The 55,420-nt window shown below is 49.6% G+C and carries 41 protein-coding genes, 1 tRNA gene and 3 pseudogenes (1 of these 45 running past the window's edge); 19 read left to right on the top strand and 26 right to left on the bottom strand.

Translation table 11 applies throughout. The annotated features are described in order from the left end of the window. The 4 genes from HMPREF9194_RS11760 to HMPREF9194_RS02370 all read right to left on the bottom strand — a co-directional run. On the bottom strand, window positions 1–866 hold an 866-nt coding region (locus HMPREF9194_RS11760; protein WP_016524773.1), incomplete at its 3' end, for a ribosomal protein L7/L12. A gap of 410 nt (window positions 867–1,276) precedes the next feature. After that, on the bottom strand, window positions 1,277–2,161 hold the full coding sequence (locus HMPREF9194_RS02380; RefSeq protein ID WP_016524772.1) for a sensor histidine kinase: 885 nt from the start codon (window positions 2,159–2,161) through the stop codon (window positions 1,277–1,279). Further along, window positions 2,158–2,754: a hypothetical protein gene (locus tag HMPREF9194_RS02375; RefSeq protein ID WP_016524771.1), complete on the bottom strand. Its 597-nt coding sequence runs from the start codon at window positions 2,752–2,754 to the stop codon at window positions 2,158–2,160. The genes HMPREF9194_RS02380 and HMPREF9194_RS02375 overlap by 4 nt, the downstream gene beginning before the upstream one ends. Then, window positions 2,751–3,419: a response regulator transcription factor gene (locus tag HMPREF9194_RS02370; RefSeq protein WP_016524770.1), complete on the bottom strand. Its 669-nt coding sequence runs from the start codon at window positions 3,417–3,419 to the stop codon at window positions 2,751–2,753. The genes HMPREF9194_RS02375 and HMPREF9194_RS02370 overlap by 4 nt, the downstream gene beginning before the upstream one ends. 300 nt (window positions 3,420–3,719) lie before the next feature. Between HMPREF9194_RS02370 and recO the strand changes: the two genes are divergently transcribed. The 3 genes from recO to HMPREF9194_RS02355 are packed head-to-tail and all read left to right on the top strand — an operon-like array spanning window position 3,720 to window position 7,729. After that, entirely contained in the window at window positions 3,720–4,487 is a 768-nt protein-coding gene (recO, locus tag HMPREF9194_RS11755; protein ID WP_016524768.1) for a DNA repair protein RecO, read from the top strand. 34 nt (window positions 4,488–4,521) lie between these two features. Then, window positions 4,522–6,657 (top strand): single-stranded-DNA-specific exonuclease RecJ, encoded by a 2,136-nt coding sequence (gene recJ / locus HMPREF9194_RS02360; protein ID WP_016524767.1) that lies wholly within the window; start codon window positions 4,522–4,524, stop codon window positions 6,655–6,657. A 25-nt stretch (window positions 6,658–6,682) separates the two neighbouring features. Beyond that, window positions 6,683–7,729, top strand: coding sequence for a M23 family metallopeptidase (locus tag HMPREF9194_RS02355; RefSeq protein ID WP_016524766.1), 1,047 nt, complete (start codon window positions 6,683–6,685; stop codon window positions 7,727–7,729). Here the strand turns inward: HMPREF9194_RS02355 and HMPREF9194_RS02350 are convergent. From HMPREF9194_RS02350 to HMPREF9194_RS02340, 3 genes are all read right to left on the bottom strand, one after another. After that, window positions 7,726–8,889 carry a hypothetical protein gene (locus HMPREF9194_RS02350; protein WP_016524765.1) on the bottom strand — a complete coding sequence of 388 codons (1,164 nt, stop codon included), beginning with the start codon at window positions 8,887–8,889 and terminating at the stop codon, window positions 7,726–7,728. The genes HMPREF9194_RS02355 and HMPREF9194_RS02350 overlap by 4 nt on opposite strands. A 69-nt stretch (window positions 8,890–8,958) precedes the next feature. Continuing rightward, window positions 8,959–10,269 carry an immunoglobulin-like domain-containing protein gene (locus HMPREF9194_RS12485; RefSeq protein ID WP_016524764.1) on the bottom strand — a complete coding sequence of 437 codons (1,311 nt, stop codon included), beginning with the start codon at window positions 10,267–10,269 and terminating at the stop codon, window positions 8,959–8,961. Between the two features lie 264 nt (window positions 10,270–10,533). Further along, window positions 10,534–11,244 (bottom strand): DNA-binding domain-containing protein, encoded by a 711-nt coding sequence (locus HMPREF9194_RS02340; protein WP_016524763.1) that lies wholly within the window; start codon window positions 11,242–11,244, stop codon window positions 10,534–10,536. A gap of 568 nt (window positions 11,245–11,812) precedes the next feature. Here HMPREF9194_RS02340 and HMPREF9194_RS12220 point away from each other — a divergent pair. Next, the gene (locus HMPREF9194_RS12220) at window positions 11,813–12,094 is read left to right on the top strand and encodes a hypothetical protein (protein ID WP_156827980.1); all 282 of its coding nucleotides are present in this window, start codon (window positions 11,813–11,815) and stop codon (window positions 12,092–12,094) included. Window positions 12,095–12,144: 50 nt separating this feature from the next. After that, window positions 12,145–12,981, top strand: coding sequence for an Rpn family recombination-promoting nuclease/putative transposase (locus tag HMPREF9194_RS02330; protein WP_016524761.1), 837 nt, complete (start codon window positions 12,145–12,147; stop codon window positions 12,979–12,981). Between the two features lie 4 nt (window positions 12,982–12,985). Here HMPREF9194_RS02330 and HMPREF9194_RS02325 read toward each other — a convergent pair whose 3' ends face one another. Genes HMPREF9194_RS02325 through HMPREF9194_RS02305 form a run of 5 tightly spaced genes read right to left on the bottom strand, consistent with a single transcriptional unit; the run spans window position 12,986 to window position 18,141 of the window. Continuing rightward, entirely contained in the window at window positions 12,986–13,669 is a 684-nt protein-coding gene (locus HMPREF9194_RS02325; protein ID WP_016524760.1) for a hypothetical protein, read from the bottom strand. Continuing rightward, window positions 13,617–15,650: a helix-hairpin-helix domain-containing protein gene (locus tag HMPREF9194_RS02320; RefSeq protein WP_040846495.1), complete on the bottom strand. Its 2,034-nt coding sequence runs from the start codon at window positions 15,648–15,650 to the stop codon at window positions 13,617–13,619. Before HMPREF9194_RS02320 ends, HMPREF9194_RS02325 begins: the two co-directional genes overlap by 53 nt. Then, a complete protein-coding gene (trmB, locus tag HMPREF9194_RS02315; protein ID WP_156828046.1) occupies window positions 15,634–16,272 on the bottom strand; it encodes a tRNA (guanosine(46)-N7)-methyltransferase TrmB in 639 nt (212 codons plus the stop codon). Before trmB ends, HMPREF9194_RS02320 begins: the two co-directional genes overlap by 17 nt. A 44-nt stretch (window positions 16,273–16,316) precedes the next feature. Next, window positions 16,317–16,949, bottom strand: coding sequence for a hypothetical protein (locus tag HMPREF9194_RS02310; protein ID WP_211209550.1), 633 nt, complete (start codon window positions 16,947–16,949; stop codon window positions 16,317–16,319). Between the two features lie 25 nt (window positions 16,950–16,974). Next, complete coding sequence (locus HMPREF9194_RS02305) at window positions 16,975–18,141, bottom strand: DUF8084 family protein (RefSeq protein ID WP_016524756.1); 1,167 nt, start codon at window positions 18,139–18,141, stop codon at window positions 16,975–16,977. Window positions 18,142–18,344: 203 nt separating this feature from the next. On the opposite strand from HMPREF9194_RS02305, the gene HMPREF9194_RS02300 reads away from it, so the two are divergent. The 3 genes and pseudogenes from HMPREF9194_RS02300 to dinB all read left to right on the top strand — a co-directional run. Then, a complete protein-coding gene (locus HMPREF9194_RS02300; RefSeq protein ID WP_016524755.1) occupies window positions 18,345–19,595 on the top strand; it encodes a sn-glycerol-1-phosphate dehydrogenase in 1,251 nt (416 codons plus the stop codon). A 41-nt stretch (window positions 19,596–19,636) separates the two neighbouring features. Beyond that, window positions 19,637–21,649 (top strand): hypothetical protein, encoded by a 2,013-nt coding sequence (locus HMPREF9194_RS02295; RefSeq protein ID WP_016524754.1) that lies wholly within the window; start codon window positions 19,637–19,639, stop codon window positions 21,647–21,649. After that, window positions 21,646–22,809, top strand: a pseudogene (dinB, locus tag HMPREF9194_RS12590) (DNA polymerase IV); the annotation flags it as partial. The gene HMPREF9194_RS02295 and the pseudogene dinB, both read left to right, overlap by 4 nt. Before the next feature lie 4,924 nt (window positions 22,810–27,733). Here dinB and HMPREF9194_RS02285 read toward each other — a convergent pair. From HMPREF9194_RS02285 to HMPREF9194_RS02270, 4 genes are all read right to left on the bottom strand, one after another. After that, a complete protein-coding gene (locus HMPREF9194_RS02285; RefSeq protein WP_016524752.1) occupies window positions 27,734–29,761 on the bottom strand; it encodes an NHL repeat-containing protein in 2,028 nt (675 codons plus the stop codon). 18 nt (window positions 29,762–29,779) lie between these two features. Further along, window positions 29,780–30,475, bottom strand: coding sequence for a tetratricopeptide repeat protein (locus HMPREF9194_RS02280; protein ID WP_040846126.1), 696 nt, complete (start codon window positions 30,473–30,475; stop codon window positions 29,780–29,782). Between the two features lie 73 nt (window positions 30,476–30,548). Beyond that, window positions 30,549–31,292: a 5'/3'-nucleotidase SurE gene (surE, locus tag HMPREF9194_RS02275; protein ID WP_016524750.1), complete on the bottom strand. Its 744-nt coding sequence runs from the start codon at window positions 31,290–31,292 to the stop codon at window positions 30,549–30,551. Window positions 31,293–31,301: 9 nt separating this feature from the next. Next, a complete protein-coding gene (locus HMPREF9194_RS02270; protein WP_016524749.1) occupies window positions 31,302–32,468 on the bottom strand; it encodes a galactokinase in 1,167 nt (388 codons plus the stop codon). Between the two features lie 68 nt (window positions 32,469–32,536). On the opposite strand from HMPREF9194_RS02270, the gene lnt reads away from it, so the two are divergent. Further along, on the top strand, window positions 32,537–34,255 hold the full coding sequence (gene lnt, locus HMPREF9194_RS02265) for an apolipoprotein N-acyltransferase (protein WP_016524748.1): 1,719 nt from the start codon (window positions 32,537–32,539) through the stop codon (window positions 34,253–34,255). A 687-nt stretch (window positions 34,256–34,942) separates the two neighbouring features. Here lnt and HMPREF9194_RS02260 read toward each other — a convergent pair. Continuing rightward, window positions 34,943–35,968 carry a sugar kinase gene (locus HMPREF9194_RS02260; protein ID WP_016524746.1) on the bottom strand — a complete coding sequence of 342 codons (1,026 nt, stop codon included), beginning with the start codon at window positions 35,966–35,968 and terminating at the stop codon, window positions 34,943–34,945. A 39-nt stretch (window positions 35,969–36,007) separates the two neighbouring features. Further along, window positions 36,008–36,673, bottom strand: coding sequence for a bifunctional 4-hydroxy-2-oxoglutarate aldolase/2-dehydro-3-deoxy-phosphogluconate aldolase (locus tag HMPREF9194_RS02255; RefSeq protein ID WP_016524745.1), 666 nt, complete (start codon window positions 36,671–36,673; stop codon window positions 36,008–36,010). A gap of 159 nt (window positions 36,674–36,832) precedes the next feature. Between HMPREF9194_RS02255 and HMPREF9194_RS02250 the strand changes: the two genes are divergently transcribed. The 6 genes from HMPREF9194_RS02250 (at window position 36,833) to HMPREF9194_RS02225 (ending at window position 41,895) form a co-directional block, all read left to right on the top strand. Further along, window positions 36,833–37,198 (top strand): bactofilin family protein, encoded by a 366-nt coding sequence (locus HMPREF9194_RS02250; RefSeq protein ID WP_040846489.1) that lies wholly within the window; start codon window positions 36,833–36,835, stop codon window positions 37,196–37,198. 8 nt (window positions 37,199–37,206) lie between these two features. Then, window positions 37,207–38,040, top strand: coding sequence for a tetratricopeptide repeat protein (locus HMPREF9194_RS12430; protein ID WP_016524743.1), 834 nt, complete (start codon window positions 37,207–37,209; stop codon window positions 38,038–38,040). Continuing rightward, window positions 38,041–39,582, top strand: coding sequence for a tRNA (N(6)-L-threonylcarbamoyladenosine(37)-C(2))-methylthiotransferase MtaB (gene mtaB, locus HMPREF9194_RS02240; RefSeq protein WP_016524742.1), 1,542 nt, complete (start codon window positions 38,041–38,043; stop codon window positions 39,580–39,582). Window positions 39,583–39,654: 72 nt separating this feature from the next. Next, complete coding sequence (locus HMPREF9194_RS02235; RefSeq protein WP_016524741.1) at window positions 39,655–40,533, top strand: hypothetical protein; 879 nt, start codon at window positions 39,655–39,657, stop codon at window positions 40,531–40,533. 41 nt (window positions 40,534–40,574) lie between these two features. After that, window positions 40,575–41,744 carry a hypothetical protein gene (locus tag HMPREF9194_RS11750; RefSeq protein ID WP_016524740.1) on the top strand — a complete coding sequence of 390 codons (1,170 nt, stop codon included), beginning with the start codon at window positions 40,575–40,577 and terminating at the stop codon, window positions 41,742–41,744. Window positions 41,745–41,822: 78 nt separating this feature from the next. Further along, window positions 41,823–41,895 (top strand) — tRNA-Lys (locus tag HMPREF9194_RS02225). 53 nt (window positions 41,896–41,948) lie between these two features. Here HMPREF9194_RS02225 and HMPREF9194_RS02220 read toward each other — a convergent pair. Further along, window positions 41,949–42,989: a DUF2804 domain-containing protein gene (locus HMPREF9194_RS02220; RefSeq protein ID WP_016524739.1), complete on the bottom strand. Its 1,041-nt coding sequence runs from the start codon at window positions 42,987–42,989 to the stop codon at window positions 41,949–41,951. Window positions 42,990–43,508: 519 nt separating this feature from the next. Here HMPREF9194_RS02220 and HMPREF9194_RS12050 point away from each other — a divergent pair. After that, a pseudogene (locus HMPREF9194_RS12050) lies at window positions 43,509–43,640 on the top strand (PD-(D/E)XK nuclease family transposase); the annotation flags it as partial. A 483-nt stretch (window positions 43,641–44,123) separates the two neighbouring features. Here HMPREF9194_RS12050 and HMPREF9194_RS02215 read toward each other — a convergent pair. The 4 genes and pseudogenes from HMPREF9194_RS02215 to HMPREF9194_RS02200 form a co-directional block, all read right to left on the bottom strand. After that, window positions 44,124–44,711 carry a YigZ family protein gene (locus HMPREF9194_RS02215; protein WP_016524737.1) on the bottom strand — a complete coding sequence of 196 codons (588 nt, stop codon included), beginning with the start codon at window positions 44,709–44,711 and terminating at the stop codon, window positions 44,124–44,126. Then, a complete protein-coding gene (locus tag HMPREF9194_RS02210; protein ID WP_016524736.1) occupies window positions 44,708–45,535 on the bottom strand; it encodes a hypothetical protein in 828 nt (275 codons plus the stop codon). Before HMPREF9194_RS02210 ends, HMPREF9194_RS02215 begins: the two co-directional genes overlap by 4 nt. Window positions 45,536–45,626: 91 nt before the next feature. Beyond that, window positions 45,627–47,510 (bottom strand): annotated as a pseudogene (locus HMPREF9194_RS02205) (DNA topoisomerase IV subunit A); the annotation flags it as partial. 18 nt (window positions 47,511–47,528) lie between these two features. Further along, window positions 47,529–49,361 (bottom strand): DNA topoisomerase IV subunit B, encoded by a 1,833-nt coding sequence (locus HMPREF9194_RS02200; RefSeq protein ID WP_051127910.1) that lies wholly within the window; start codon window positions 49,359–49,361, stop codon window positions 47,529–47,531. 119 nt (window positions 49,362–49,480) lie between these two features. Here HMPREF9194_RS02200 and dapA point away from each other — a divergent pair, with 119 nt between their 5' ends. The 3 genes from dapA to HMPREF9194_RS02185 are packed head-to-tail and all read left to right on the top strand — an operon-like array spanning window position 49,481 to window position 52,818. After that, window positions 49,481–50,389 (top strand): 4-hydroxy-tetrahydrodipicolinate synthase, encoded by a 909-nt coding sequence (dapA, locus tag HMPREF9194_RS02195; RefSeq protein ID WP_016524733.1) that lies wholly within the window; start codon window positions 49,481–49,483, stop codon window positions 50,387–50,389. Then, a complete protein-coding gene (gene asd / locus HMPREF9194_RS02190) occupies window positions 50,389–51,483 on the top strand; it encodes an aspartate-semialdehyde dehydrogenase (protein ID WP_016524732.1) in 1,095 nt (364 codons plus the stop codon). The genes dapA and asd overlap by 1 nt, the downstream gene beginning before the upstream one ends. A gap of 36 nt (window positions 51,484–51,519) precedes the next feature. Next, entirely contained in the window at window positions 51,520–52,818 is a 1,299-nt protein-coding gene (locus HMPREF9194_RS02185) for a diaminopimelate decarboxylase (RefSeq protein WP_016524731.1), read from the top strand. Here the strand turns inward: HMPREF9194_RS02185 and nudC are convergent. The 3 genes in view from nudC to HMPREF9194_RS02170 are tightly spaced (each overlapping or abutting the next) and all read right to left on the bottom strand, a layout consistent with a single transcriptional unit that may run on beyond the window. Then, a complete protein-coding gene (gene nudC, locus HMPREF9194_RS02180; protein ID WP_016524730.1) occupies window positions 52,787–53,584 on the bottom strand; it encodes an NAD(+) diphosphatase in 798 nt (265 codons plus the stop codon). The two genes, HMPREF9194_RS02185 and nudC, sit on opposite strands and share 32 nt — an antisense overlap. Beyond that, on the bottom strand, window positions 53,523–54,815 hold the full coding sequence (locus tag HMPREF9194_RS02175; protein WP_016524729.1) for a sensor domain-containing diguanylate cyclase: 1,293 nt from the start codon (window positions 54,813–54,815) through the stop codon (window positions 53,523–53,525). The genes nudC and HMPREF9194_RS02175 overlap by 62 nt, the downstream gene beginning before the upstream one ends. Continuing rightward, on the bottom strand, window positions 54,816–55,420 hold the end of the coding sequence (locus HMPREF9194_RS02170) for a polysaccharide deacetylase family protein (RefSeq protein WP_016524728.1). The gene runs 1,756 nt beyond the window's last position; 605 of the gene's 2,361 nt are visible here — the last part of the coding sequence; the start codon falls outside the window, past its right edge — the gene reads right to left on this strand; its stop codon occupies window positions 54,816–54,818.

Raw genomic sequence — 55,420 nt, 5'->3', positions numbered from 1 at the left:
ACGGTTTGTGCCGCAGGTACGGGAGTTCCGCCTTTTGCATCAAATGTTACTGCGTATCCCTCTTTGGTAAAGCTCACGTTTACCGTTGTTGCCGCAGTTATCTTTACTTTTGCAGTCGGACTTCCGGCTGTGCCGCCTTCTTGCAGTGCGGAAGCGGGGGTAATTGTCCACATGTCGACTTTGTAGCCCGACTCGGAAACCGCGGTAAAGGTGATCTCCGTGTCTTTGTCAACTTTGCCGCTTGCAGGAATTACGGGATTTGCAGTCACTGTTCCGTGTTCTCCGGGTGTTAGCGCTACGGTGTATCTCTCGGGTCTTGATGCCATACCGCCTGCTTCGGCAATTTTAGTAATTATTTCATCCGCTTCCGCCTCGGTTATGTTTTCTTTAAGCACTTTCGGTGCGCTTTCTACAAGCGTTTTTGCTTCTTCAAGAGTACTGCCGGTAATTTCGCTTACCGCTTTTATAACAGCCTCTTTCTTTGTAGGCTCGATGTTTTCCAAAGTTACCGTGTATAAGTCATTTGTAAAGTTTACGTTCACCTTTGTGTTTGCGGTGATTTTGACTTTTGCAAGGGTGTTGCCGGCCTTTCCTTCCGCGATCAGCGCAGACTCCGGTGTTACAGTCCACTTTTCAACTCTGTAACCGCTTTCCGGTACTGCGGTAAAGGTAATCTCCGTGTCTTTTACAACTTTGCCGCTTGCAGGATTTGCACTCACCGTTCCGTGTTCTCCGGCTTTCATTTCTACGGTGAAAGTTTCAGGAACAGGGTCGCTTCTGCTTACTTCCTTGCATCCGATCATACATAATGCGGCAAACAAAATCGCCGCCGCACGTATTCCGATTTTCCTTAAACAGGTTTTCATATTCCTCCCATAAAAACTTTTGCAGGAAGTTGCAACTTCCGAAAAAGTTTTTAGCGGTGCGCGAGAGCGCACACGTTCAATACTCGAGTTTGCGAAAATACACTGTATCGTATTCATTCGATTTTCATAAAAACGATATGTGTACATAGCTTTCGCAAACATCCGCACAAACTCGAGATAAAAAGCGACGACGATATTTCAGACGGCGCTTTTTATCCTACCTCCTCGTCGGTTTATATGACTTGTTTTTTTTTATCGCTTTTACAAAATTGTGAATCGGCGTGATACACCCTTTTGTTCGGAATAATTTTACACTTGTTTTTGCTTACATAATAGGGAGTTTGCTCCCGAAAAAATCGGGACAAATGGGAAAGTCAAAACTTCGGGATTATGACTGAATCGGATTGAAACTATACGCTTTTTACCGGAATTTCCAGTCGCACTTCCGTTCCGGCTTCCGCATTGCTTTGCACAACAAGAGAACCGCCCAAAAGTTTTGCACGCATTTCCATTCCGCTCATGCCGAAGTGGTTTTGCGAATATAGCCCGCTTTCAATTTGTGCCGTGCCGGCAAAACCCTGCCCGTCGTCAAAAATCATTATGCACATAAAATCTTCGCCGGTCTGCAAGTTTTGCTCCGGAACCGGCTCGGAACGGCGGTTTTCACTGCGGCTTACTTTTCTTATGACAATGCTTGTCTCGCTTGCTTTTGCGTGCGTTTGTGCGTTGTTCAGGGCTTCCGGAATTATCCGCAAAATGTGATGCTTTTGCTCTTTTGAAAAATCGTCAAGCGCAACTTCGGGAGAAACGAAAAACGAGCAGTCCATTCCGCTTTGCTCTTTGAACTGTTCGCACAAATCGTTTATGACGGTTTTAAAAGGAATAGTGCCGACAGCCGGCACTGCAAAGTTTTGAATGATTGTTCTGAGTTGCTTTTGATTTTGTTTTTCGAGACTGATGATTTTTTCGATTTTGAATTGTATTTCATCGCTTTTAAAATTATAATCGCTCAAAACCGCCGAAAGTTCTTTTTCTTTTAGAAGAAGCGTCTTTATATTCTGACTTACCGTATCGTGAAGTTCCCGGCTTATACGGTTTCGCTCCGCTTCCTGCGTCTGAATGATTTCCGAAACAAACTCCCGGTTTCCCTGTAAATTTTTGCGGTTTTTTATATTGTGGATCAGACTAAAAAGAACCGCGACAAAAGATGCAAAACAGAGTACGATCAAAAGGAAAAAAAACGATGTGTAGAGGCTTAATGCGGAAAGTAAATCCTGTAATTGCTGCTCGTTCATAGTTTAATTACCCGGTATATTCCGTAGCCTAAAAAAGTGGAAATCAGCCTGTCCAGCACGATGATCGGAATACGCGGCAAAAGATATGAAAGGAATGTCCCGAATTTTAAATTTTGAAAAGCGATGTAAAAATCGTCGATTGCGGAAAACCGCGATAAGTTTCCGAAAAGCGGACGAATAAATGTGTTCAGCGCGCTTGCGGAAAAACAGGTTAAAAAAGCGGAAACGAATGCGATAATCAAAAGGTATAAAACCGTAACGGTATGACTGAAAAAGAATTCTTTTTTGTTGCGGCTGAAAATCCAAGTCGAAATGACAATCAGGATTCCGCAGATCGCATACAAAGAATCAAAGTAAAAGATTTCCGTTCCGTTAATTACACAAAGCAAAATCGTCATAATCGGATTATAGAGCGCTGCGACAATCAAAGCCGGCACGAGTCCCGCATAAAAAACGAGAGCGACCGTAAAAATCGTGTCCATAAAAACGGGAAGCCGCAAATACGTGACGACTAAGAAAGTTACAATGTTCAAAGCGAGTGCGGCCAAGCAAAGGAGTACCGTTTTATAAAATGCTTTCACTCGGACGTTCAATTTAACCTCCCCATCTTTTCCAAGAATTCAAGTTTGCTTTTTACTCCCGCTTTGTCATACAAAATTGTAAGATAATTTACAACGGTTTTTTCCGTGATGCCGAGAGCGGCGGCAACTTCGGCGTTTGTGTTATGGATTGTCAGCGCATCCGAGAGGAGTTTTTCTTTTTTGGTAAAAGTCCGCGTTATGTGGTTTACTTCCAAAAGACCTGTTACCAGTTCCGCCTGAATGTATGTTTTTCCGTCAGACACCGCACAAATCGCCGCAAGCAAAATTTCTTCATCCGCATTTTTTGAAACAAAGCCTTTTGCCCCGACGGCGGAACTTACGGCGTGTTCTACGAATCCTCCCGAATCATGACTTGAATACGCGATGCACGGAACGCCGAGTGCGGTAAAACGGCGGATTATTTCAAAACCGCAATTTTCTTCGTGGGCCGCTGTCGTATATTCGGCTTTGAACGAAATATCCACGACGGCGATATGGTTGTTCGGAGAGCCGGACGAGCGACAGTCGGACGCACGAAACGCTTCGATAATTTTTTCGCATTCCGCCCACGTTCCCGCTTCATGCGTAACTTTGTATTTTGAATGAGTTTCTATCCAGTTTTTTATTCCGTTTCTCAACAGAACGTGGTCATCGCACAGAATTATATTTTTAACCATTCCACTTCCGTAAAGGCGGTTTCACGCTCTTCTTCCCTCTGTACCGCAATATCGGTATCGTAATCATATTCGGCTATCAACATGTTCATTCCTTTCAAAACACCGTTGGCTTTATTGTAATTGATGTTTATCACTTTTACAAGCAGAGCTCGGCTCGGAAATTCTTCCTTCGTTTATAGTTGCTTTTTCACGCGTACTCATCCGAAGCAATTTTTTTTTGCCGATTTTTGATGTTCCTTTATACCGAATCCCTGCCATCCGCCGCGTGCAAACTTTTTTGTTTTATGATATACTCGCGGTATGAACCGCAATTCGACTGTCGATGCGCTCGTGCTTTCGGTAAAACCGGCGGCGGGAGAAAACAACAGGCTTGCATCGGTACTCAGCCCCGACAAAGGTATTTTCAGTGCCGTCGTGTACGGCGGAAGAAAGGGGCGGCTCAAGTCGCTCGTGTCGCCGTATCACAGCGGAAAAATGTGGCTCTATTCGGACGCGGTTAAACATTCGGTAAAGATTACGGATTTTAATCCGGAGCATTACCGTTCCGGCATTCGCGACAACATATACAAAGCATGCGCCGCCGCCCTATGCGCCGAATTGATTTTAAAAACGCAGGGAGCCGCCGACACAAGTTCGGTATGGATTCTTGCAAACGGTTTTTTGGACGGCCTGCACCTGTGCAGCGAAGAAGAAGCGCGCACGGGTCTCTTGCGCTTTTTGTGGCGCTACATCGGCCTTATGGGCGTGCAGGACAATTTATGCACGTGCCGGTATTGCGGCTCGAATACGCCCTCGTGGTATTCGGCCTACGAAAACGCCTTTATATGTGCGGACTGCTTGCCGCAGGACAAAGCGCATGAGCAAAATTATCGGCAATCGCTTTTTCCGCTGAATACGGCTTGCGTGGAATTTTTACAAGCAGTGCATGCAAAAACGCCGAAAGAAGCGCGCGCGGTCCGCCTGCATTCGGAAAGCATAAAACAGCTTAAAGATTTTTTGTATTTTTTTGTACAAAAAGCCGCCGAAACAAAACTGAAAACGCTCGACGCCGGCAAAGGTATTTTATAAAGAATTATGTACAGAACAGAGGTATGATTCGCACATGGAATGGCTTAAAAAAGATATTGCAAAAGAAACCGTAAAAGCGCTGCACGATCAATACGGCTGCGACGCCCTTACCGCGTCGATTCTTGCCCGCCGGGGAATAACCGAAGGCGGCGACATCCTCTTTTATTTGGAAGACGACAAGCGCTATCTGCACAATCCCTTTTTGTTTGAAGCCATGGAAGACGCCGTCGACCGCATTTTGCAGGCGCGGGACGAAGGCGAAAAAGTACTGATTTTCGGCGACAGGGACGTCGACGGCATAACGAGTACGACGATTTTATACGAATACCTTTCGAAACTGGGCATGGACGTTTCGTGGCGGCTGCCGCGCGGCAACGACGATTACGGACTGAACATGGAAAGCGTCGAAGAATTCGCGCGTCAATACGGAAGCCTTATCATAACGGTCGACTGCGGAATTTCAAACAATGAAGAAATCGCGCGGGCGGGCGAATTGGGCATCGACGTAATCGTTGTCGATCATCACACCGTACCGGAAACGCCGCCCGAAAACGCCGTTATCATCAATCCCAAAATGCCGAATACGGCCTACCCGTTCAAAGAAATTTCGGGCTGCGCGGTCGTATACAAATTGATTAAAGCCCTGCGCTTTGCCGAATCGGAATTGTATAAGCAGGAAATCTGCCTGCTGAACGTGCGCCCGCTGAACGACGCCTATCTTATCGAAGCGGTAAAAACGGTGAACCTGCACGAAAAAGAGCGCATTGCCGAAACGGTGGTTCCGCTCATGCTGTCGATAAACGAAACGCGCCTCGTCGATTTTTTGCGCGGTCAGCAGATTTTTTGCTGGGACGCGCCGCTGCAAAAAAAGCTTTTGGCAAAGACGTTCGGAAACGGCGTCGAATTCAACATGCTCGACATCCGGGCCGAAATCGCGCGCATAAACGAGCAGCTTGCAAACATGAGCCTTTTGCGTTTGCAAACGCATTCGAAAATCGCGCGCTACAACGATAAGGCGAACACCGAGCTCGACGTGTTTTTTAATCTGTTTGTAACATACGCCGAACGCAAAAACCCGGTCGCGCAATCGGCCGAAGACGCGGAGTTGCAGCTGGTCGCCCTTGCGGCCATAGCCGACATTATGCCCCTGCGCAACGAAAACCGTATTTTAGTCAGACAGGGGCTCGCCTCGCTGAATACGGGAAAAGCGCGGCAGGGACTTTCGGAAGTGATTACGAGACTGAACCTGCAGGGCGGCAAAATAAGCAGCACCGATTTATCGTGGAAGGTCGTTCCGCTTTTAAACGCGGCGGGCCGGCTCGGCAAGGCCGAAGTCGCCGCCGAACTGTTTATCGAAAAAGATGATCGGAAAAGAGCCGCCCTTGCCGAAGAGCTTTTTTCGCTCAACGAAAAGCGCAAAGAATTAACCGAAGATGCGCTCGGTATTGCGCTCAAAGCCGCGCGGGAAAGCCTTGAACGTTTCGGCGGCAACCTTGCGCTTGCGGCGGACAAACGGATTTTCCGCGGCGTTACGGGTATCGTCGCCGGCCGGCTTGCTTCGGCGTTTCAAGTTCCCGCCGTCGTCATCACTTTTTTCGACGACGGGCGGGCTGTCGGCTCGGTGCGTTCGGCTTTAGGCTACGACATTACACCGCTTTTAAACTCGTGCGCCGATTTGCTTTCAAACTACGGCGGGCACGCCTTTGCAGGCGGCTTCAGCTTTATGAGCGCCGACTTCGACAAACTTGCCGACCGGCTCGAAAAACTCAGCGCTTTTATGGAATTGGATAAAAAGGCCGCGGAACACGAAACGCTGTGCATCGACGCCGAGCTTCCGAAAGAATACATGACGAGCGACCTCTTGCAGCTTGTCGACCGCTTCGAACCCTACGGCGAAGCAAACCCTCCCCTTTTGTTCAGCGCTCAAAAACTCAAAATACTCGCGGCCGACATCATTACGGGGAAAAAAGAAAAAGCGCATTTAAAGCTCACCTTCGACTGCGGAAAAAACAAATGGCCCGCGTTTTTTTGGGAACAGTCGGAACGTTTAAAGCGCGACTTCGATACGGGCGACCGCTTGGACATCGCCTTCCAAGTCGAACGCAATATATTCAACGGTATGGAAAAAGCGCAGATAATATTAAAAGACTGCAAAAAAAGCGCCGATTAATAAAACGCAACGTTACGGAGTTAGAATGAAAACAACTGCACTCACACGAAGATTTTTTTGTATGCGCGCCCTTTGTGCCGCGCTCGCTTTAGCGCTGATGTGCATAGCCGCGCAGGGGACCGCACAAACCGGTGAAGCAAGCGAAAACACAGCCGTGCCGGAAGCTGCACGTGAAAGCGCCCTGCCGCCGATGCAAAACGTGTTCCCCGACGGCAACAAAAAACCGCACATAACCTATACGGACAAGGTTTTTCCCGGAGATGCGGTGTTCATCCGTTTGGCTCTTGAAGACGGTATTTTGGAAAAAGCACAGGCATTGCTGTTTGTCGACACAAACGAAAAGGTACTCGCAAGCGCCGAACTGTACGAAGTTCCTCCCGCCGACCGGGGAAGACTGTATATTGCGCTTATTCCCCTTTCATCGTGGTACGAGCCGGGGGATTTTCACATAAAGCTTACCTACCGCCTGCGCAACAAAAAAGAAGAAGCGCTGTCGCTTCCGGTTGCAATGCAAAAAAAAGACTTCGTGAGCGAAACCGTGCACCTTGACGCAAAGAATACGGCCATTCGGACCAACACCGCCGACGAAAAGCGCCAAGCACAAATCAAACGCTTGAACGACATTCTCGGGACGGTAAACTATTCGGCCGTGTATCATTCCGGACAATTCGGCTTGCCGGTAACTCAAACGCGACGCACGGCTTTTTTTGCCGACCGCAGAGTATACGCGTATTCAAACGGCAAGTCGGCAACCAGTCTGCATTACGGCATAGACTTCGGCGTCCCGGAAGGCACGCCCGTCTTTTCATGCGGCGACGGCAAAGTCGTTTTGGCCGAAAACCGCATAAGCACGGGCTATTCGGTTGTTATAGAACACCTTCCGGGCATGTACAGCCTGTACTACCATTTGAGTTCATACAGCGTAAAAGAAGGCGACACGGTAAAACGCGGCGAACAAATAGGACTTTCGGGCGCAACGGGCTTGGCAACCGGCCCCCACTTGCACTGGGAAGTACGCCTGCTCGGCCAAGCCGTAAACCCCGACCTTTTTGTACAGTATTTTCCGAATTAACCGTCGGCTTTAAGCGTATACGTTACGGTAATAACTTTTTGAGTACCTTCGTCAACGGCGTCGGCAACATTTATCGTATAGAACCTGCTTTTGAATTCCTTTGTGTTCACCCTCCACTTGTCAACCTGCTGGCCGGCAGGAAGGTTCCGGACTCTGAACGAAAGCTGCCCGCCTTCGTACACGGTATGCCCCGTCGGTATAAATGTTCCGTTAAGTCCTACATTAATATGCGTTTCATCGAATTTGACAACAACAGCCTCGGCGGCTTTAGTCGTATACGTTACGGTAATAACTTTTTGACTGCCTTCGTCAACGGCATCGGCAACATTTATCCTATATCCGTTGCCTTGAATTTCTTTGCCGTTTACTTTCCACTTGCCAACCTGCTGTCCGGCCGGAAGATTTTTGATATTGAATGAAAGCTGCCATCCTTCATATACGGTATCTCCCATTTGTATTTGCTGTTCGTTGCCCCACACCGTGATAGTATTTGCATCGAATTTAACAACAACAGCCTCGGCGGCTTTAGTCGTATATGTTACGGTAATAACTTTTTGACTGCCTTCGTCAACGGCATCGGCAATATTTATCCTATATCCGTTGCCTTGAATTTCTTTGCCGTTTACTTTCCACTTGTCAACCTGCTGGCCGGCAGGAAGGTTTCGGGCTCTGAACGAAAGCTGCCCGCCTTCGTACACGGTATCTCCCATTTGTATTTGCTGTCCGTTGCCCCACACCGTGATGGCATTTTCATCGAATTTTACTATAACAGGTGCGGCAGTTTTAGTGGTATACGTTACGGTAATAACTTTTTGAGTCCCTTCGTCAACAGCGTCGGCAATATTTATCCTATATCCGTTGCCTTGAATTTCTTTGCCGTTTACTTTCCACTTGTCAACCTGCTGGCCGGCAGGAAGATTTTTGATATTGAATGAAAGCTGTCGCCCCGCATAAACTTTTGTATTCGGCGGGATCACATCCCATGTATTATTAGCACCCCGCATATATACGGAAATCCGTTCCGCATCGTACTTAATGATAATGTTTTCGGCAGAATCGCCTCCGCCGAAAGCGTTAGGGCAGCCGGTCAGCATAAAGACTGCGGTAAATATAATCAGTGCGGCTGTTGCGAGCGATGCGGGATTAAATATTTTTTTCATCTGTAATTCCTCCTTGTGTATAACGGTTGGGAACGGAACACTCCGTTCCCATATAGACCCCGTATCTGCCTATTGAAATGGCCAAGCAGTAAAAGTAAGTGTATAAGTATTGCTGTCGACTGTTATCGTAAGAGTACCGTCGTGATTGTCGGTAATGTCGACGGTAATCGTTTCACTGCCTTTTTGACCGGTAAAAACGGTGACTCCCGCGTTTAGTGCTCCGCTATAGTTTTCGCCATTGTATTTAAAATCAGTAGGTGCGCTTCCCCATAACATACAGCCTATCCCTGCGCCATCAGTGTACTGGCCGTTTTGCTTAAACCATTCTTTTGTACCGTCATACGCCGGCCCCAGTTGAAAGGATTTCGGTTTATTTTGTTCATTACAGAGAATTTCGTATACGTAATTTCGAGGTGCTTGAAACGTATTAATATAAAATGTATAACCATCTTCAGTGAAGCCGGACCTCATACAAGCGGCTTTGTGCGCAGCACTGCCGAATTCATACCGTGTTCCTTTAATCATCTGCTCTATCCTTTGTGCTTTAAAGGTTTTGGCTTCGGTATTAATATCCGTATACAGGAATTTATAGCCGAACGTATTTTCTTCAGAGCCGGAAGTTCGAATGCTTGTACAGACTATTTCGCTGTCGGTAAAAGTCCATGTATTGTTGACCGTATCCGTACCGTATGTTTCCGTTTTCTCTATCTTTGTAATGCGCTTAAGGGTAACGGTAAAATCTCTGGTTGCAGGCGTGCCGTTATACATAAGTGTTGCCGTAAGTTTGACCGGTATATCGCGCAAGTTGTACGCACCGGGCTTTATTTTGCCGTCGTTTCCTATGACGGCAGGTTTATCCGAAACCCAGGTTACGGTCGCGCCCGGAGTCCCATCAACGGCAGCAGGCAGGGTTAAATCTGTTTCCGTTTCAGCGGGTACATTGATACTCTTTATAAGATCGGCGGCAGTCAGCGTAGGAGATGCTACTTTATGCACAATAATGGTAAAAGGTTTTTCTTTTGAAAAAACACCTTTTACCGCCTTTGCCGTTAAAATTACTTCAGCTTCTCCTTCAGGCGGCGTAACCTCATATTCGCCCGATACCGCATCGGAAACATTTATTATGCCGGGTTTATTCGATGTCCATTTTATATCATCACCGGAAAGCGTAATCTTTTTGCCCGTACCGATAATAAGGGTAGGAGCGGCATTCGCTTTACCTATGGCGTCGTTAACCCATTGTTCATCGGGATTTAGTGTCGGAATCGTTGTTCCGCCCCCTCCGCCCGCGTTATTCGGACAGCCGGTAAACAGCAGTGCCAAAATCAAAAGTGCAGCTGTGATGAGCGTCGCTCTTCCCTTCTTGTGTAGGTTTGTCATATAGACCTCCTCAAAAAGTTGTTTATTTAGGGAAGGGAAGACACTTTTGCGACTAAAAGTTTCTTCCCTTCCCTAAAACCCATCCCTTCTTCCAAATAACGCTTAAGGGCTGATGCCCTTAAGAATCCCGACTTACAGCTATTGTTCCGGCACGGGGCTATGCACCCATAGTTCATGGACTTATATACCCGCAGTTTATGGGCTTATGCGCCCATGCCTTACGGACTTACGCACCCAGCGTTTATGGGGCTATGCGTCCGCACCTTACAACGTTACCGTAAGCGGTTTCGCAAATCGTCCCGTCTTTACGACTTTAAGCGCCTTGCCTCCGCCAGAATGCTTCGTCCGCACTTCAATGTAGTACGTTCCCGCTTCCAAATCGGCGGGGATGATAGCTATTAAGCGGGCAGGCTTGTTTTCGGCGATGACCGCTGCCCGCACAGGCGCTCCCGTTTCGGGTACAAAGAAGATGCCCTGTACCGAGTCCTTTTGGTCGAACTTGAGGCGGCTTCCGGTAATCTGTACCACCGCGCCCCTGGTCAGTATCGTATTTACCGTCTCCGATACCACGTCTTTTACTTCGCTGATGTACGGGTCGGTGCTTGCAGTTCCGATCTTTTCGCACTTGATTTTGGACAGCGCGCTGCGCAACAGGGTGCCTGCCGTCATGTTCAAATTGACCGCGTGCCGCTTTTTATCGAAGGCGTCGTTTGCCCCGTTGAACACGCCGGAAATGCTCAAAGCGGTGTTCATGAGCGGCGTGTTTAAGGCAGAGCCGTCGGCAATGATTGAAGCGCACACTTCGCCGTAGATTTGCAGCACCGCCGAAACGTCGGCACGTGTGAGCGTGGAACCCTTTTGCATCATAGCGTCGATAATCTCGTCAAGCGTGTACGAGCGCACGTCCTGCACCTGCGCCATAAAGTCGTCCGGCGCAGCCGTCAGTAAGTTTTCACGAAGAGCGTACTTTAACATGGTATTCTCCTTTGGGAGGAAGAGAGACACCTTGTTCAGAGCAAGGTTTCTCTCTTCCTCCCAAGCCCTCCTACTCTCTTCCCACACTGAGAACAAGCAACTTTCGTTCGTACATAAAACAGTGCAGAATAGAATGCGGGCGGTTTTTATCTTTCAGCCATGATAATTCTTCCAAATTATTTGTGGCTGAACCCCGATTTTCAAACCCGAAGAAGAACAATGCTACGCAAACGGTTTACCTGTGTTTTTGTGTTCTGTTTACCTCCTTTTGCGATAAAATAAAAAAGCGCACGAAAGACGATATGTCTTTTGTGCGTATGGTGTACTGTGAGAAAATTGTATGTTCCGGCAGGGACGCCGGGAATGGTTTTCGTATGCGCCCTTTGCACGGAGCGCAAAAGGCGATGAAAGAATTGTACAGGGACGTACAATTCTTTCGAAGTTCCGCTGCGAAAAAAATTCTGCACAAGCGAAGCGCGGCATCCGCCAGCGAATGCTTCGAGGCAGCCTTTTTTTGCAGCGGGTTCGTGCAGCCGCTATCATTTAATTGTTTTACGGATTTTGTGTTTTGGGTATAGTTTACACTACACGAACGAACGAACGAACGAACGAACGAACGAACGAACGAACGAACGAACGAACGAACGAACGAACGAACGATTATGCACCGTTCGGCAGCTTTGTCAACCATCCGGGCGGTATTTTGTGCGATTTGTGTTACATGTTGCTGCGCAAAAGAGGCATGGTCGTGGAGCGGAATACTGTGTGCGCTGCGGCATTGTTCCATGTTAAAAGTGTAGCACGGTTTACGGGGTTTATCAACTACGTTTTGTATTGTCTGCGCCTATAATAATAGGTGAGCGGTTATCCGCTCAAAACCTATGTTTCAAGGAGGCACGTATGGATTTTCTTCTCCGTCATAAAAGCGTAGACGAACTGACCTTTACCGATGATTTTATGTTCGGCACGATTATGAAAAACAAACCTATTTGCAAAGGTGTGCTTGAACGCTTACTGCATATCAAAGTCGGCAAAATAGAATACCCGTCTTTGCAAAAAACGATTGCCCCATTTTACGAAAGCAAAGGCATTCGCCTCGACGTTTATGTCGCTGAACCTTCCCGTGTTTTCGATATCGAAATACAGGCGTCCGCCCATCCCGACCTTCCAAAGCGCACACGGTACTATCAAAGCCTCATGGACGTAGATTGTTTACTGCGCGGTCAAAGTTATGCGGAACTCAAAGAGAGCTATGTTATCTTTATTTGTACACAGGATCCGTTCGGCAAAGGACTTCCCGTATATACTTTTGAAAACACGTGCAGAGAAGATAATACTCTTTTTCTTACAGACAAAACGACAAAAGTGTTTTATAATGCAAGCGCATACGGCAAAGAAAAAGACGATGAATTGCATGCGCTATTACAATATCTGTGCGAAAAACAGGCAACAAGTCATTTTACGCAGACCATTGATGGACTTGTTGAAACGACTAAAAACAACGAAAGGTTCAGGAGCTTGTATATGTCATTAAATATTCATAAAGATGATTTACTCAGACAGGGTTCCCTTATAGGCGAGAAAATCGGCTTTGAAAAAGGCAGACGTGACGGCCTTGCCAAGGGCGCCTACCAAAAAGCGCTCGAAACGGCTCAAACGATGAAAAGCATGCAGTACCCGATTGCCGATATCCATAAAATTACGGGCCTAAGCATTGCCGAAATAAACAACCTGTAATCACCTATTCCGCGCGGACTTCCAAACCGCCCTGCGAATCGGTTTTGATTACGTACATTTTTCCGGGTGTACACGCGCTTAAGCTGAGGTACACGTGTTTGCTGTGCGGAGCGCCGGAAAGCCGTTGGCTCAAGCCGAAGAAGGGACGAAGCGCATAGCGCGCAAGCCGGTAAAAATCTTTTTCGTATCCCGTATAATTATACAAAAGACATGTTTGACGGCGCATATAATAGCGGCTTAAAGGCGTTCCGCTGCGGTAGGATTTATGCGGAGGAACGCCGGAGCCGGAAGCGTAAATGCACAGCGGAAAATACACCGTTTTTCCGCCGAACTGAGCGCCGGCAAACTCGACGACCAAAGAATCGCCCTTCCACGAGCGCTCTACGGCGGCCAGTTCTTTATGCGCCGAATCGAAGAGGTAAAAGGCCGCGCTCACCGTGTCGCCGCTTGAACCGTAGAGCAAAAAGCGCACGGGTACCGCGTCGGAAAAAGACGGGATGCGTTTGCCGGCGTCGAAGCATACGCGGAATCGGTAAAAGTCCTCCGCTGCGGCAATCAATAAAACGGCAAAAACCGCAAGCGAAAAGATTTTTATGTATAATTCCGTTTTTTTTGCCGGCTTCATAGTTCCGTTTTCATAGTTCCGTTGGTGCCCCGTTTTCCAATAAAGCCAAAAACGCTTTTTCATCGATAATCGGCGTTCCCTGTTCGGCGGCTTTTTTGTTTTTCGACGAGCCCGAAAAAGGATCGTTGGTAACCAAATACGAAAGTCCCTTTACGACGGCCGATTTTACTTCGCCGCCTGAAGCCTTAACGAGTTTTTCGGCATCGCTGCGCTTCATTGTCGTCAATTCTCCGGTAAAGCAAAAGCTTTTACCGGCTAAAAAGGCTTTGTCCTTCGAAAGAGGTTTTTCGATCGTGATAATGCCGTTTTCGGTTAAGTGCAGCATTTCGCTGCGGCATTCGGCAAGGCCCTGCACAAGCACGCGGGCGCTGATATCGCCGAAGCCGTAGACCGACGCGATATCTTCTTCGCGCGCGTTTAAAAGTTTATCGAGCGTGTTAAAGCCCGCTTCAACCAGTTTTTCGGCAAGCGTTTCGCCGATGCCTTCGATGTCGAATCCCGCAATAAAACGCGCAAGCGGAACGGTCGTTCCGGAATGAATCGAAGCGACGATTTTTGCGGCGCTTTTTTTGCCCAAGCCGTCGAGTTCGGCAAGTTCGTCTTCGGTGAGCGTATAGATGTCTGAAACGGAGGCGAGGCGTTTTGTTTCATATAAGCGCCTGATGAGGGTTATGCCGAAGTCGCGTATGTCGAGGACGGCCACCCATTTTTCGATGCGGTGATGGATGCGCTTGGGACACGCGACGTTCGGGCAATACAGCCTTGTTCCTTCGTCGCACAGAGGCGAACCGCATACGGAACAATGCGTCGGGAAGGCGACCGGAATTTTTTCCGCATTTTTTGCAGTGTCGCCGCTTTGAGGAGTGCGGGTATTTTCAGAATCGCCGCCGCTCTCAAGGGCGCGATCTTTACCTTCGGCCTCGTCTTCTATAACGCGCTCTATTTTGGGAATTATTTCGCCGCGTTTGGTAACGACAACGCGGCTTCCGATGTGTACGCCGAGCGAATGGACGGTATTCGGGTTGACGAGGCTCGCGCGCTTTACCTTTGTGCCGGCAAGGTCTACCGTATCGAATTCGGCGATGGGCGTGTAAGTTGCGCCCGATTCACTCCAAATAACGGAGCGTACGGTGCTGACCGCTTCTTCCAAACTGAATTTAAACGCGATTTGTTTTTCCGGGCGCTCGCGCTCGCTGTCGCGCAGATCTATCGTTTGTCCCTTTACGACCAAGCCGTCTATGTCGTAGGGCAAGCCGGGGCGCAAGTCCATAACCTTTGCGCGGTAATCGATAACTTGACCGCTTCCGCGGCACAGGTGAACGGGAACGACGTCAAAGCCTTGGGCTGCGAGCCATTCCACCTTTCCCGTTTCGTTGGCAAAAGGAGAGCCTTCGCCGGAACGCGCATCGCTTCCGAGCGGCTCAAAGCGCGCATCGTAGCAGATGATTTGCAAATGCTCGCTTCCCGTTCCGTCTTTGCGCTTCATTAAGCCGTTGGCGGCGTTCCTGCAGTTCGCCTTGTCGGCATAAAATTGTTTGTGAATTGCGCGGCTCATAATAACTTCTCCGCGCACGCCGCCGGTCAGCGCAGCCGAGAGGCGCGGCACAAAGCCTTTCATTTTGCGCACATTGCGGCTTATGTCGTCGCCGATTATGCCGTCGCCGCGCGTAACGCCGCGCACAAAAACGCCCTTGTCGTATTGCAGTTCGAGGCTCGCGCCGTCCAGCTTGTATTCGACGACGAATTCGTCAAAGCTTTGTTTTGCGGCCCATTGTTCAAACTCTTCGGGATTCGCGGCTTTTTCCTGGCTTCCCATCGGAATAAGATGGCGCACTTTTTCGTAGGTTAAACCCGCCGCATCCGGCGCGTCCTGCAAATCCGAACCGATTTTTTTAAGCACGGGGTTTTCCGGATCCAGCGCTTTCAGTTCATCCCACAGCGCATCGAACTCGGCGTCGGAGATTTCGCCTTCGCCGGTATAATACGACTTTTGATAGCGCAAAATACGATTTGCAAGTTCGCTTATTTTAAGTTCCGCTTCCATCTTTTTTTTCATACACCAGTTCGAAAATTTCGCGGCCGGCGTTTTTCCCTTTCGTTTCGAATTTCGTTTGCGGGCGCCAACTTTGCGCTTCGGCAAAACCGCCGTACTTGTTGCAAAGCCCTTCGACCTCGTTCAATTCTTCCATCGCAAAGCACGCATACGGCTCCCAATCGGTTACCATATAAATATACCCCGAACGGCTCAGTTTTGTACACAGCATATCCGTAAAGGGGCGTTTTATTAGACGCCGCTTGTGGTGCTTTTTTTTGGGCCACGGATCGGGGAAAAAAAGATGAAAGCCGCTTACCGAATTGTCGGGAATCATTTCTTCGAGAACTTCGACCGCATCGTGTTCGATGATAAAAAGATTGGAAAGATTTTTTCGCCGTATTTCGCCCAAGAGTTTTCCGACGCCGGGGCGGTGTACTTCAATGCCGATGTAATCGGTTTCGGGATTTTGTTCGGCGATGAGGGCGGTTGCCGTTCCCATGCCGAAACCTATTTCTATAACGACATTGTTCGTGTTACCGAACAGATCGCTGTAATTGATGTGCTCGTGCGCAAAGGGAACGCACCACTTGGACGATAGGGTTTCGTAGTCGCGCTGCTGAGCTTCGGTCATGCGCCCCGCACGCAAAACGAAAGAACGTATCGGGCCGTATGCCGTCACCGCGCACCGCCTGAACTTAAAGCCGTGCCGTCTTCTTCGGTTAAAGGAATGCTCGGCAATGCGGCAAGCGACTGCCCGTCCGGCGCAATCAAAATTCTGCGCGTATAAAAAGCGCCCGGATATTTTTCGGCAATTTCGGAACGCGCGATCCGCTCTTTTTCGATATTGTAGCCGAGCAAAAAACCTTCCGCATCGAAAACGGCAAGGCGTTCGGTTTTGTATGTATCGAGTTTTACGTTTTTTACCGGCTGCATTTTTTGTACAAAGAACGACGTTTCGGCCTTCATCGACGCCTTATCGGTGTACAAAAGCCGATATTCGCCGCTTGTAAATTCGGTTCCGTCCGCGCACGCGATGTTCGCGCTTCCGATCCACACGAAGTTGTTATCCGCGTCGAAAACGCGCGAAGGTTTTTCGATCTTCCACGTATAGCCGCCTGAAGTCAGCGTGAGCGTTCCGTTCGTCTGCGACTGCGCATGTAAGCGCACAAAAACCGCCATGCGCATAACCGGCGCTTTTCCCATGCTTTCATAATCGTAAATAACCGCCGTGCGCACATCGTCGAACGACGGCTGCGGAGAAGGACAAGCCGTAAAGATAAAACAAACAATTATAAAAACATATCCCAAAAAGCGCTTCATAGCTTAAAATCGCTTAAAAATTAAACGTCATATTGATGACGGTCAATTCGCTCGCGGTAAACTGCGCAACGTGAGAATCGAATTTAATATTCACCTGTTTACACGCGTCGTCCAAATACGAAAGATAGTACAAGCCCAAATCCGTCCTTCCCTTTTGGGTCGGAAGTTCTTTATAAAAGTCTATCAAATTCTTTTTCTTTAAATCGGCGGACTTTGACGTTTCGATGCTTTCTTTTACTTCCTGGAATTCATCGTCCTGATTGTACACCGTTATCTGGAGCACGCCCTGTTTGCCCATTGCCGAAGAACCGCCGCCGAATTTCCACGATGCGGAAACGAGCTTGTTTTTGTGGCGCAGCTCGCCTATGATTTTTTTACGAACAATCGGGTCAAAAAGCGTTATACTGCTTTCGCCGAATCCCCGGTACATAATTTCGGCTTCCTTGCTCATATTCATGTTTTCGCAGTACGAAGCGATTTCGATCAGCATGAGCGAAATGTATTCGGCAATAGTGCCCTTGCCTATGTAATTGCGCAGCGCATCTCTGACGACTTGCAGCATTTGAAGAAAGCCGTTTTTTTTCGAAAACAAAACGATAAGGTACCAGTTATACGGACTGAGTTTTGCCAAAAACTTTTCGATCATAAGCAGGTAGGTATTTTTTTCTTCGTCCGAATAGCGATTGTTGCGCACGATTTCGAGATTCAAAGGGTCGAGAATAAGCCGCCGTATATCGTTGATGTGTGAAGCGTACCGCTTCATAATCGATTGCAGCGTGTGCGGAGCAACCGTCGTTTTACTGTCGAAAAACTGCGCGGGGTGAGCCCTGTTGTGTTTTTTTATAACGTCTGTTACCAAAAGATCCTTTTGCACTTGCGCACTGAACTGACGGTACAGCATCGAAAAGACAATCAATTTTCCAAGGTCGATTATCTCCTGACGCGATGTCGTAAATTCGGGCAGAGAAAGTTCGATTTTCGATACGTAATCCAATAAAATCAGCTTTTGCAAAGATGAGGGCGCAAAATTATTCAAAACAATGCCGCTTTCTTCGGTGTTGTCGACCATTTTCAGCCGGGAAAGTTTTTTTTTGTTGTAGATAAAGGAAGTGGCACCTTCTTCGCTCAACGCGATTTTAAGAGGTAAATCCAACATTACTTTTTTAGGAACTTTTGCCATTATACCCTAAATATACTAGTCTTTGAAAACTTTGTCAAACGCTTACATTTCTTTACATATTATTACTATTTTCTCTGTTATTATTATTTCTTCCGCCACACGCGGGCAAAGGCGTATGTGTACTCATTATGTTTTAATTTCGGTTCATACCGGTCCCTGCCTAAGACCTTGACGGCACACGGTTTCGCCGTTATGCTTGCATCATGATTATCGACGGAAAAACACTGAACGGGCACTGTTCATGCGGACGCGTTCACGAGATGAGCACAAAGGCGGCGATTATTGAAGCAGGCTGTCTTAAAAAATTCGATTCATTTTTAAACGAATACGGCCTTCGCGGAAAAAGAGCGGCGCTGTACGACGCTCACACATACGAAGCCGTCGGCCGGTCAAAACCGAAAGCGGACTGCGAAATCGTTTTGAATCCTGAAAACCTGCATGCGAACGAAAAAGCCGTCGAAGAAGTTTTGAATTCGCTCGAAGCCGATACGCAAATTATCGCCGCCGTCGGAAGCGGAACAATCCACGATATCGCGCGCTATTGCGCAAAACAAAAAAATCTGCGCTTTGTTTCGTGTCCCACGGCGGCAAGCGTAGACGGCTTTTGTTCAACCGTATGCGCGATGACTTGGCACGGCTACAAAAAAACGATGAGCGGCGTCGCCCCCGAACTGGTTATCGCCGACACCGCCATACTGCGCGACGCGCCGCTCGATTTGACGCTTGCCGGAATCGGCGACATTATCGGCAAATACACGGCTTTGGCCGATTGGAAAATCGCGCACGCACTTGCGGGCGAATTCTTTTGCCCCGTTATTGAGCGGATGACGCGGGAAGCGCTTACGACCGTCCACGAGGATTGCAAAAAAATGGCCGAGCGCGATCCCGATGCGATCGAACAACTTGCCTATGCGCTTATTTTATCGGGCCTTGCCATGCAGCTTATGGGAAACTCGCGCCCTGCGTCGGGTTCCGAACACCACATTTCCCACCTTATCGAAATGTCGCCCCGCGCCCTTCCCGTGCGATTTACCGCCCTGCACGGAGAAAAAGTCGGGATCGGAACAATGCTCGTTTCCGGCATCTATCAGCGTTTGGCGCACACCGAAGATATTCGTCCGTTTGTAAAACCCTACGCGTTCCCGCGCGTTTCCGAACTCGAAGAATTTTACGGAAAAGATTTGGTGTCGTCGGTACTTGAAGAAAACAAAAACGACTGCATGGCGAAGGTAGACGAAAACGCGCTCATACGCACATGGCCTGCTATCCGCCGCATTGTCGCCGAAATTCCTTCGCAAAACGAACTGCTGCGTTTGTACGAAACGATTCATGCAAAAAAAAGCCTCGGCGAAATCGGCGTCCCGGACGACGGTTTACCTTTGTTGGCGGAGTTTTCGCCTACCGTGCGCAACCGCATGACACTCATGCGCATAAAAAGAATGCTCGACCTTTAGGGGTGTTGACCGTAAAGCGAATTTACCGTTATGCTGTTCCTATGAAGTCCGTATCCGCAGCGGCGTGCGTTTTGCTTTTGCTCGCGGCCTTTCAAAGTTCGATTCCCTTGCAAGCCGAAACGGTTAAGTCGGAACAGGCTTTGTACTCCGATTTTTTGTACGATTTTTTTGCGCACAAAGGTTTGAATCCGGAGCGGCAGCTTTTGCAAAATACGCTGTCGCAGGATTTTCCGTACAATGTTATCGTATCGGTCAATAAGGGGAAGAGCGAAAAAAAACTGATTGTCGTTTTTCCGCAGCAGGAGGCAAAACCGATGCTGGACGACATCGGTGCATTTATACAAAGGCTTTCCTTGCAGCAAAGCGATTTTCAAGCCGAATTCGTCTTTACGGCGAACGACTGCAGCCCGGCAGCCGCAACGGCGCAAAAACTACACGAAAACGTAAATGAAAATGCGGGAACGCGTACCTATATAGATAATTTGAACATGGAAGAAGATACGGCGGCAATTGTCGTCCGCACAGCCGAGCGCGGCCGCATTTTTCCCGCTTACCGCACGGAACTTATAGAAATCGTTCCCGGCGGAACGGGAGAATACGGCAAGGGTACCGTCGTTCCGCGCTCGTTTTTTTCGGTTATCGTAAACGCGTTTGCCGCGGCGAAAGCCGATTACTATATAAACGCGCATTTTTTATCGTTATATCGGCTTGGCTTAATAAGGGCGGAACCGCTCGTTTCGGAATGGCTTTCGTCAGGCATTCCGGCCGTTTTGTTCCATATGAATGAGCGCAACCGGGCTCAAGTGTTCAGCGTCGTTGAAAACTGCATTTATGAATACGGCGATTCGCAGACAATTCATGACGATACTCATTACAGCGTGTTCCGTCTTTTTAACCGCGTTGTTTGGATTTCCGAAAAAACCTACGTTCTCTTTTTGGTCGCTTCGGCGGCCGTTACGCTGTTTCTCTTTTTTATTCTTTCGTTTATACGCGGAGAACACCGCCACGTACACCGCGAAGAATTTTTCCGCACGTGGTTTTTAATTCCGCTTTCAGCGGCCGCCGCCGTTTTGCTGCTTTTTGCCGCGCAATTCATCACGGGCGCCGTCATCGGAAAAGAAGGCGTTTCGGCTTTGTTTTTTCTCGGCGTAAAAACCGCTTTTGCCGTTTGTTTCTTTATCGTCGGATTTTTTCCGTTCGTCTATTATCTTTTTAAACTTCCCCTGACGGGTTTTATATACGGCTATCAGCTTTCGATAGCAGCCTTTTTGAATATCTTTTTATTCGCCTCCGTAGACGTTACCCTCATCCCGATTTTTATCGCCGAATATATTATCGTGTATATTTCGCGCACCGTGCGCAAAGTCGTGCCGCTTGCGCTTTGCCTGCTTTTTATGCTGGTGCCGTACATTCCGTTTATAAAAGCGGTCGGCGAATTTGATTCGGAATTGACGCGCCGTTTTATAAGCGGTGCCGATTTTTTTACCGACCTTTTATACGCGGCGCTTTTACTGCCCTTTTTGCTTATAAGCATTCGCATTTTAATACGATTCAAATTATGGAAAATGCGCGGAAACGAAGCAAAAAGAAAGATGCGCATTTACGCCCTTTACGGTTTACTTTTTTTCGTCTGCTTTTTTACGGTCTGTTTCGGCGTTTTTTCTTTTATGCGCTCCGCACAAAAAAAGCGCGAAGCGCTCGACGCTGCAAAAAATGTACGGTCGGTTTCGCTTGTTCCGGAGCGCGTCGTGCAATTCGGGCGCAGCATTATGACTTTTACGTTGACATCGAAAATGCCTGTTGTCCGCTATTATATGGAAGTAACTTCGGAAACAGTGCTGCCGATTCTTGAATCGAACTATCCGTACGACATGTTTGCAAAACCCTTTACCGCGGTATTTGCCCCGGACGATTATCCGCCGCAGGATTTTATGCTGAGCTTTTCCGTCGAAGGCGTGAAAACGGTTTTGTGTACCGTTACGGCATATGTGCAAACGCCGAACGGCATACACACCGAAAAACTTGCATACACGATAGCGGGTTCAAAACGATGAGCGCACCCTGTTTTTTTCATGTGGATTTGGACGCTTTTTTCGCCTCGGTGGAACAGCTGGATAATCCCGAATACAGGGGCAAGCCCGTCATCGTCGGTTCTTTGCCCGGCGACAGGCGGGGGGTCGTTTCCACCTGTTCGTATGAAGCGCGTAAATACGGCGTACATTCGGCGATGCCCATAGGCAAAGCGTTCCGGCTGTGCCCCTCGGCAATTTTTTTGCGCGGAAGAATGAAGCGCTACCACGAAAAATCGCAGGAAGTCATGGCCGTTTTGTCGGAATTTTCTCCCGAAATACGGCAAATGTCGATCGACGAAGCGTTTATGGATATGAGCGGAACGGAACGCCTGTTCGGAACGGCGGAAGAAGCGGCAAAAAAACTTAAAGCGCAAGTGGCCGAACGCACCGGCTTGACGATTTCCATCGGAGCGGCGTCAAACAAATACATTGCGAAAATCGCTTCGGGTTTGTCGAAGCCCGACGGCTTATATATCGTCGAAAACGGCGCGGAAGAAAAATTCATGCTTTCGCTGCCGCTTAAAAAAATCTGGGGTATCGGCGAAAAAACCCTCGACAGAATTACGCGGGCGGGTTTCAATTCTTCGCGCGACATTCACAAAGCGTCGCTCAACTTGCTGCAAAGCCTGTTCGGCTCATGTACGGGAAGTTTTTTGTACCGTGCCGTACGCGGCTGCGAAGTCGAAACCTTCGACACGGAAGCGAAAAGCCGTTCGATAAGTTCGGAACATACGTTTTCGTTCGACTTAACCGACCGGTACACAATCGACACGGCGCTTTTGGAACTGTCGTGGGAACTTATGTACCGTCTTTTAACCGAAGGCTGGACGAGCAAAACCGTTCACGTAAAAATACGCTACGAAGATTTTACAACCGTCAGTATACAGGGAACGTCGGAGCGGATTATATCTTCGGCGGACGATTTATACGGCCGCGCCAAAGCCCTGTTCGATGCAAAATACGAAAACGGGCGCGGCATACGTTTACTCGGGCTCGGCGCGCAAAATCTTGAAAGCGGCGATACGCCCGTTCAAAAAGAACTGTTCGATTTCGGCGAGAAAAAAAAGGCCGCGGTCGAAAAGGCCGTCATCGGTATACAAAAAAAAAATCCCGCCATACACATAGAAAAAGCGCGCCTTTTGCACGCAAAAGAAAAACTGCAGCCCAACAAAACGCCCGCGCAAAAAATCAAGCCTAAAAACATTCCGGCAATTTTTTTGCTCGTCGCCACGGCCGCCTTGACGGGAATCCGCGGTCTTTCGGCGCAAGACTTTACGCCCAAGCCTTTTTCGTTTGCTTCGCGCGTTGCCGTTTTTTCGCTTACACCCGATTCGCCCGAAGTGGAATTTTATGCGCGCGGCAGTTGGGAAGCAAAACTCGAAACGTCTTTCGGCTTGAACCTTCCGCTCCATTCATCGAAAACAAAGGGGTCGAAAAATCAAGCGCCGGCTTTTACGTTTACCCCTCCCGTTTTTACGCAAAAAACGGATTTAACCGTGTGGTTTTTGCTGCAAAGCAAATGGTATTTTGAAGCGGCGATCGCCGACAATTACGCCAAAAGTACGGTAGCCGCAGGTTACTACGGCGAGGGTTTTTTGCGCCATGTGAGAGTCGGTAACCGCGGCATCTCTTTTCCGGGATCCTACGGCATAGACGATATAGGCAAGGGAGCCGGAGCAGCATCCGATCAGGCGCCGGGAATTACGGCACATTGGGGAAGCCCGTCTTGGCAAGCCGACGCCCTGCTGCGCTACGATATGCTCGAAAGTTTTGAAAAAAAATGGTCGGGAACAAACGAGCTTAACGAAAAGAAAATCGGTTTGGCCGACTGGCAAAAAGGCGCACGCTTTGTACTGCCCGAAGGAAGTGCAAGCCTTGTCGCATCCGTGTATGTCGAATCGGACAAAGGAAATTACAAAGACGACAGGGGTTACGTTTACGAAAAACTTTCCTCTTCCGATTATTTGATTTTGCCTTCGTCGAACGCAATCATCTTGGCAAAGAAGGTTTCCGGCAGAATCCTCGTCGATTTTCTTTCTTCAGGCGACGGAAGTGCGGAAAAAACGGAAATCGTAAATAAATTGGGAACTTTCTCCGCGGCGGGTACCGACGGCAGTTTTTTACAAGACATACAGGAATGGTTTTCACCGTTTCCGTTTCCGTCCCCGAATCCCGCGCTGGAAGACTATTCGTATCCGCCCGCAATGCCCACCTCGTCGAATCCGTCGCCGACGTTTCAAGACCGTTTTTTTACGCGAATCGGCAAAGCGGGCGCCGCCGCAAAAGTTCACGCGCTCATTCTGCAGTACCCGCCGTTTTTTTCGCCCTTTGCGGATTCTTCGCTGTATGCGCTTTCGTCTGATGTGCAAAGCACGCAGACAAGCGTCGTGTCGGCATCCGGTATAGAGCAAGCCTCCTACGGTACAATCGTTGCCGACGAAAACTCGTACGGCGGCGCCTTCGGCGGAACCGACTTTTTTGCAAAGCGAACGCAGTACATCCGTCTTTTTAACCGCGCCGTCGATCCCGCCCTGCAAGCCGGCGTTGCACGGACGGCGGAACGCTATCCTGCCGCAAAAGACAATCCTTTTATCTACCTTACGCCGAAGGCGCCCGCAGCGGAAGGCAATACAATACCGAGTTTTATCGCGGTGCAAACGTCTTCGGTTTCGCACGTACTCGACATCGGAACGGAAGCGGTACCCGGCTCGATTGTTATGTACCGCAACGGCATAAAGGATACGGCTTTCAGCTACGACGCAAAAACGGGTTTGGTACATCCGCTCAATCCGCCGCTCGCCTTCGAAACCGTACGCATTACCTGGCAGCAGCACAAAGAAGGTGCGCGCTCGGGGCGCTTGTCCGCGGCGGCGGGTATTCAAAAACGGCTTACGGAAAATCTGTTGTTCGACGCCTCTTCATCGCTGTTGTGGCCGCTTGCGCAAAAAGACTCGTACAGCACATCTTCTTCCGATGCTCCCGGCTCTTTAAGTGCGGCGGCAAAATTCGATTGGCGCAAAAACGATTTTTCGCTTAAAAACACAACGGCCCTTTCGTTTGAAATGCCCGACACAACCGGTACGAGGCGCATTCTCGGTATGGACGGCTCAAAGCCCCGAAAGATTTTGCTGACGAAAAAAGCCGACGCCGAATTTCCCGAAACCCTTGTCCCCCATCTCAAACAGCGGCCGCAACCGCCCCCGCAACCTTTTCCCGGTTTGGACCTTGCGCACAAAATCGCCATACAATCAACCGAAACGGTCCGCCTTGCGGATACGGAAGGTTATGCGGTGCGCATAAACTGGGCTTTACAAAACACGGACGATTGGGCTGCGCGCACGATAGACTTTAGGGGTGCCGCCGGCGCCTTGGCTTCGGCGCGGGAATTCAGTATTCGGCTTAAAATGGAGCCGCCCGTATCTTTGCCGGCAAACTACGAGATTTATTTGCAGCTCGGCGCAAGCGAAAATCAGCTTATCGATGGGGAAACGCCGCTTCCTACATGGCGCATAACCGAAGCCGACGCGGCCGGCGGCGATGTAAAAAAACATTTTAACCTCGGCGACGACGGCTGGCAAAAAGTGAGCGTGTACCTCCGCGATGAAGACCGCTTGCAGCTTGCACAATCGCAAAACGCACGCTTGATTATCCGCAGTACTTCCGGCACCGCATCAGGTACGCTGACGGTAGGAGCATGCGAAATAGGAAGCGCCGAATTCGGCCTTTCCGTTCCCGCAGACTGCCTGCTCCGTTCGGCGGAACAAAGCTCGCCCGTTGCGCAGAGCGCGGACATGCTCCGCTTTAATCCCGACGGAACGAACAGCGCGCAGTTTTTCGGCTGGAATATTCCGGCCGCCGGGAAAGAAGTCCGTGCATACCGCTACACGGAAGCCCTTGCCCTTTCCTCGTACGAAGAATTGGTCTTTTTTATATACATAGAAGAATCTCAAAAGACCGAGTTTTCCGTCAAGTTTGAAAGCGAAAGCGCGCAAGGTACGCAAACGGCTTTAGACTTCACGATTACCAAAACGGGAATGCAGAAGATACCGGATGCCGCGCACGGCGGAGGCTGGCAAAAAGCGGTATTCAATTTTAACCGGCGCACGCTGAGTATAAACGGCACACAACTGAGCGCACCGGACTTCAGCGTAGAAACATGTGATACGAGGCTTGCCCCGAACCGCATCGAGTTCGCCTTCAGTGCATCCGACGCGACAAACCCCGCAAACGGCAGCGCGTATATCGATGAAGTGCATGTAACGGGAAGCGATTACCGGCTCAACTTCGAAAACGTGTTTGCCTTCGACTGGGAAAAAGCCGGCACCGTAGTGTCCGTAATGGGTTTTCCGCTTGCGGCGAATCCGCAGTTTACGGCAAAAATCCGCGCCGATGTGCGAAGCGGCAATTTAAAGCATGCGGCGCAAATGCCGAAAATAGGCGCCTACGCCGACAGCCGTATAAAAGCGGATATTGCGGGAATGGAAACGTCCGTGGCGGCGGTTTTTTCGGCAGGATTTCCGGCGGCGTCTCCTGCATCGGCATTCCCGAGCGGCGCTACGACCGCGAATACATACAGTTTGCACAGCGCATCTCACAGCATTAAAACGACTCCGGTCTTTTTTATAACCCGTTTGCTGAGCGCAGGCGAAGAGTATTCTTTTGCGCCGCAAGCAGGCGGTGCAAAAAAAACGGAAAAAGCCGCGCTCGATTTTTCCGCCGTGAACTTACCGCTTTCGTTCGCTTTTAAAACCGAGGGAAACGTGTCCGCTCGGTTTCTTAAACAGGAAGCGTCGTTTGAAAGCCGCTATTCGCTAAAAAAAGAGCGGTTCGAATACGGCATCGAAGCGCGGCTGGAAGCTTTGCAGTACGGGCAAACAAACCGGACTAAGATTTCGGATTATTCTTTTTCCGATTATTTTTCGTCGTGGCTCGACGTTTCAAAGATTCAGTTTTCGGCCGGAGAAAAAAACGCCGATAAGCGGAACATCGATTTTACTTTAAACCAAAAACTGCTTTTGGCGGAAAACCGCTTTGAGCCGCAACTCCGCTTAAGCGTGCGGAACGCATACGCAAATTCGGCAAAAACCGAAAACACGGCTTCCGACTGCGCCGTTTTCAGTTTTCCGTTCAGCATAAACCGCTGGCAATTTTCCGCCGATTGGACAAAAAAATCGTCTTCGTCCGCGCCGGTCGAAAAAGGCGGCTCTTATGCGCGCGACGTTTTAACATACGCCCGCTTTACCGACAAACGCCTGTGGGCATACGTGATTCCCGTGTACGATTTTTTTGATGTCGAGCTTCCGAAAAAAATGAAGCAAAGCGGCATGAATCTTTCTTCGTACGAAAGCTTGTGGGAACTTTCGTGGAAGCGGCCCCTGTTCGTTTCGCCGTGGGATATCGTCGTGCCTTCGCGCGCTTCGTTTTCGGCCGCGCGCAGTGTGCAAACTTCTCCTTCGGATACGAGCGACACGCTTCAATTCAAAGCGAATTTCGGCTTTACCGCCTTTAACAGTTTCGGCCGATTCGGTTCGTACCGGCTGGCCGATTGGTACGAACAGGACGAAGCGGTGTCTTCGGTTACATTCATATACAAAACGGACAAAAACGATTTTTCGAACTATCGTTTCGGCGTTTCGGGGTACAATCAATTTATGCTGTTTTTTACGCAAAGCGACAAGCTGCGTTTTTCGGCGGAATACCGCGCCGACACGGAAAGCATTTGGAATGTCAAATTCGAGGCGCTGTGGGACAGAGCCGGAAAAACAAGCATCGTAAAAGACGCGTTTGTGTTTTTATTTTCCCGGCTCACAAAAAACGAAGCGGATGCGGGAAACATCCGGCGGCAAGATGCCGTTACGCTTTCACTGGGAACGGGCGGCTCGAACAAAAACAAAATTCTGCAAACATACGGCTTTCGCCACAGTGCCGAATTCGACATAAACGCATACGCAAAAGCAAGCGTGTTTTTCGGAACGGAAATATCGTTCTACGATGCTTCTTTCGGCATAAAAAACAACGCGGGACTTTCGGCAAAAATACGCTTTTAGCCGTATTTATAGTCGAACTTTATTTGAGCGGAGCGAAATAGCCCGTTTCGTCGCGGCCGGAACGGTTCAGCAGGTAGGTTTCGATTTCCACCGGTAAAAATGCGCGTCCGAAATCGGTCGGCAAACTGGACATGTACGAAAATCGGTATATGGGACAGGGAAGAGCGATAATGTCCTTCACAAGCGAAGCGATTCCTTCCGGCCTGAATATATAATAGTGTTTTCCCGGCGTTTCGCGGGTAAGGTAATCTATTTCGGCGGCGACGGTTTGCCGGTCGAGCGAAACGTTCAAAAAGGAAATACCGTTGTTATTCAGGTAAGCGCTTATATCGGCTAAACCGTACTTTGTAAACGCCTGCGTTTTTGCGCCGCCCGCGCTCAAGTATACGATCGCCCGTTTCGGCTCGGCGTTGATTAAATCGTTTGCGGCAAGACGCACGGCCAAATCGACGGCGACGGTTGCCGAAGGAGAAGTTTTAAGGTTTGCCGACGAAAACTTTTGCATACGGGAAGGATTTCCCGCGTATTCAACAAGAGGCACTTTGCCGGCCGACACAATGCGCAGCGTTCCCCTGCCCTTCATTGCCGAAGCGATTTCCCTTACCGCGGTATCCGTTTCCTGCCGGCACTTTGCGGAATCGTAACTGCGGTCGATAATAATGCTTATATCGCACACATCGTTCGAGTCGGCGCTGCCGATGAGCTTTTGCTCGGCGGCGGGGCGTTTTTCTTCGGTTATAAGAAAGTTTATGTCTTTTAGGCCGACGATCGGACGGCGGCTGCGGTTTTCGACGCGCACGTCAAGCGTAACGGACGGAAACTTGTCCGCATACACGCGCTCGACTTGCACAAAAAGCCCGCCGATAAGTTCGTACATGCGCGAAAGAATAACCACTTCGTTGTTTTTAAAATCGGCGGCAATAATGTTGCCGTTTGAATCCATGTCCGCGCAGGTAAGCCGGACGGGAGCGTTCCCCGTGCGCGCAATTTCGTTGACGGCGCCGCTGTAACGGTCCAAGGCCAGCACTTTATTCGTGTCCGCCGCGATAAGATACCTTCCGTGCGAACGCAGCGCTTCCGGACGGGAAAGAACGCCTTTTTCGGTAAGATTGTCGATATAATTTCCCGCGGTATCGTATACGGTAACGGCTCCCGTAGAAGCGTCGGCGACAAACACGCGCTCGTCGGCAACGGCAATGCCCGCCGGCGAAGAAAATTTGCCGAAAGAAAACAGCCCTTCGCCATCGGCGCTGAAAACGCTCACGCGGCCGTTTCCGTAATCGCTTACATATACGTTGCCCGAAGCATCCTGCGCCAAAAACTGCGGGCCGATAAGCTGTCCCGCGCCCCTGCCCTTCGAGCCGAAGTATTTTATAAAGCGTCCGCGCGGATCAAGCTGACAAAGGCGGTCGCCGGCGTATTCGGAAACGAGGAGGTTTCCGTTCGCTTGGCGCAATATGTCTACGGGACGGTCAAATCCGTTTAAGGGGCCCCGTATGCGGTTTACAATCAAGCCGTTTACATCCAGCTGCAAAATCTCGTTCGAACCGTAGGCGATAAGCAAAACGGAACCGTCGTCCTGCGTCAAAAGCGACAGGGGCTGACTGAAGTGCACGCCGTCGGCGGTTTTTCCGGGAAAAGTGCCGGCTTCGGTAAAGCGGAACGATGCTTCGCTTTCCTGCCCGATGCGCCGGTTTTGCACGATTTCTATTTTATTTTGCAACAACAGTCCGCCGTAGCCCGCTTCGGAAGCGAGCTTCCATTCCTGTAAAGCGGCGCCTTCCATGCCGGAGCGGTAATAGGCTTTGCCGAGCCAATCGAGTATGAGGTTTTCGGTCGGAAGATACGACAGGGCTTTTTCAAATTGAATGACGGCGTCGTTAAACGCGCCGCGGTACCATGCTTGAACGCCGCGGCGGAATTCCTGCTCGGCGTTTCCCCTGTCGGCGGCAGTCGGACTTGAGGTCTGCTGGGAAAAAATCGCACCCGGAATAAAGATTTGAATCAAGAAGAATAAAAAAGCAAAGGCCAAAACAGTTTTTTTCATATCGTTCCCCCGAGCGAACTATTGTACATCTTCGTCAAACAAAACCGCGTAATGTTCTTCGATTTCGGCATTTTTGATTCCGCTTTCTTTCGCTTTTTTTATGTACATTTTCGCTTCGCCTGTGAGGCCCAGTTTGTAATAAGCCCAGCCCACGGAATCCGAAAAAGCGGCGGAATCGGGCCGCATATCGAGTGCCCGCTTGCACAGCGACAAAGAACGCGTAAGGTCTTTTCCGAGACAGGCAAGAACATAGCCGAGCCCGTTCAAAGCGGTGGGACTGTTCGGATTCAACTCGAGGGCTTTTTCGTAATATTCTACGGCTTTGGAAGTTTCTTTTTTGCCCCATTCAACATAGGCAAGGGCGGCATATACTTGAGCGCTTTTATATCCGCCGGCTATAAGCTGCTGAAGCTCGAAATCGGCCAAACGGCTGCGCCCGGTAAGACTGTATATAACGGCAAGAGCGAACCGGCACTGATTTACGCGCTGCGGTACGGCATCGCCGGTAACCACTTGCTCAAGATACAAAACGGCTTCGTCGTAGCGTTCAAGGCGCGCATAGCACAAACCTATGTAATACGCCAAATCGAAACCGCCCGAGCCTTCGTCGAAAGACTGCGCATCCGGTGCAGGCAAAGACAAAAAAAGAGTCAGTGCATCGGTATAATTACCCGAACGGTACAAGTCAATACCGTCCCGCATAGTTTCCGCCATAATCCTCCCTTTATTATGCCGATTCATTGTACCATAAAAATGCGCTGCGGTAAATCCCGTTTTAATTTTACTTTTACGGCATCTTAAAAAAATCGTCGGGGATGTCGAAAAAGCCGCCCGCGCTGCACGGCTGGGCAAAAACGCGGCTTACCGATATGAACCCTTCCTGAACCGCCGTATAATCGTTATCCGCTTTAAGGGGCGCAAGTGCCGTGCCGCCTTTAAAAAAGCTGTATAAATGCCCGTCGGGCGCATCCCAAAGTTCGGCCGAATCCCGGTAATCGCGCTTTGCCGGAACCGTCATCCGCCACCCTTTGTAAGACGGCAGATCCCGCGCGTTTATGTTTACAAAGACGTCTTCGGCGCACAAAGAGATGAGGTTCGCCAAGTTGTCGCGCACAAAGGCGGCAAGCGGTCCGTAGTTCCAATCGCCCGTTTTCGATTCCAAACTGACGGCGATTCCGGGAATTCCGTGTAAAGATGCTTGGCGTGCGGCGGCGGCCGTTCCCGAATACAAAATATCCGTTCCGATATTGCCGCCGCGGTTAATGCCCGAAATAACGGCATCGGGAAGTTTGTCCATAAGGCGCTTTGTTCCCACATCGGTACAGTCGGCCGGCAGCCCCGAACATTTAAACATGCGCTCTCCCGTCTTTTTTATGCGCAGGGGCTGCGTCATCGTAAAGCCGTGCGAAACGCCGGAACAATCCTTGTCGGGGGCGACAACGTATACCGTATGGTCGGGCGAAAGAATTTCAATAAGCGTTTCCAAACCCGCGGCCCCGAAGCCGTCGTCGTTCGTCAATAAAACAGTCATGCATTCCTCTCAAGCTAAAAGTACGGCTGCCCCGCCTGCGGGTTTTACTTCGTAACAAACCGGATGAAAGCCGAAAATACGTTCGTATTCGGCCGTTTTTTTTCTGAATTCTTCCACGTCGCTTGTTTTAAGAATCGTATATAAGCAGCGGCCGAAACCTTTTCCGGTAATGCGCGAACAGGCGGTCGGCTTGCGCGACGACGTTACTTCAAACTCGAGCACGCGCTTTACAAGCCAATCGATTTCGGGACATGAAATATTAAACAAATCGCGCATCGATTCGTGCGACTTGTTTACGGCGCGCGCAAACAGCGAAAAATCTCCCGTACGCAGTCCTTCGGCCGCATCCATAATCGCGTTGTGTTCTTTCATAACGCATAAAAGGCGGCGCCTCGTGTCTTCGTTTACAACGGAAAGTACATCATTGATTTCCACGTCGGAATCGTTGTATACCCAAAAGCCTTTTTTTTGCAGCTTCAATTCGGCCATAAGCAAAAAGTTTTCGGGAATGCGCAGCGTTTCTTCGTCCCACACCGAAACGCGCGGCACACGGGCGTCGGTGAGCAAAACGGAGTATCCTTCAAACTCGAAAGGAAGCGGCGTGCTCGTATTTTTGGAATGATCGATGAGCAAACACGTACGCGGCTGTGCATATAAAGCGGCGTACAGATCGGCAATATAATTTCCGGTATTCAAAAAGAATTTGTTGCCGCGTTCTATGGCTTGCAAAATCTGCGCATCGGAACAGGGATGTTTAAAAAGGGTTTTGCACACAAGCGCCGTTGCAACCTTTATCGCCGTCGTTATGCCGAATCCCGCCGACGGCAGTATTTCGGTATAAATGGTTACATTCATACCCTTGCATTCAAAACCGCAGGAATTAAAACCGGCGATAACGGCCTTCAGCGCATTTGCCCACCTGTCTTCCTTGCGGAATTTCAACGTGGAAACATTGCCCCGCTTGCGCTCGTTTATTTGATGAAAATAAAACCGCAAAGAAGAATCCTGACGGGCGGATGCCGCAATAAATACCGGCAAATCAATCGCCATCGATAAGGTTTTATCTTTGAAGTACCATGTATGTTCTCCGATAAGATGAAAACGTCCGGGAGCGGAAACTACGACATCGGGTTTTTTATCATATTCCTTTTTGTGAATTTCGATTACCCGCTTCATTTTTGCAAGATTACCACCTATGCGTTGTATTGATTCTCAGAAACGAAATCATGTATGATGATAATATAATGAAAGGAATTTTACAAGTTTTTTATGCGCTTTTTTCTTCAATAATTATGGCTTTTGCCATACAAAACGAGTTTTTGCTCTTCGGCTCGCCCCTTTTGGGACTTTTCGCCCTCGTTCCGCTGTACTTGGCGCTTGCGGAGTGTAATTCCTTTAAAAACGCGGGGCTCCTGACCGCGCTTCAAATGCTGTGTACGCACGTATTTTCAAGTTTTTGGCTCGGTTATTTTAAGGACTTTGCCGTTTTTACGCTCGGAGCGACAACGGCGGTGTACGCCGTGTTCGGCTATTTTTTAGGCGGCTTATTTTTTGCGCCCTTTTATTTGACGCACAAAGACACGCTTGCCGAGCGGTCAGGGCTTAAGCCCTTTAATGTTCCCGTGCGCGTTTTACTTTTTGCCGCGCTGTGGACAATTTACGAATGGAAAAAGTCGACCGGCTTTTTAGCCTATCCGTGGGGCACGCTGGTTATGAGCGCGTGGAAGTGGAAGCTTGTAACGCAGATTGTCGATATTACCGGAACATGGGGCATAAGCTTTTTATTCGCGCTTTTTAACGCGCTTATAGCCGAAGGACTTTCGCTTTTTGCGCGCGGCGGCGAACGGTACTCCGGCTATCCGACGGGCATCGGCAATCCGGTACACAGCCGCGGAGCAACAAAGGCCGTATCTTTTTCGTACGCGCGCACGGCCGCTTTTTGCGTCGTTCTTTTTATGCTCGCTTGTATCTACGGCATCCGCCGGTATACCGAAATGCGCGTTCCCGTAAAAACCGTGCGCACGGTTTTGGTTCAGCCGAATTTCAATTCATGGCTTTCCGAACAGGGCGAAAACGCTTTGGAAGACGCGATTGCACTTACCCGGGAACAGCTGAATGACGCGCAAAACCTTGTTGACAAACCCGACGTTATTTTGTGGTCTGAAAGCACCCTGCCCTATGCGCTGCCGAATGCGCTGACTTTTTATGAAGACTATCCCGAAAGCGATCCCCTTCTTCCTTTTATTGCGGAGAACGGGGTGCCGCTCATTACCGGCTCTCCGGTGGAATTGACGGCCATGTCCGAGGCAAAAAGCTCTGCAAGCGGCATGCGCGAATTCAACAATGCGGCGGCCTACTTCGACAAAGAAGGTTCGTGGTGCGCGTTTTACGGCAAAGTTCAGCTTATTCCCTTTGCCGAAGTAATCCCTTATTCCGACACGCGCTGGATGCAAACTCTTATGCAAAGCATTGCCGGTTTTTCAAGCGGATGGACTCCCGGCAAAGCGTTTACCGTCTTCGAACTTCCGCTTAAAGCGGGCAGCGTAAAGGCCGGTACGCCCATTTGTTTTGAAGACGCTTTTCCCTCCGTGTGCCGCAAACTTTTTTTTGCGGGAAGCGAAGTTTTTTTTAATCTGACAAACGACGAATGGTCGAAAACCGGTTCGGCAGAAATTCAGCATTTTGCGATCGCTTCGTACCGCGCTCAGGAATTCAGAACGACACTCGTGCGCTGTACAAACGCGGGCTTTACGAGCATAACCGACCCTGCAGGGCGCCTGCTGTACAGCCTGCCGCTTTTTGAAAAAACCGCCGGCACATACGACGTGCCGATTTACGAGCGTACGGTTACCGCTTACGCCCGCTTCGGCGATTGGCTGCCCATTTTGCTGCTTTTCATGTGGGCAGCCTTTTATGCCGGTACCCGGGGATTCGGAATGAAGGGAAGTCGGCAAAAGCGGTAGACTGAAGTTTTTGGGCAGCACTTCGCGGACGGTCAAGTTTCCATATGCATTTTTAAGCTTTTGTTTTACATACATCTTTAGCGCGACGCTCCTATGTTTACCCATCTTCGTTTTTTAGAAGTTAGCTTCCTTGTCCGCTCCTCCTTCGTTATTCTTTCTCTATATCTAAAATTTGCTGTACCAAAATTCCTTTCTACACTACTTATTCATATCCAATTCATACGGATTATAAAACAATCCTCGCTCTCGGTCTTCTAACTCGTAGTCACTATTTTTAAGCCATATATACAAGGGATTATTGTATTTTGGTACATATACCCCCGAATGAATATGTGATCCGTCTGATCGCCCGCTACTCCCTGCCAGTGTAAGCATCTCATACTTTTTCCCTACGGTCAAGCATAATACAGCCGTTTTGATACCCCGGTAAACCGAAAGTACTCTGAAACCAAAAGATTTTATCTGCCGGAAGAGTTCCGCAAGGTGTAGGAAAGATTTCTCCAGTTGTAGGAAAGTTAGAGAGAATTGCCTTACGACAAACTCGTTTATTTACAACTTTTGCCGACATCCATATCGGACAATTTAAAGATCGCGGCACGGATGCCGCAAAAACCGTCAGTAATCGATGTTTTGGCAGGCGTAAGCCTGTCAAAACTCGGGTTGAAAATCGGACAGGACGTCCGATTTTTAACGCTGTACACGTCCGGACGCGTTGCCTGCGGCAAGCGCTTTTACCTCATCGACCGATACGTGATTAAAATCGTACTCGATTGTGTGCTTTAAAGCGGAAGCGGCGGCGGCAAACTCCACCGCATCGGCTCTGCCGTAGTTTTCGAGCAGCGCATAGATAAGGGCAGAACCGAACGAATCGCCGCCGCCGACGCGGTCAACAATCCGAATCGTATACTTTTTTGAAAAAAAAGCTTCGGTTCCGTCGTACAACATAGCGGCCCATTCGTTTACGCTTGCGGAAATGCTGCCGCGGAGCGTAATAGCGACCTTTTTGCAGCCGAAGCGTTCACACAGTTTTTTCGCAACGCCGACATAGCCTTCGCTGTCAAGTTTTCCGCCGGTTATATCGGTACGTTCGGCCGCAATGCCGAACACGTCGGAAGCGTCCTCTTCGTTCGCAATACACAAATCGATATAGGGCATTAAAGACGACATAACCTTGCAGGCTTGCTCTTTTGTCCACAATTTTTTGCGGTAGTTAAGATCGCAGCTGACGGTCAAGCCTTTTTCTTTCGCCTTTTTACACGCTTCAAGACAGATATCGGCCAGAGAAGCGCTTAAAGCGGGGGTAATGCCCGTAAAATGGAACCAGTCGGCGCCTTTAAAAATGTCGTCCCAGTTAAAATCGCCCGCACTCGAAAGAGCGAAGGCCGAATCTTTTCTGTCGTAAATTACCTTTGAAGGCCGCTGGCTCGCTCCTTTTTCGATAAAGTACAAACCGAGCCGCTCGCCGCCGCGCACAATGTACGAGGTATCGACGCCGAAACGCCTCAGCTCGTTCAGCGCACTTTGTCCCAATTCGTTTACGGGAAGCTTCGTTACATAACGGGCGTTTAAGCCGTAATTCGCTAAAGAAACGGCAACGTTCGCTTCGCCGCCGCCGTAACTTATTTCCATTTCGTCGGCCTGTACAAAGCGTTTAAAGCCCCTCGGGTTTAAACGCATCATGATTTCGCCGAATGTAACAATCGTTTTATCCATAAGTAAACTCCGTTACTCTCACTTATTTTCCGTTTCGCTTCAGTGCGAAAGGCGCGCTTTGTTCCATAAGTCGACGGCGCGCGCAGCGCGGCGCTCTATTTCCGCCCAGTCTTTTTTTTGAATCAAATCGCGCGAAGCGATCCACGTGCCGCCGACGGCACTCACCTGTGCAAGCGAAGCGTACTCGGTCATGTTGTCTTCCGAAATACCGCCGAGCGGAAAATAACGTAAGCCCAAATGCTTATACGGCGCCGACACGCTCTTTAAATACGAAACGCCGCCCAAGGGCGCGGCCGGAAAAAACTTTAAAAAGGTGCAGCCTAAAGCGTAAGCCGCTTCGATTTCGGTAGCGGTGGAAACTCCGGGTGCAAACGGAAGACCGCAGTTTTGCGCTTCGCGCACAATCGCTTCGTTTAAGCCCGGCGAAACCGCAAATACCGCTCCGCGTTCTTTTACGCGCGATGCCTGTCCGGGCAAAATCACCGTTCCGATTCCGATCATCATATCGGGAACTTCTTTTTTGATTAAAGAAATCGACGGTTCGGCCGCTTCGGTGCGCAGCGCAAGTTCTATCGCCGTTACGCCGCCTGCGACCAAAGCCTGCGCAACCGGAACGGCGTCTTTTTCCGAATCGATTTCCAACACCGCAACGATGCCGTTGCGCGCTATTTTTTGCTGAATAGATTCGTCCATAACGGGTTTCATATTTTACCTCTCGTTTATCGGCGACTATTATAGCACATTATGCGTTTATCCGCAAACGCCGTTTTTCACACATATTGAAGAAGATCTGAATCCGAGCTTTTAGAGGGTCGGCATTTTATCGTGTTGACTGCGCAGCGCTGTTCAGTGTATTATTATGCGATGTTTGAAGTAAAAGATACCGATTTTTTCGATTTGGAAGAAGACGATTTCGACACCGTTTTGGCTTCCGACATAACTTTTTCCGGCACGATCCGCTTTGCCCAACCCTTTATGATTAAAGGAAGCATGGACGGCTCGATTCATGCAACGAGCGACTTGGTTGTGGATACGCAAGCCGTCGTCAAAGCCGATATCGTCGCTCAACGCGTACTGGTGCGCGGAAAGGTTACCGGAAACATCGAAGCGAAAGGCTTGGTGTTTGTAACATCCGGCGGTTCCGTTACGGGCGATATTACATCGGAAAAAGTGGTGCTTGAACCCGGCAGCGTCTTTACCGGCCGCTGTACGATGCTTCAGGCAACATGAGGGTACGAATGAAAAAAAATACGCTTTATTTTATTTTGCTTTGTTTTATCGGCGCCGCATGCTTTGCGCAGGAGAATCCTCCGGCAAACGAAAACACGGTTCAGATAACGCCTTCGGCCCCGGCATCGCCGACCGCTCCCGCAACGGTTCAGCCGGCACCGGCCGCCCCGACGGCTCCCGCGACGGTACAAAACACGCCGCCGGTACAAACGGCTCCGGCGGCACCTTCCGTACCGCGTACTCCCGCGGCACAAAGTACACAAAATGTCCAAAGTGCGCAGCGGCAAAGACCCGACGCGCTTAAATTATATTCGGCAGGGCGCTACAGCGAAGCGATTACCGTCTGCGAGCAGGAAATAGCCGAAAAGCCCGGTAACGTGGAATCATACGTGGTGCTGTGCTGGAGCCTCGTGCGCAACCGTCAATATTCCGAAGCCGAATACTGGGCTTTGCAGGGGCGGCAAATATCCCGCTACGACCAGCGTTTGGTTGAAGTTTTGGGAGAAGCGAAATATTTTTTGGGACAAAACCGCGAAGCGCTCGCGCTTTTTCAGGAATACGTATCGCTTGTCGGCGAAAAAGGCGGCAGACTCGGCGAAGCGTATTATTTTATGGGCGAAATCTATATACGGCTTGCGCGCTACAACCATGCCGACATCGCGCTTTCGCAGGCGGTGCGTACGCAGTCGCTTTACGATTATTGGTGGACGCGGCTCGGCTACGCGCGCGAAATGGCGGGCAGCTTCGCTTTGGCGCTGACGGCATATGAAAAAGCTTTGGAGCTTAACGCGGGTCAAGCCGACGCTTTGCGCGGCAGAGACAGGGTCCGCGCCCGGTTATAAGTGCGTGATCCGGCACAAAAGAGCGTCGTCAGATTCGAAACGCTCGGCTGTAAATTAAATCAAATAGAATCGGAAGGAGCGGCACGGGCATTCGCCGACCGCGGTTTCGACTGCCGCATGGCAGGTGTTGCCGCATCATCGCCGGTCGACACGGATACGGTGCTGTGCATTGTAAATACCTGTACGGTTACCGCTAAAGCCGAACAAAAATGCCGCCGCATGATACGTTTACTTTTGGAAAAATATCCGGCTTCCGCGATTTTGGTAACGGGCTGTTACGCTCAGCTTGACGGAAGCCTCTTGCTTGCCATGGACGACAGAATCGCCGTGCTCGGCGGCAAAAGCAAAGACGCTTTGGTAAAACTTCCCGCCTTTTTAACTTCATTTATAGACCGCCGCACGGATTCACAAAGCCCGGCCGGGATTCAAGCAGAAAACACAGCCCAGAATGTGTCTTTTCCGCTTGCCCTGGCAGACGGACTGCGCCGGCTGTACGCACAAAGCTTTGAAGACGCCCGTGAATCCGATGAAGCCGGCAAAACGCAAAGGCTCAAACCCGTTTTTGCAAAATCGGCGCCGGCACCCGTACAAACGGCGGGAGCGGCCTTCGCCCTTTCGACCGATACCTTTTTGCAGCATTCACGCCCCTCGCTCAAAATACAGGACGGCTGCGACAGCCGCTGTTCATACTGCCGCATTTGCCTTGCGCGCGGTTCTTCCGTATCCCTGGATCCCGAAACCGTGCTGTCGCGCGTGCTTCAGCTTGAAAAAATGGGGCACCGCGAAGTCGTGCTGACGGGCGTAAACCTCGGTCAATACGGTTTTTCAGGCATAACCGGACTGCTCGGCTTTTTGCTCGACAACACAAAGGCCATATCGCTGCGGCTTTCGAGCCTGCACCCGCAAATCGTCGATGAAAAACTCTGCGCCGTTTTGGCGCACGAACGCGTAAGACCGCACTTTCACCTTTCGGTGCAATCGGGAAGCGACGCCGTGCTGAGCGCGATGAAGCGGCCTTACCGCTCGCAAAGCGTATACACCGCCGTCGAAAACCTTCGCCGCATCAAAAAAAAGCCCTTTATCGCATGCGACATTATTGCGGGCTTTCCCGGCGAAACACAAGCCGATTTTAACGAAACCCTCGAATTGTGCCGCACCTGCGAGTTTTCATGGATACACGCTTTTCCGTTTTCGCCCCGTCCCGGAACGGAAGCTTTTTCGATGAAAAACGCCGTTCCCGCAAGCGAAGTGAAAAACCGCATACGCGAGCTTTCAAATCTTGCCCTTGCGCAAAAAAAAGCGTATATAGAAAGCTGTGTCGGAAAGGATTTTAAAGCCGTCGTCGAAAAATACCGGATCGGCCAGCTGCGCGCCGTTACCGAAAATTTTTTGCACGTGCAAATACAAAACGGAGCGCGGGAACCGGCTCCCGCCTCGAAGTATGAAAACCTGGGCGGACAAGAAGTGTTCCTTCGCATAGATGCCGTACACGAAAGCGGCCTGCACGGCGAAGAATGCGAAGCTTTCGCGTCGTTTATATAATTGTTTACATTTCCCGTTTTTTTGTTGTTTTTTTATCGAATATGAGATATTATACATATAAGAGAGATTATAATGAAAAAGATTACTTTTAATGTGTGTTTGTATAGCGCCCTTTGTACGGTCTGCGTCTTGTTTTTTTCGTGCGAAATGTTTACGACATCGCTTGCAAAAGGAGCGCGGCGCGACCCGAGAGAAACTTTGAAAAATCTTTCGGCAAGCGAATTGATTGCCTTTTCGCAAACAACCTATACGGCCGACAGTGAAATCTTAACTGCGACCTTTGAACTTTTGGGCAAAAAAAACAAAGAAGAATTGAAAAACCTTTCCCTCAAGGAAAAAGAGCAATTCCTCGATTTATTGCCCGATGCGGGCTTCCCGATTAAAAACTTAAAAACGATCGCCGCCGAAGCCTTTCAAGTCGGGCAAAGCGGAGCGACGGAGGAGTCGGATAAAGCTTTTGTACAAAAACTCATAACCGCGGTACAGCTTTTTGACACCGAAGCCGCCTCAACGCTTTTAAGCGACCCCGCGGTAATGAAAAACACCGATGAGGGAAAGCTGGCAACGGCCGCAGTTACGCTTATGATTCGGGTTACGGCACAAGTCGGCCATGAAAAGATAAAAGAGAAAATTCAAGAATTTACAACCTCGACGCCTCCGCCACCTCCGCCTCCTCCCGGCGGCAGCGTCATCGATTTTAAAACAATGCCGGCCGGCGATATCGTTAAAGCCATGCTCGGCGCAAATGGTTCGCCGAACGCGATCGGAACCCCTTCAAACAGGACGGCATTAACGGCTGCAGTGTCGGCAATCAAACTGTTATCGGGAGATGCGGCTGCAGAGGACTCCGACGGTCATCCCGTAGGCAGAACTATCGAGCCGGCTACGGTAAAAGTCGGCGGCAGATTTCCCTTGGATAAATTATTAAAGGCATTTTTTTCCCTTGGATAAATTATTAAAAGCATTTTTAGGTTAAGCTATCGGTGGATATTATGAGTAAGACAATTAAAATAAGTATTTTTTGCACGATTTTTCTTTTCAGCTGCGTTTCCTTTTTTGCGTATGCACCGCAGCGCATCGAACCGGTCGATACCCGTTCGGAAGCCTTCGGCGGCCCGCACTACGCCGACGTTTCATCGCTCTATACGCTGTTTTCAAACCCTGCAGCCCTTGCATTTACCGAAAGCAAAACGCTGTGGCCGCCCATCGTCGCCTTCGGTACGGGCGGTCCGCTTACTAAAATGAATGAGATTGCCTGGGATATTATTATAAAAAAACTCGACACAAAAGACCAGCAGGCGCTTATGAATAGAGTCGTCGACCTTATAGGCGATACGGGTTTTAACACAAGCGAACGGATCGGCGGCCCGCTTACCTTCGGCGCCATCCGGAATAATTTCGGCTGGGGCTTTGTAAACACAACCTATACGAACGTCAACGTTTTTTCCGTTTCGCGCTCGGACATCCGCGCCGGTTCCGGCTTGGCTTTTGTTGCAGGCTATGCCCTCCCCTGCGATTTGGACAAAGCGGGAATATTATCGATAGGAGTTTCCGGACGCGCCGGCGTGCAGTTCGAAACCGAATACACACAGGCGGTTACCGACCTTATAAACGGCTCTTTTAACAATATCCCCTATTACCTTTCTTTGGGAGCGGGTTTCGACATGGCCGCGCAATATAAAATAGGCGCTCTGAGCCTTGCGGCCGTGTGGCAGGACGTATATTCGCCGGTATGGACCAAAACCTATGCCGACCTCGGCGCGCTTCAGTCGGGAGCGGGAAGCGCTTTTGAGCAAAGCAAGATCGACTCAAAGTTCGGTTTCGGCGCACGGTTCGACATTCCCGTTAAAGAATGGGCGGGCAACATTGTTCCCGAATGGGCCGTGTATGCCGATTACAACAATATTTGGCCGCTTATTACCAAGCAAAAAATATACCGCAACCCGATTCTCGAATTATCGTTCGGAACGGAAGTGCTTTTGTTCAACAAGGTGCTTGCGCTCAGGGCGGGCATACACGATATGTACCCCGCGGCGGGCATAGGTTTGAATTTGGGCAAAAAATTCAAAACGGACTTTTCGGTATTCGGCAAAGAACTCGGTTTGGAGCCCGGTTCAAATCCGCAGCTGAATGCGGGATTTTCGATGTCCATAAAATATTGATAAATCACGCAAAAGGGTATTGACTCTTTTTTTCCGATAGGCTATGCTGGTTGAGCATTCAATTCCGAAAAATGCAACGGGCCACTAGCTCAGTAGGTAGAGCAACGCCCTTTTAAGGCGTGGGTCACGTGTTCGAATCACGTGTGGCTCACAAAACCGTTTGTAAACGCGCGTTTGCAAACGGTTTTTTTATGCCCGCATAGCCTACCACTTATTGTACACGTCTTCGGCAAAGGCGGGAAAATGTTCTATGTGAATCGTTTTGCCGTCGTCAAGAACCGCATTCCCCGTAAAATATCCGAAAACCTGATGCTGTACGCTTTGAATGACGCCCAAATTCGTGCTGCCGGCACGGTCGACCGCGGGAACAAAATTCATTTCAAAGCGCTTGTCCGACGAAGTAAAAACCCACGGCTTAAGATAGCTTTCGGCGGGAATATGGAAAAATACGTCTTCAAGTTTATGGATTTTACCGTCGTAAAAGATGACGTTTTCGCTGGCGGGCGTCCGGTCGGTAAAACCGTAGCCGAGATTAAAGCCGAAGGGTTTGCTTTCCGCAAGGCCGCTCCCGCTTGCCCAAAACCAGCGGTTTTTTCTTGTCCAGCGGCCGCGTCCCCAATCGAGTACGGCCCATGCTTCGTTCTTTTCGAGCCGGACGGTTTCGCTTCCGAATTTTATTTTGCCGCCGACCGGCATACAGTTTACTTTTTCGTTAAGGTAAAAACAGGTACGGTTTTCCTTCCACGAAGTGGCGATATTCATGCTTTCGTGATCGGCGTTTTGAATTAATTCAAGTTCGGCGTCTATGCCGGCATTTCCGTTTGCCAAAATCAGGCTCGGTGCGCGGATGCTCAAAAAGCGCGACGTTCCTTTTTTTTCGAACGAAAGGCTCAGGTCTTTGCCGTCGAACGAAACGCCGTTGTCTTCGGCGGAACTCGCGCTCAAACCGGTTTTCCCGAACGTAAAGAATTTCATCGTATCCTTTTGCGCAAAGGAGCGCGCCTTATAGTCTATAAACGAAACCGAAAACAAAGCGCCGAAGCCCAAATCGGCGATCGTCGCGTTGAGCGACCATTGGGCTTTCGCATTCGTAATACTGTAATAGTCCCATTCTTTTATCGCAAGTTTGCCCGCTTTAATTTTTGAGCGGTCGTACTTCCATACGGGGCGGCGCGCCCACCCTTCTTCGATAATGCGGCCGCCGGCATCCAAAAGATCGATTGTGTTCGTTACTTCGTGATTCATCGCATCCCCCTAAAAGCGCAACCGCGCCGAGCGAATCAGCCTCGCAAAAATCGCAGTTTTGATTTTATCAATTATTTACAAAACCCGTCATTTTCCAATATACGGATTCTTTTGCGGCTGCATCGAATGGCGCGTTTTGTTATGTTACAGTGTAAATAAAACGGCGAAAAAGCGAGGCTCGGCTCGCGAGGCGCTTTGAGCGTTTTTCCGGGGTTATTTTACCCAAAAAGCGCAACCGCGCCGAGCGAAACAGCCTCGCTGAAATCGCAGTTTTAATTTTATCAATCATTTACAAAACCCGTCATTCACATTATATATCGGCCGGGCGCTCATTGCAAGGAAAAAAGAAGAGCAAAGGCTGCGGCACGCATCGGCGTATTTTCTTTTAAAACACGGTTAATTAAAAATATGCGTTTTTTTTCGGAAAAACTCTCTTTTTTTGTCAACCGAACCTAATAATATACAGGACAATGCACTGAATTCAGACATCACAGGGAAAAGACAAAAGGAGATAAATTTATGGAAAAGGACAAAGCGGAAATCTTAAATCCAAAAACCGATTGGGTATTTAAATTGATGTTTTCAAAAGGCGAGGAAGGCAATAAGGCTCTTATCAGTTTTCTCAATGCCTTTTTGAAAGAAACCTACGGCACAAATATTACAGAACATGTTGTTTGGTTGCGCTTTTTATAGCTATTTATTCGCAGTGCTCAAAACTCGATTACGTACAACTTGCCCATACATCGTGTACGGAACGGATAAGAGGGGGCGATAACACCTATGGCTGTGGCACAGATGGGGTTCCGAGCCCGCAAAAAATTCTGCACAAGCGAAGCGCGGAAGCCTTTTTGCGGGACGGGTTCCCATCTGTGCCCTTCAAACGGGGTGTCTTCTCTCCCCTTCAATTTATTTACGTTGCGTTAAACGAACTTATCGGATATACTATGAGTAAGGATATCGCGGATTACACGGCAAAGGATTTTTGGATACGGTTTTTAAGCAACTATGCGGAAGATATGGAATAATAAGTTTTTAATCGGGGCGTTGCGGGGTATCCCCGCAGAGGGGGCAGCGGAAGATGCGCAGGAAGGGAACCTGAAGCGCAGCTGAAGCGAGGGGGAGGCCTCCCCCTGCCTACCCAAAGAGGTTTTTGCCTCCAAGTGAATCGCGGAGTTCTCTTTCAAAGTCTTCTTTTAAGGCTGTTTCTATACAACCGCTGATATGTATGTTTTCGGCAAAATCTTCGGCCGTAACTTTTACGCCGAACTTTTTTAACAAACGTTTGCAGGTTTCATAATCTTCGTACGAAAGGCGCAGGCCGAATTCTTCCCGTTCGGTAAAAACTTCGGTGTGTGCAAGGGCAAGCACGGATTGTGCGGCTTGTGTGTACGCTTTAACCAAGCCGCCCGTTCCCAAGAGGGTGCCGCCGAAATACCGCGTTACGGTCAGCAAAATATCGGTGCAGCCGAAACCTTTAAGAACGGCAAGCACGGGACGGCCCGCAGTACCGGCAGGTTCGCCGTCGTCGGACATGCCCATAATTTCGGCGTTTTTTCCGAGTGCGAACGCGTGAACCACGTGAGAAGAGTCGGCGTATTTTTGTTTTTGCGTTTTCAGTAAGGCGCGTACGTCCCGGTGATTTTTTACGGGAAAGATTTCGGCAATAAAGCGCGATTTTTTTACGAGCGTTTCCGAGCACGCGCTTTCCAGCAAAATGTTCACGTATTTTCCGGCAATAAAGCGGCGTCTTTTTCGCGTTCGGCCTCGTACACGGCGGCAAAGGCGATGCGCAGCCTGATAAGAGCCATGTACAGGCACAGCATGTACAGCATGCGCAAAAAAGCATCGAGAGGCGACGATATGACCGAAAAATCGAAAAGACTTTGAGCGAGCAAAAAAATCAGCACAAGGGCGGCGCATAATAAATAGAGTCCGCCGCTTTGTAGGCAAAACAACACAAAAGCGATACGCTTTTTTTTCGTGACTAAGGCGCTTTTATGCAATGCTTGACGCACGGGAAGGGAGGGATCGTCATATAAAAAAAACCACACAAAACCCCAGCGCACGTATAAAACGGCTAAAGTCACAAACACACAGATAATCGTAACGGCAAGCAGCATATTCAACCGAAAACTGCCGGGAAAAAAAGTCGATGCGGCCCAACCGAGCGCGGAGGCCGAAAACAGCGCGAATATATACGTCAGCATAAAAAACAAAGCTGTCCGCACTCCCCGCTTAAAATCCCTAAAGCCCGTAAACAAGTGCCCGATCACCGCGTAGCGGCCGGTGTACAATAAGTCTGTCAACACAAAGCAGCCGTATTGCAAAAGATAGGAAATTACCAGGCTTAAAAGAAGCGAAATAAAAAACGGTGCCACTGTTTGGAAGCTGAGCTGAATCGACTGATTTATATTAAAAGGCGCTATAAAAATAAAAAACGCAAAAGCGGAAATGAGGGCCGTAAGTAATTCGGCAAGCGCAAGCTTGGGTAAATTCCGCAGAGCGCACAGACGGACAGCCGGCAAAAGTTTTTTAAACGGATTCACGCTTCCCCCTTTTATTTTTTATCGACTGCACTTCGACGCATTATACATCCGCGCCGTGCGCGTTCTTTTTCGCAACGACGACCTTTTCCGTTTCGCGCGAAGCAAGGCGCACGCCGATCGATTTTAAACCTTTTTCTTCGTAATCGCCCGCGTTGAAGTTTTCTTCAAGAATTTTGACGCGCGGCTTGTGGGTATATTTAAGCGTAAACTCGAATTTTTTGCGCGTATCCACATGCAGCAATTCCATGCCTTCGCTCACAATAAAATAATCGCGATTCAATATGAATTGACCGATTCGGCAGCGCTTTATAAAACAGAATTTCGTCTTCGGGTCGCGGAAAATAAGTGTAAACAAAACTTTCGACAATTCGTCCTTATCCGCCGAGCCGCAGTACCACATGCCCTTGTCTACAAATAATTTTTCGGGCACATCGCAGACGGTGTAAATACCGCTTTTACGTAATACGACAATGCGGTCGTACGGCGACACTTTAAACAATTCGGTGCCCGTAGCGACGGCGGTACCCACATAACCGGTTTTGGAATCGTAGCGCAGCGCCATGTCCTTTTTTACCACTTCGCGCACGTCCACTTGGCTGAAACCGGTTATCTGCGTTTTGCGCTTTGTTTTTTCTTCGTCGAGCTTTGCCAAAATACCGTCGAGCCAGCTGAGCGCATAGGCGGTAAGATTTTTCAAAAGTTTGGCAATTTCTTTAAGGCGCGCGTTTATTTCTTCAACTTCCTTGCGGTTTTTGTTTATATCGTACAGCGATATGCGCCGGATGGGAATTTTCAATAAGGTTTCGACGTCCTCTTCGGTTACCGGCCGGACAAGTTCGGCGGCAAAGGGTTTAAAACCTTCGATAACGGCTTTTACGACGGTTTCGGCGGTTTTCATTTGTTCGATTTTTTTGTAAATGCGCTCTTCGATAAAGATGCGCTCAAGCGTGCGCAAATGCAGCCGGTCGGTTAAGTTCGCCTTTTCCAATTCCAACTCGTCTTTTAAAATGCCGAGGAGCTGCTTTGCGTGATGTTTTATAACATCGGTTGCGCTCATAACCTGCGGCATATTGTCTTTTATAACGAGCAGATTGCAGGATACGGATTGTTCGCAGTCGGTAAAGGCAAACAGCGCATCCACCACTTCTTCCGAATACACGCCGCGCTGCAACCGGATTTCGATTTCCACCTTGTCGGTCGTAAAATCGTTAATCGATGCGATTTTTACCTTGCCGCTTTTTGCCGCCGCTTCGATGGACTGCATAAGCGTTTCGGTATTGCTGCCGGCGGGAAGTTCGGTAATTACAATGCGCTTGGGATCGCTTGTGTCGAGCTTTGCGCGCGTTACGATTTTTCCCAATCCGTCCTGATAATCGGACACGTCGATGAGGCCGCCGGTCGGAAAATCCGGATACAGCTTAAAGGGCTTTCCGGCAAGGCAGGCTTTTTCGGCTTCGATTACTTCGCGGATATTGTGGCTTAAAATGCGCGTGGACATACCGACGGCGATTCCTTCCGCACCCAAAATAAGGGCGAGCGGAAGTTTTGCGCGGAACGCGACAGGCTCTTTTCCGCGTCCGTCGTAAGAGGGAACGTAGTTCGAAATAGCCGGATTGTATAAAATGTCTTTTCCGATCTGCGTGCAGCGGCACTCAATGTAGCGCGCAGCCGAGGGTCCGTCGCCGGTGTAAATATTGCCGAAGTTCCCCTGTTTATCTATAAATAAATCTTTATTGGCAAGCACGACGAGCGCCCCGTAAATGGAAGCGTCTCCGTGCGGGTGGTACTTCATGCACTGCCCTACGACGTTTGCAACTTTGTGGAATTTTCCGTCGTCCAATTCGAAAAGCGTATGCAGCACGCGCCGCTGAACGGGTTTTAAACCGTCTTCCAAATCGGGGATGGCGCGGTCGCGGATAACATAGCTTGCATATTCGAGAAAGTTTTTATCGAACAGATTTTTAACGTATGCCATAACAGTCCTTTTTTATCCTTATGCGTCTATTTGCTCGAGCAAATTATGCACAATAAAATCGCGGCGCTGCGGAGTATTTTTGCCCATGTAAAATTCCAGCAGTTTGGGAACGTTTTTAAGCGACTGCACTTCAACCGGTACCAGACGCATATCGTCGCCGATAAACCGGCCGAATTCGGTCGGGCTTATTTCACCCAAACCTTTAAAGCGCGTTACGTCGGAAGAAGTTCCCAAATCGGCAAGAGCTTCGTCGCGCTCGGCTTCGCTGTAGCAATAGCGGGTTTCTTTTTTATTGCGCACGCGGAACAGCGGCGTTTCCAAAATAAAAACACGGCCGCCGGTTACCAGCTCTTCGAAGTAGCCCAAAAAAAAGGTAAGCAGCAAATTGCGGATGTGGAAGCCGTCGTTGTCGGCATCGGTTGCGATAATAATCTTATTGTAGCGCAAACCGTCGATATCGTTTTCGATTCCGAGCGCCATCATCAAATTGTACAATTCGGCGTTTTTATAAATATCGGTGCGCTTTCGGCCGTACATGTTTTCGGGTTTGCCGCGCAAACTGAACAAAGCCTGCGTCATCGCATCGCGGCAGCCAACCATCGACCCGGAAGCCGAATCGCCTTCGGTTAAAAAAATCATCGTATTTTCGCCCTTGGTGCCGTCTTCGGTATGATATTTGCAGTCTTTCAGCTTCGGGATTTTCAAAGCGATTTTTTTTGCCGCTTCTTTGGCTTCTTTTTTTACCGTGTTCAGCTCGGTACGCAGCTTTTCGTTCGCCGTAATTTTAAGTTCAAGCGCCTTGGCCGCTTCGGGATTGCGGTGCAGCCAATCGTCAACGGCGGACTTGGTTTCGGCGACAATCCAGCCCTTTACGTCGGTGTTGCCGAGTTTGTTTTTCGTTTGACTTTCGAATATCGGATCCTGAATTTTTACCGCAACGGCTGCGGCCATTCCTTCGCGCACGTCTTCGCTTTTGTAATTTTTGCGGTAAAATTCGTTTACGCCTTTTAAAAAGCCTTCTTTAAAGGCCGACAAGTGCGTACCGCCGTCCGATGTAAATTGGCCGTTTACAAACGAAAAAGAATTTTCACCGTATGCGTTTGAGTGGGTAAACGAAAATTCGATTTGTTTACCTTTGTAGTATCCGACCGGATACAAACTTTCACCTTCGAGCTCGCTGCTGAGCAAATCCAAGAGTCCCTTTTCGCTCACGTATTTTGCGCCGTTGCACACAAGGGTAAGACCCGCGTTCAAATACGCGTAATTCCACAAACGCCGCTCGACGAATTCCATGTTGAACGCGTATTGGCCGAAGATTTCGGTATCGGGAACGAATTCCACATAGGTGCCGTCTTTTGTGCCTTCTTTGATTTTGGCGGTTTTGTTTGAAATCAGTTTTCCTCGCTCGAAGATCGCTTCGGCGGCCTTGCCTTCGCGCACGGACACAACTCTAAAGTAAGACGAAAGCGCGTTGACGGCCTTCGTGCCGACACCGTTCAATCCCACCGAAAACTGGAACACTTCGCTGTTGTATTTTGCGCCGGTGTTGATAACCGACACGCAGTCCACGAGCTTCCCCTGCGGAATACCGCGCCCGTAATCGCGTACCTTTACGCGGTTGTCTTTTATTTCGACATCGATTCTCTTACCGTTGCCCATAATAAATTCGTCGACCGCGTTGTCGATCACTTCTTTGAGCAAGATATAAATACCATCGTTTTGGTTCGTACCGTCGCCCAAGCGCCCGATATACATACCGGTCCGCAGCCGAATGTGTTCGAGCGAACTGAGCGTTTTTATCTTCGATTCGTCGTATACGGGATTCGGTTTTTTCGTTTGTTTTTCACCCATGTTTAAAAGTATAACATAAATAAAGAGGAAGTGCAAAGGTTAAGAGGAGCTCGGTCTTTTAATCAACTTGCAATTTTCTTTTAAAAGTGCAATAATCCGCATAAAAAGGAGGCTGCGGCATGGCTAAATTACGCGGCGCTTTTACGGCGCTCATTACTCCCATGTTTGCCGACGGGTCGGTCGACTACGAAGGATTCCGTTCTCTTATTCGGTTTCAGCTCAAAAAAGGCATAGACGGCCTGGTGCCGCTGGGTACGACGGGAGAAACGCCGACGCTGCGCGAGCACGACGAAGAAGAGCGGCTCATCGATATTGCGATCGAAGAAACGGCGAATTTCAAAAAAGAAAACGGCGGCTATGTTCCCGTTATTTTGGGAACCGGCAGCAACAACACGCGCGACGCCGTTTACTACACCGAGCGCGCAAAAAAACGCGGCGCCGATTACGCATTGGCCGTAACGCCTTATTACAATAAGCCGTCGGACGAAGGTATCTTTTTGCACTTCGAAGCGCTCAGCAAAGTGGGCATTCCGATTATCGTATACAATATTGCCGGCCGCACGGGAAAAAACATCGGTACGGACTTGCTTATGCGCATAGCCGAGCTTCCCAATATCGCCGGCGTCAAAGAAGCGTCGGGCAGCATAACCCAAATGATGGACGTTATCGCGTCGATTTCGCGCGTAAAGCCGGATTTTTCCGTGTTGTCGGGCGACGACGCGCTTACCTTGCCGCTTATTGCCGCCGGAGGCGACGGGGTCGTATCGGTTGTATCGAACGTAGCGCCGGAGCCTATCGTGCGCATGGTTCATGCGGCCTTAGGCGGCGACATGGAAAAAGCGCGCAACATACACTATCGGCTTTTGCCCTTTTTTAAAGCGGCCTTTATAGACGGCAATCCGTCGTCCATAAAATACGCAATGAAAGTCAAAAACATGTGTTCGGGCGCACTCAGACTGCCCCTAACCGAAGTTACCGATTCGGCAAAAAAAATAATAGAAAACGCAATAAAGGAATGTAATATCTGATGAAAAAAATACCCGTAGGCGTACTCGGCGCAACCGGAATGGTCGGCCAGCGCTATATTTATTTATTGGCAAATCATCCGTATTTTGAAGTTGTCTATACGGCGGCAAGCAGCCGCTCGGCAGGCAAAACCTATGAACAGGCGGTTGAAGGCCGCTGGCTTATCGGCAGCGATATTCCCGAAGGCGTAAAAAAGCTTGTCGTTCAGGATGCTTCCGATGTGAGCGCGGCAAAGGGGAAATGCCGTTTTGTGTTCAGCGCACTCGAAATGGATAAGGACGCCATCAAAAAACTTGAAGAAGAATATGCGTCCTCCGATATTCCCGTTGTATCGAACGCAAGCGCGAACCGCTGGACCGAAGACGTTCCGATGCTCATTCCCGAAATAAACCCCGAACACACGGATATTATCGCCGCGCAAAAAAAGCGGCACGGATGGAACAAGGGCTTTATCGCCGTCAAACCGAACTGTTCGCTGCAATCGTATATGGCGCCGATTTTCGCGCTTATAAAGGCCGGTTATCCGGTTAAGCGCATGATCGTTACAACGCTGCAAGCGGTAAGCGGCGCCGGTTATCCGGGCGTGCCTTCTTTCGACATGATCGACAACATTGTGCCGTACATCGGCGGCGAAGAAGAAAAAACCGAAAAAGAGTGTTTAAAGATTTTGGGAACGGTACGGAACGGCAAAATCGAAAATGCCGCCGCCCCCGTCGTAGCGGCGCACTGCAACCGCGTGCCGGTTATAGACGGACACACCGCATGCGTCAGTTTGGAATTCGACCTTCCCCAAAAAGACAAACCTTCGCTCGAACGCATCGAAAGCGTATGGACTTCTTTCCGCTCCGTGCCGCAGGAATTGAAGCTTCCTTCCGCCCCGGTTCAGCCGATCCGCGTACGGCACGAAACGAACAGACCCCAGCCGGCACGCGACCGCGACACGGACAAGGGTATGGCGGTTACCGTCGGCAGGCTGCGCGAATGCCCCGTCTTCGACATCCGCTTTGTCGCCCTCAGCCACAACACAAAACGCGGAGCGGCCCTCGGCGGCATATTGAACGCGGAATTACTGTACGCAAAAGGCTTTTTTGATTAACCGCCGCACAACCGGTACACGCACGCGAGGTATTCTATGGCAGAAAAATATTTCCCGCTCGATAAAAAAAAGCTCGACGAATTGACTTCGCGCTTTCCCACTCCGTTTTATCTGTACGATGAAAGAGGAATCCGCGAAAACGCGCGGCGCTTAAAAAAAGCGTTCGGAATACTGCCCGGCTTTACGGAATTTTTTGCCGTAAAAGGCCTTCCGAATCCCTTTATTCTTAAGATCCTTGCCGACGAAGGTTTCGGCACGGATTGTTCGAGCCTTGCCGAACTTATGTTAAGCGAGCGCTCGGGTATTTCGGGCGAGCGCATTATGTTTACAAGCAACCAAACGCCCGCCGCGGAATACGAATATGCGTACAAACAGGGCGCAATCATCAACCTCGACGACATTACCCACATCGACTATTTGCACGGCGCGCTAAAAACCTTTCCGGAACTTATCAGTTTCCGCTACAATCCCGGCCCCTTACGCGAGGGGAACGCGATTATCGGAAAGCCCGAAGAAGCGAAATACGGCCTGACAAAAGCACAGCTTTTCGACGCGTATAAAAAAGCGGCCGATTTGGGCGCAAAACGCTTCGGTCTTCATACGATGATTGCCTCGAACGAGCTTTCCAACGAATATTTTGTCGAAACGGGACGTATGCTCTACGATCTATGCGTCGAATTAAAACAGACGCTCGGCATCGATATGGAGTTTATCAACATCGGCGGCGGTATGGGTATTCCGTACAAAAAAGAGCAAAAAGCCGTCGATTACGAAATTATTGCGCAGGGCATTAAAAGCGCGTACGAATCGCGCATTAAAGAAAATCCCCTGTTTGCGGGCAAAGAAATCCGGCTGTATATGGAATGCGCGCGCGTGATCACCGGCCCGTACGGCTATCTTATTACAAAGGCGATCCACGAAAAGCATATTTACCGCGACTACATCGGAACGGACGCGTGCATGGCCGACCTTATGCGGCCGGGCATGTACGGCGCCTACCACGAAGTACAGGTGTCCGGAAAAGAAAAGGCACAGGCCGACCGCGTCTACGATATCGTCGGTTCTTTGTGCGAAAACTGCGATAAATTCGCCGTGCAGCGGGCAATGCCCGAAATAAAAGTCGGCGATACGCTGATTATTTTCGATGCCGGGGCGCACGGAAGAGCAATGGGCTTTAACTACAACGGCAAACTGCGCTGCGGGGAACTGCTTTTGCGGCCGGACGGCTCGGTTATACAAATCCGCCGAAAGGAAACGATCGACGATTATTTTGCGACGCTCGACTTTAACGCACTCGATTCATTCAGCGCCTCGATTCATCCAGAACACCGGTAATCAACTTGTAGGCAAGGGAGCCGGGCTTGGGAATTTCCGGCAGGTTATTTTTGTCGAACCAGCGGGCATCGCTTATTTCGTTTTTTTGAATTTGTATGTCGCCGCTTTTCCATTCGGCGCGGAAGCCGGCCATGAGCTGATCGGGAAAGGGCCAGCTTTGGCTTGCGACATAGCGGAGTTCGGCAAGTTCTATGCCCGTTTCTTCAAACACTTCGCGGCGCACGCAGTCTTCAAGGTTTTCGCCGGCTTCAACGTAGCCTGCAAGACAAGTATAAATGTCGGTATTGCGTCGGCTGTGTTTAGCCAAAAGCAGTTTATCGCCCTTGCACACTTGCACGATTATTGCAGGCGAAAGGGACGGGTACACGCGATGCGCGCACTGAACGCACACGCGGGCGGTTTCGTCTTCGGCGTCTTTCATCGCATTGCCGCAATACGAACAAAAGCGGGTTTTCGCTTTCCAGTTGAGCAAAGCCGTTGCGCGGGACGCCGAAAAGGCAAAATCGTATTCGGCGGCAAAAACGCTGCGTAAAGGCAGCCAACAAAATCGGTCGCTTACGGGAGAATCTTTTTCGAGCCGGGCGGCCGTATAATCGTAATCGGAATCGTACAGCCAATCCGAGATGCAATGATGGCGCAAAAAGTGTTTGAGTACTTCGGTGTCGGGCAAAACGGCAACATTGTCGGCATACACAAGCAGTTTATTATCGGAAAACAAAAAAACTTTTCCCCCGGCGGCTTCGGCCGGATTGCTGATCAACGGCATAGATACACAATAGCACGATATACGGATTTATGCAAACCTTAAACGGGGATCTCCAGCTTAAAATCCGGCACGGCACGGTACGGTACAGCAGCGCTTTTTCCGAAACGGTATCGACGTTGCTTTCCGAAGGCCGGGGCGTAAAAACCGAAATCCTGTTTTTCCCGCGCCGTTTCGATTCATACAGAGCCCGGTCGGCTTGATCGATTAAATCTCTGACCGTAGTTCCGGTCGTTCCGGGAACAAACACCGAAAGCCCGGCCGAAACGGTAAGCATTGTCCGTATACCCCGACATTCGAAACAATGCTCTTCGACGGCGCGCCGTATGCGCTCGGCAACCAAAAACGCGGCGTTTTTATCGGTATCGTACAGCATGACGATAAACTCATCTCCGCCGTAGCGGCCGGCCATATCCTGACCGCGGATCGCTTCAAAGATGATTTTCGAAACCTGCTGCAGTATCGAGTCGCCGTATATGTGCCCGTATGTATCGTTGACGTTTTTAAAATAATCGATATCGATCATCAAAAGGCACAGCGGTAAACGCTCCACCGCGGAAAATTCAAGTTTATCGGTTAAAACCGTACAAAAATAATGCTTTAATTTCAAATGCGTCATAACGTCGATCGTCGACATTTCGATCAGCGTTACGATGTTGATTGCATTCGCCGCAAAGGAAGCGATGGCCATGATGTGTTCTTTTTCGGCCGTATCATACAGAGGGCACATACCCTGCCCGACCCGTTCGCCCAAAAGCAAAATGCCGTTTAAAGTCGTGCGCTGTCGTATGGGAACGATTAAGGAAGTTTTTAATGCGCCGAATTGCTGTACGGGCTCGCTGCCTTCAAACAACGCCGACAATTCACCGACCGTATGCGGCCGGTCAGTTTTGGCAAGATAATCGATAAGCGGATGTGATGCCGGAATCGAATAAAACACGGGTTCGTCGAGGCACAGCGCATTGTAGCCTTCTTCGAGCACGAAAAAATCGGAATGAAAACTTTTGTGAATGTAGACAGCCGCACCCGAAACGTGCATTTGGTACATACAGATATACAGCAATGTTTCTATAAGGGCTTGAAAATCAAAAATGGAATACAGACGCTTGGCAATTTCAAGCAGTTGTTTGGAGGCGGAAAGCTGCCGTTCGCAGGCGGTAATAAGTGCACTGACGGAAGCATTGCGAGGTTTCTTTTTTTGAATTCGAAAAAAGGAGCCTTTTCGTTTTCCCATTTAATATACCAGTTGAGACACGGGTACGATAGAGTAACCGGCCTCTGAAATTGCGCTTATCAACACCTCCAGTTTATCACAAATTGCACTCCCGTGGCAAGTCCCCATGGGCCCGCAGGGAAGAAGAACGACGGCTCCGTCGAACAATTCGGCACAAATATCGGCGATGCGTTCGGAAGACAAAAGAACGCTTTCGCCGTCTTGTCTGTCGCCCGCGCCGTCTTTCTGCCTGCCGCTTCCGCGGGAGAGGCAGACGATTTTATCGACAAAGGTATAACCCGCCTCTTTTCCGGCTTGCCGTATCAGGGGCGAAGAGCGGCAATAGGGCGCGTGCCAAAAAAGGCTTAAATCTTTGCCGGTTAAAGCGTAGAATTCGTCTTCGTTGCGCGCAAGTCCGCGCCGTATAAAATTTTCATCTATAATAAAATCGTCGGATAACAGATCGACACTCGTATAAAACAAAGAAGCGCATTCGTGGCCTTTTGCGCAAACGGCGCCGACCGATTCGGGGAAGCGGCGCATAAACTCGCCGTTGATAAAAAACGTTGCGCCAAGTCCGCGCGAGGAAAGCGCGCTTAAAATATACGGAACGCTATCCTTGCCGT

The organism is Treponema maltophilum ATCC 51939, from assembly GCF_000413055.1.
In the GTDB taxonomy this organism is placed as follows: domain Bacteria; phylum Spirochaetota; class Spirochaetia; order Treponematales; family Treponemataceae; genus Treponema_C; species Treponema_C maltophilum.
This window is presented reverse-complemented; position numbering and strand designations above follow the sequence as displayed.

What these genes read in the sequence shown, in the direction of transcription:
- dapA (WP_016524733.1), top strand. Translation starts at nt 49,481, where the DNA reads ATGGCTAAATTACGCGGCGCTTTTACGGCGCTCATTACTCCCATGTTT.
- asd (WP_016524732.1), top strand. Translation starts at nt 50,389, where the DNA reads ATGAAAAAAATACCCGTAGGCGTACTCGGCGCAACCGGAATGGTCGGC.
- recO (WP_016524768.1), top strand. Translation starts at nt 3,720, where the DNA reads ATGAACCGCAATTCGACTGTCGATGCGCTCGTGCTTTCGGTAAAACCG.
- HMPREF9194_RS02325 (WP_016524760.1), bottom strand. Translation starts at nt 13,669, where the DNA reads ATGAAAAAGCGTTTTTGGCTTTATTGGAAAACGGGGCACCAACGGAAC.
- HMPREF9194_RS02175 (WP_016524729.1), bottom strand. Translation starts at nt 54,815, where the DNA reads ATGGGAAAACGAAAAGGCTCCTTTTTTCGAATTCAAAAAAAGAAACCT.
- trmB (WP_156828046.1), bottom strand. Translation starts at nt 16,272, where the DNA reads ATGACCGAAGCTCAGCAGCGCGACTACGAAACCCTATCGTCCAAGTGG.
- HMPREF9194_RS02330 (WP_016524761.1), top strand. Translation starts at nt 12,145, where the DNA reads ATGGATTTTCTTCTCCGTCATAAAAGCGTAGACGAACTGACCTTTACC.
- HMPREF9194_RS02235 (WP_016524741.1), top strand. Translation starts at nt 39,655, where the DNA reads ATGAAAAAGATTACTTTTAATGTGTGTTTGTATAGCGCCCTTTGTACG.
- HMPREF9194_RS02270 (WP_016524749.1), bottom strand. Translation starts at nt 32,468, where the DNA reads ATGAAGCGGGTAATCGAAATTCACAAAAAGGAATATGATAAAAAACCC.
- nudC (WP_016524730.1), bottom strand. Translation starts at nt 53,584, where the DNA reads ATGCCGTTGATCAGCAATCCGGCCGAAGCCGCCGGGGGAAAAGTTTTT.
- lnt (WP_016524748.1), top strand. Translation starts at nt 32,537, where the DNA reads ATGAAAGGAATTTTACAAGTTTTTTATGCGCTTTTTTCTTCAATAATT.
- HMPREF9194_RS12430 (WP_016524743.1), top strand. Translation starts at nt 37,207, where the DNA reads ATGAAAAAAAATACGCTTTATTTTATTTTGCTTTGTTTTATCGGCGCC.
- HMPREF9194_RS11750 (WP_016524740.1), top strand. Translation starts at nt 40,575, where the DNA reads ATGAGTAAGACAATTAAAATAAGTATTTTTTGCACGATTTTTCTTTTC.
- HMPREF9194_RS02220 (WP_016524739.1), bottom strand. Translation starts at nt 42,989, where the DNA reads ATGAATCACGAAGTAACGAACACAATCGATCTTTTGGATGCCGGCGGC.
- HMPREF9194_RS02200 (WP_051127910.1), bottom strand. Translation starts at nt 49,361, where the DNA reads ATGGGTGAAAAACAAACGAAAAAACCGAATCCCGTATACGACGAATCG.
- HMPREF9194_RS02320 (WP_040846495.1), bottom strand. Translation starts at nt 15,650, where the DNA reads ATGGAAGCGGAACTTAAAATAAGCGAACTTGCAAATCGTATTTTGCGC.
- HMPREF9194_RS02340 (WP_016524763.1), bottom strand. Translation starts at nt 11,244, where the DNA reads ATGTTAAAGTACGCTCTTCGTGAAAACTTACTGACGGCTGCGCCGGAC.
- HMPREF9194_RS02300 (WP_016524755.1), top strand. Translation starts at nt 18,345, where the DNA reads ATGATTATCGACGGAAAAACACTGAACGGGCACTGTTCATGCGGACGC.
- HMPREF9194_RS02295 (WP_016524754.1), top strand. Translation starts at nt 19,637, where the DNA reads ATGAAGTCCGTATCCGCAGCGGCGTGCGTTTTGCTTTTGCTCGCGGCC.
- HMPREF9194_RS02380 (WP_016524772.1), bottom strand. Translation starts at nt 2,161, where the DNA reads ATGAACGAGCAGCAATTACAGGATTTACTTTCCGCATTAAGCCTCTAC.
- HMPREF9194_RS02370 (WP_016524770.1), bottom strand. Translation starts at nt 3,419, where the DNA reads ATGGTTAAAAATATAATTCTGTGCGATGACCACGTTCTGTTGAGAAAC.
- HMPREF9194_RS02255 (WP_016524745.1), bottom strand. Translation starts at nt 36,673, where the DNA reads ATGAAACCCGTTATGGACGAATCTATTCAGCAAAAAATAGCGCGCAAC.
- HMPREF9194_RS02355 (WP_016524766.1), top strand. Translation starts at nt 6,683, where the DNA reads ATGAAAACAACTGCACTCACACGAAGATTTTTTTGTATGCGCGCCCTT.
- HMPREF9194_RS02285 (WP_016524752.1), bottom strand. Translation starts at nt 29,761, where the DNA reads ATGAAAAAAACTGTTTTGGCCTTTGCTTTTTTATTCTTCTTGATTCAA.
- HMPREF9194_RS02280 (WP_040846126.1), bottom strand. Translation starts at nt 30,475, where the DNA reads ATGGCGGAAACTATGCGGGACGGTATTGACTTGTACCGTTCGGGTAAT.
- HMPREF9194_RS12485 (WP_016524764.1), bottom strand. Translation starts at nt 10,269, where the DNA reads ATGACAAACCTACACAAGAAGGGAAGAGCGACGCTCATCACAGCTGCA.
- surE (WP_016524750.1), bottom strand. Translation starts at nt 31,292, where the DNA reads ATGACTGTTTTATTGACGAACGACGACGGCTTCGGGGCCGCGGGTTTG.
- HMPREF9194_RS02250 (WP_040846489.1), top strand. Translation starts at nt 36,833, where the DNA reads ATGTTTGAAGTAAAAGATACCGATTTTTTCGATTTGGAAGAAGACGAT.
- HMPREF9194_RS02305 (WP_016524756.1), bottom strand. Translation starts at nt 18,141, where the DNA reads ATGGCAAAAGTTCCTAAAAAAGTAATGTTGGATTTACCTCTTAAAATC.
- HMPREF9194_RS02350 (WP_016524765.1), bottom strand. Translation starts at nt 8,889, where the DNA reads ATGAAAAAAATATTTAATCCCGCATCGCTCGCAACAGCCGCACTGATT.
- HMPREF9194_RS02185 (WP_016524731.1), top strand. Translation starts at nt 51,520, where the DNA reads ATGGCAGAAAAATATTTCCCGCTCGATAAAAAAAAGCTCGACGAATTG.
- HMPREF9194_RS02260 (WP_016524746.1), bottom strand. Translation starts at nt 35,968, where the DNA reads ATGGATAAAACGATTGTTACATTCGGCGAAATCATGATGCGTTTAAAC.
- recJ (WP_016524767.1), top strand. Translation starts at nt 4,522, where the DNA reads ATGGAATGGCTTAAAAAAGATATTGCAAAAGAAACCGTAAAAGCGCTG.